A 57,671-nucleotide genomic window follows, 5' to 3' on the forward strand; every position below is an offset into this window, starting at 1 on the left:
TATGGATAATTTAACAGAGATGTTAAAAGGAGTATTAGAAGGCTGTGTTTTAGAAATCATTCGTCATCATGAGACGTATGGTTATGAGATCACACGTAAATTGAATGCGTTAGGATTTCGCGATGTAGTAGATGGAACAGTGTATACTATTTTGGTAAGACTTGAAAAAAACAAATTAGTAGATATTACAAAGAAACCATCAGATATGGGACCTCCCCGTAAATTTTTTAAACTGAATGAGGCCGGAGAAAAAGAACTCGCTTCTTTTTGGCAAAAATGGGAGTTTGTCGCATCTAGAATTAACCACTTAAAGGAGGGTGAAGACAATGCATGAATTTTTTGACAACTATTTCAATATCCGTAAAATGATAGAGAGTAAACGTGAATATAAAGAAACAATGGCAAGAGTAAAGAAACTACCTGAAGATTATCAGTATGTCTTCAAGAAGATACAATCGCATATGTGGAATTTTGCCTCAGGTGCAGGATATGACATAATGGCAATCCACAACGATTTGATCGGGTTGTTTGAAGAAAGTGCCGCAAATGGAAGAGATGTATTAGAAGTTACAGGAGATGATGTTGCGTCTTTTTGTGAAGAGTTATTACGCAATGCATCTACGTATACAGAAGATTGGCGTACAAAATTAAACCGAGATATTCATCAAAAGTTGAAAAGATAAAATACAAGGAAAGAGAAGTAAACATTGTATGGAGAATAAAACGAAATGGTTATTGTGCCCAATATGCAAAAACAAAACACGAATTATGTTAAGGGAAGATACTGTGATGAAGAACTTTGTCTTGTATTGTCCAAAGTGTAGACAGGAACATCTTATCGATGTAAATAAAGGAAATATCAAAATATTAAAAGAGCCAGACGCAATGACGCAGAGCCAATCATTTTAAGAGTTATGAACTCGTTGATGATTGGCTCTTTGTGTTTATAAAGGAGAAAAAAGATGGAACATAAAATGATAGAAATACAGGGTTTGAAGAAATCATTTAAGCAGTTGGAAGTTTTGAAAGATGTTCATTTCGATGTGAAAAGAGGTGAAGTATTTGCGTTATTAGGGAGTAATGGAGCGGGTAAGACAACCTTGATTAAGATCTTATCAACGTTATTGTCTGCGGATGGAGGTAAGGCAGTTGTTTGTGGATATGATGTGACAAGAGATGCGATGAAGGTAAAAGAAGTGATTAGTTTGACTGGTCAGTTTTCCGCAGTGGATGATGTTTTAACGGGAAGAGAGAACTTGACATTGATTGCTCGACTTCGCCATATTCAAAATGTAAAAGAACAAGTAGAAAGTTTATTGATGAGATTTCAATTAATGGATGCGGCAGATCGACGTGCTTCCACATATTCAGGTGGTATGAAACGTCGTTTGGATATTGCGATGAGTTTATTAGGGGATCCTGAAGTGATTTTTCTGGATGAACCAACGACTGGATTAGATCCAGAGGCACGGATGGACGTATACAAAGAAATAAAGGAGATGTCCGATAAAGGTGTCACGGTGTTTTTGACTACACAATATTTAGAGGAGGCAGAGCAATTGGCAGATCGAATTGCGATTTTACATGAAGGAAGAATTTTATTATGTGGAACCCTTGATGAATTAAAGAAACAATTACCACAAGCAAAAGTGGAATACGTTGTAAAACAACCAAGTTTGGAAGATATCTTTTTATCTGTTATCAAAGCAAAGGAGAGTAAGTAAATATGAAACCTACAAGCTATTATTTTATAAGTGATATGGTGGTCATGTTGCAACGTTCTTTACATCAAATTTTTCGAAGTCTTGATACAATTATCACCGTAACTCTAACACCAGTTGCGATTATGTTGTTGTTTGTGTATGTGTTTGGTGGCGCAATGGCCGCAACTATGACAAGTGCTGAATTTACAACCTATATGTTACCTGGAGTGATGTTGATGTCCATTGCAGGAGGAGTTGCATATACTGCCCTTCGCTTGTTTACGGATATAAAGAGTGGTATATTTGATCGTTTTCACTCCATGCCTATTTCAGGATTTGCACCTCTTTGGGGACATGTTCTTACTTCCTTGGTATCCAATCTGCTATCTCTTGCGGTGATTATGGTGGTTGCTTTATGTATGGGATTTCGTTCCCTCGCAAGTATTTTACAATGGTTCGCTATTTTGGGGATTCTAATCTTATTTACGCTTTCTTTGACTTGGGTAGCAGTTGTCGCTGGGTTAAAAGCAAAGTCAGCGGATGGGGCGAGTGCTTTCTCCTATATTCTAGTATATTTACCATTCCTTAGTTCTGCATTTGTTCCTACAGAATCTATGCCACATGCTTTAAGGATATTTGCACAACATCAGCCAGTGACAGCAATCGTAGATAGCATAAGAGGTTTATTCGCAAACCAAGCGGTTGGCAATGAACTATGGGTCGCTTTATCATGGTGTATAGGAATCTTAATCGTTGCGTTTTTATTCGCCATGAGAATCTATCGACAAAGATCTTGTGATTAACTAAGAATCAGGGTGTTGGAAATAAACGTTTTTTTGGAATGATATGCAGGCAGTTTATTGAATGGAAGGGATGGGTGATATCCGTGTGATTTGTCTGTTTTTAACACAAAAATCATATTTGTGAACATTCTTCTCAAGAATTCATGGAATAATTACACTTTTTTTACTCCTCTTTTACAAAACATGAACGCAGTTCCTTTATGATAATTGTGTGCTTAGCACATTAGGTAAACTATAAAAGGAGAACATATGAAAAAAGGTAGTAAATTTTTAATGAGTGCCCTATTGGGGATGACACTGCTTGCAGGATGTAGCAGTGGAGGTGAAGAAACAAAGGACATTACAATCGCATTCCTTCCAAATGAAAAAACACCAGAGAGAAGTGAAGAAGCATTCGCTATGTTGGAAGAAGAAGTAAAAGCAGCATTAGGGGAGAATTACAATGTAAAAGTATCTGTATTAGATGATTATGCCGCAGTAACAGAAGCGATGTTATCAGGAACTGCACAGATTGCTTGGGAGAGTGGGGCAACGTTCGCAACAACACATGAGAAAAACGACAAAGTACTTCCAATTGTATCTTATGGACCAAAAGAGGATTTAGAAAAATCAGGGTATAATGCCTACATTGCTACCAATGTGAAAAACAAGGCAGACTTTGAAGGAAAAACAAGAGAAGAAAAATACGAACAATTAAAAGGAAAAAGCTTTAGCTTTGTATCCGCATCTTCTACAAGTGGATGTTTAGTACCTACACAATCCTTATGGGAAATCTTTGGAACTGAGGGAGAAAAAGTAGTTACTAAGAAAGAAGAAATTAATGTGAAGAAAGAAAGTGAAGGAGGATTGTTCTCCGATGTACAATACGGTGGAAATCATCCAGGTTCTGTAACATTGATTGCACAAGACAAAGTATATGCAGGGGCTTACTGTTGTAACTATGGGGATGATTATGAAAAAGATTTATATATCATCGATGAGCAGTTCGTACCCAATGGACCACTTTGGGTAAATACAGAAGTATTGACAGAAAAAGAAGTAACAGATTTAACTGATCACTTTGTAAATTTAACAAGCGAAAATGCGATCAATAAGAATTTCTTTGCGAAAGAGAATGGATTCTTCTTTGAAGCAGAAGATGATACAACAACGTATCGTTTCTTCAAAACAGATGTATCACGTTACCAGTTCATTCTAGATATGAACAAACAAGGATTATAATCCTAACCAAGCTGTCCTCTATAGAAAAGAACGACAGCTTTTCTTATGTCTTCCTTTACAGAAAAAACATAAATCTATAGGTATGTAAAGAACTTGTAACAGACGTTTTACCTCATATTAACAAATCCCGCTTTTAAATACGTTACAATCTGCATGTAGAAAAGGAAATTAGGTGACGATATGAGAAAAGAAATATTAAGAGTAGACAACGTAACAAAAATATATAACAATCAAGTGCATGCGTTAAAGGATGCGAGTTTCTCCTTACATGAAGGAGAATTCATTAGTGTGATTGGTCCTAGTGGCTCTGGAAAGAGTACACTTCTTCGTTGTATCAATCAGATGATTGATGTATCCAATGGAAATATCTATTTCATGGATGAGGATGTGACCAAAGCGAAGAAAAAGAAAATACGCGATATTCGAAGAAATATAGGAATGATCTTTCAACATTACAATCTTGTATATCGTTTGAACGTATTAGAAAATGTATTGCATGGACGTTTGGGATATTATCCTACATGGAAAAGTGCTCTTGGCTTATATGCGGAAAAAGATATTGAAAAAGCAGCACAAATATTAGATATGCTAGGGTTAAAGGATCGCCTTTATACGAAATGTTCACAGTTATCTGGGGGACAAAAACAACGTGTAGGGATTGCTAGGGCATTGATTCAAAATCCAAAGATGGTGTTATGTGATGAACCTATCGCTTCACTTGATCCTCAATCTAGTAAAGTTATTATGGAACATCTTCATGGAATCACTAAAACAATGAATATTCCATGTCTTGTGAATCTTCATCAAGTGGATGTAGCCTTACATTATTCAGATCGTATCATTGGAATGCATGAGGGAACAATTGTATTTGATGGGAAACCAGAAGAACTTAGCAACGAGGTGATTGAAAAGATATATGGAGTACCAATGTCTGAATTGATTAGTAAAGTTGAGGAGGTTGGCGCATGAGTTATTTCCTCCATAGACGTAAAGTAATGTTGATTGGGTGTGTGTTATTGTTAGGGATGATTACCATTTCCACACTACGCCTAGAAATTGATTGGTTAAAAATACTCGTGAATTCTAAGAATTCTTGGGTACGATTCACACAAGAATATTTACCAATGGATCTAAGTGTACTACCTACACAGTTGTATCAATTATGGGTGACCATCGTGATCTCTATAGCAGGTGCATTTGTTGGAATGGTCCTTGCCTTCTTCTCCTCTTTGGCTTTATCAAAGAATACAGGAAAGAATACCATTCTAAAATATGCAGTACGTGGATTTGCGTCCTTTACTAGAAATATACCAGAAGCAGTATGGGCAATCTTATTAATTCCATTTTTATGGTTTGGAGAGTTTCTAGGATTCCTTGTAATGTGTATCATCTCTTATGGGTTTTTGACTCGTACATTTGCAGATGCTATTGATGAAGCCAACAGCAATTGTTTGGAGGCATTAGAGGCAACTGGGGCAAACTATTGGCAAATCATTGTACATGGAGTGATTCCAGAAACAATGCCTGCCTTAATTTCATGGAGCTTATACGCTGCCGAAAACAATATACGAAGTGCAACCGTAGTAGGAATGCTTGCGGGTGGTGGTATTGGATGGTTGATGGGAGTATACAAAGACTTCTATCAAATGAAAAGTTTATGTACCGCCATTGCATTAATTGTGCTCGTAGTCATTATTACCGATCAAATCTCTACACAGATCAGAAAGAGGCTATTATGATGGAACAAGTGTTAACCATGCAATCCGTAGATAGTCTACGGAAAAAGAAAAAAGGAAAATATGTAATTAAACAAAGAGATATGACCTCTCGTATCATATTTATGGTATTGTTGTTGTTTGGAGGTATTTGTATCTACTTTCTAGGGTTTATGTGCGATTATCAATGGGATCAAGTACGTCCTGATTTAATCGTAAATATTTTAGTAAAATTCTTTGATTATTCTAATGTTTCTATACTATCCATAAAAAACATTGCCTTATCGTTATGCAATACCTTATTGTTGGCTTTTATGACAACCATTATTGGGACTTTTATTGGATTGATACTTGGATTAGGGGCAGCACGAAATCTTTCCAATCCATGGTTATCCAATATCATACGAGGAATTGCAGGATTTATTCGTGCGGTACCAACTATTATTTGGACGATTCTATTTGTATCTGGATTTGGATTAAGCGCTACAACAGCGATTGTTGGGATGAGTTTCCATAGCATTGCGTACTTTATTAAGTCATATTCAGAGGCGTTTGAAGAGGTGGATAAAGGAACCATTGAAGCATTGCGTGCGACTGGTTCAAGTTGGGGACAAATTGTAACAAGTGCAGTCTTACCAACATCTTTTACCAAAATTATCTCTTGGATTGCGATGCGCAGTGAAATGAACTTTGCGGCAGCGGTTATCATTGGTCCTGCTGTTGGAGTACCTGGAACGATAGGTTCTATCTTAAATCAATTTGCACGTGGTGGAAATTATGGAGGACTTGGATTATGTATCCTTGTGATTTTCCTAAGTGCACTTACCTTTGAAATCTTTTTAACAAAATATAAACAAAGAACACTGATTACCAATGCTTAGGTAGTCAGTGTTTTCTTTATCCTAAAATTGATAATTTCAAAGATTTATTTACGTACAATTTGCAAATATATAGCGTGATAGGGTTTTCATGATGGAATTTATCCAAAGCAATACAGAACATTAACTTTGTGTTAACGAAAGTCGTTGGAAAACAAGGTACACTACGTTTGTAACATAAGGAGGATCTATGAAAAGAAAAGAACGCTGCGAAATATTGATACATTGTAAAGAAAACTTTCTTGATAAATGGGCGGATAAGCTAGAAAACAGTGCACAGATGACATTGTTAGAAGAACCAGCAACCGGACTTGTTATGGTCAAGATGAGAGAGAGTGCTCAAAATTCCTTGTTTTATTTAGGAGAAGTATTTGTTTCAGAGGCAAAGGTATCTTGTAATGGACATATTGGAATTGGCATCGTTACTGGAAATCAGCTACAGAAAGCATATGACTTGGCAGTGATTGATGCGGCTTATAAAGCAGAGTTGCCCTTGTTAAGTGAGTTTGAAATAGAGTTAAAGAAAGAAGCGGTACGTTTACAAGAAGAACGTACACAAAAACATCGAAAGATTATGAAGACCAAAGTGAACTTCGATACGATGGATGTATAGGGAGAACAATATGAAATTTGATATGGTATTTGATGTACAGAAAGCATTTCGTAAGGTAATAAAAGCATTCTCCTATCCAGGAGATATTCACTCCCTTGCGGAAGAAGTGCAATATATGGATCATGATTGGAGTTGTTATCCATCGACACGTTTGCTTATGCATATGTTGTTGGATACAGATACAAGTTTTGCATTAGCAAGTAGTGATTCAACACTTGCGGTGGGGTTTAGTAATATGACGTATTGTCCTTGTGTGGATGTGAGGGAAGCTGCCTATATCTTTGTATGTGGTGCTTCTTCTACCTCTTTACAAGAACTCATTGAACAAGCAAATGAGGGAACCCTAAAAGATCCTCAACTAGGCGCAACGATGATCATTGAATGTGAAGAATTAAGTTCTAGTCATCAGTATCGCGTGCAAGGTCCAGGGATTCAAACAGAAAAATCAATTGGTATTCGAATGAAAGAAGAATGGATGCTGGCAAGAAATGAAAAGAATAAAGAATTTCCACTGGGAATCGATTTGATTTTTGTGGATCGTAAAAACAATATGATGGCGTTACCAAGAACCACAAGGATAGAGAGGAATTAGCACATGGCATATGTAGCAGTCAAAGGTGGCAGTGAAGCCATTGAAGAAAGTATTCGTCGTTTGAAGTATGAAAGAGTCAAACAAGGCGTATGTGCAGATGTAAAAACAATTGAAGGAAGTATGCGTCTATTGATAGATCAAGTGATGAGTGAAGCTTCTCTATACGCTCCTGAACTAGCAGCACTAGCAATCAAACAGGGAGAGGGTTCTATGGAAGAAGCGGTCTTTCTTTTAAGGGCATATCGATCTACTCTTCCTAGAAAATATTATTCCACAATCATTGAAAGTGAAAGCATGCAAGTAGAACGTAGAATATCTGCAGCATTTAAAGATATACCACAAGGACAGATTTTAGGATCTACGTATGATTATACGCATCGATTGTTGGATTTTACATTGAGTAAAGAGAAAGAAAAAGATATCAAAAAATATCTACAAGAATTCTTAAATGAAAAAGAAACGGGGACAAGTGATGATTTGCGAATTCCTAAAGTAAGTGAATATTTAAGAAAAGAAGGGTTGTTGCCTGAGGTTGAAATAAATGATCAAAAACCAAAAGATACAACGAAACAGATGTTAACCTTTCCAACCGTGCGTAGCGAACGTCTTCAAATCTTGAGTCGTGGAATGACGCAGGCAGTTACGGCATTGGGGTATGCATCCTTACGAGGATATGGCGTTGTACATCCTACGGTGAGTGAACTTCGTGTTGGTGAATTACCAATCTATATCGCAGATCCTTATGGAGAAAGCAAAGAGGAAGATTGTTATTATATTGGAGATATCAAGGTAACAGAAGTAGAAAGTTTGATTCCTGTAACGAAAACAAATAGTAAGGGAGAAAAAGAGTTAGAGTTTCAAATTGGATATGGGCTTACGTATGGGCAAAATGAAACAAAGACCATTGCGATGAGTATATTGGATCATTGTTTGGAAAGTGAAGAAAAGAAGTTTGCGGTAAATGATGAAGAGTTTGTGCTTTATCATATCGATTCTATTGAAGCAACAGGCTTTATTTCTCATTTAAAGTTGCCACATTATGTAACTTTCCAATCCAAGTTAAATGCGATGCGAAAAACAAGAAAAGAGGCAGACGATGAAAAAGAAATATAATTATGCATTCTTTGATGAAGGAAGTAAGCGTGAAATACGTCGATCCATCCTAAAAGCAATTGCGATTCCTGGGTATCAAGTGCCTTTTGCCTCAAGAGAAATGCCCATTGCTAGAGGTTGGGGGACAGGTGGTATTCAGTTGACCTTATCCTTGATAGGACCAAAAGATAGTGTGAAAGTCATTGATCAGGGAAGCGATGAAAGTGTCAATGCCATCAGTATCAAAAACTTAATACAAGAAACTACAGGAGTAAAGTTGGTAAATGATAGTGAAGAGGCTAGTTTGATTCAATCAAGACATCGTATTCCAGAGATTGGGTTACATCAAGACCAAATCTTAATCTTACAAGTGCCGACTCCAGAACCATTGCGAGAATATGAACCAAGTGAAAGGGTTACGAAACAACTTCATGCGGAAAAAGAATATACAGGAGCTTGGTTGATGTTGTATGAACAAATTATGAAGTTTGATGATATGACAAGTGGAGCGGATCATCCTGTGATGGTACATGATCGCTATGTGATGGCTCCTTCTCCCATTCCTAAGTTTGACAATCCCAAAATGCATGAGAGTGAAGCTTTGATTTTGTTAGGGGCAGGAAGAGAAAAGAAAATCTATGCAGTTCCACCTTATACAAAAGTAGTTTCACTAGACTTTGAAGATAAACCATTTCAAAGGGAAAATTTTCAAGGGAAATCTTGTCATTTATGTGGGGCAAAGCATGTGTTCCTAGATGAAATCATTCATGAAGAAAATGGAACTGTCTATTATCAATGTAACGATACAAGCTATTGTTTGCAAAGAAGAAATAAGAGAGGATAAGTATGGAGCAGGAAAAACCAATGATGTGTGTGCGCAATCTAAACAAACAATTTGGAGATGGATGCGTACATTGCAAAGATAAACCAGATGCATTACAAGGAAATTATTGTCCAGTTTGCGGGACCGTGTATGCTTGTCAAGATATTAGCTTTGATGTATACGATGGAGAAATTTTAGGGGTCGTTGGAGAGAGTGGAAGTGGGAAGTCTACGATGATGAAGTGTTTATACTTTGATCAAGATGTAACGAGTGGGGAATGTAGTATCCGTACCTATCAAAATGGGGAAGCCAATATGTTTGCACAATCATCTCAACAACAGCGCTATATTCGTAATCATGTATTAGGTATGGTGTATCAAAATCCGTATTTGGGATTACGTATGAATTTTACAAGTATCGCAAATATTGCGGAGAAATTGATTGCGGCAGGAAATCGCAACGTTGCCTTTATGAAACAGCGCGGAGAAAATCTATTAGATGAAGTAAAAATACCTGTATATCGAATGAAAGAAGAACCTCGTAATTTTTCTGGAGGTATGCAACAAAGAGTACAAATCGCGAAAGCATTAAGCAACAATCCGCCAGTCTTATTACTTGATGAAGTGACAACTGGATTGGATTTGAGCGTACAAGCCAATGTATTGGACCTAATCAAATCAATACAACGAGAATTGCATGTATCCATGATTGTTGTTTCTCATGATTTAGGCGTCATTAAAATGTTGGCAGATCGCACGATTGTGATGTTGGATGGAAAGATTATTGAACAAGGATTAACTGATCAAATCATGGAAGATCCACAACATCCATACACGCAACAACTTGTATATTCACTACTATAAAGGAGCTCATATAAGATGAAAGCAATTACAAATGGAATCATTGTTTTAGAAGATAAAATATTGAGGGATCATGTAGTACTTATTGAAAATGATTGTATTGTGGGGATATTACCAACGATGGATATGCCATTGGTGGATGAAGAATATAACGCTTATGGTGGGTATGTGACACCTGGTTTTATTGATATTCACTCTGACCATATTGAAGCTATGGCTGCACCTCGTCCAAGTAGTGTTATGGATATGGAATTAGCGGTTTATGAATTTGAAAAAGAATGTTGTACACATGGGATTACAACGATGTTTCATTCTGTAAGTATTTGGGAAGGTGTAGGAGCATCTCCTATGAGAAAGCCTGAACATGTAAAGAAATTAGCAGATATCATTGAGAAGAGCCATTCTCAGTTGCATTTGATTCATCATCGCTTTCATATGCGTTTCGAGATTGATAATATCGCACAATTTCCTTTGATGATGGAATACTTGAAAGAGAAACGTGTACACTTGATTTCATTTATGGATCATACACCAGGACAAGGTCAATATCGTAATATTGAAACGTACCGTAACTATGTACGTGCTGCGAAGAAATTAAGCGAAGAAGAGATTGAACAAGAAGTACAACGTCGTATGGATGGAGAAAAACTTACCTTAGAAATGATAGAAGAAGCAGCGACACTAGCGAAACAACAAGGAATTTCTATCGCATCACACGATGATGATACGATAGAGAAGCTGGATATCGTAAAGGGGTTTGGCGCAGTTATATCAGAGTTTCCTATTACATTAGAAGTTGCGAAGAGTGCGAAAGAAAAAGGGATGTACACAGTTGTAGGTGCCCCAAATATCTTGTTGGGTGGCTCTCATTCAGGAAATTTGAGTGCGAGTGAGGCAGTAGAAGCAGGGGTTGCGGATATTCTATGTTCAGATTATTATCCAGCAAGTTTATTACATGCCATATTTATTATGGAAGAAAAGGGACAGACAATTTGGGATATGGTCGCAAAACTTACGATACATCCAGCACGAGCAACAGGAATTGATCATATCGTGGGTTCTATTGAAAAAGGAAAAAAGGCAGACTTGTTGATCATACGTAAATTACCGAATGGTTTACCTGCCATTACAGATGTGTTTGTGGATGGAACTTGCATTGCGCAAAACCATTATAGGGTATAAAAATGAAATTAGGTAAAGAGGTTGTCATCGGGGAAGATGTGGTATTGGATGAGGTAGAATTTAGTACGTATAACAAAGTGGGAGACAATAGTGTTTTAGAACATGTAGTGATGATGGATTATTCCTATTGTGAACCAAATTGTATGTTGCAAAATACAACTGTTTTAAAGTTTGTGGATATTGCGAGAAATGTTCGTATTGGAGCGACGCAACATCCTTTAGAAAGAGTGAGCGATCATCATTTTACATATCGAAGAAAGATGTATGATATGGATGATCATGATGATGAAGAGTTCTTTGAGCGAAGAGAAATGAAGCGTACTTATATTGGAAATGATGCTTGGATTGGACACGGTGCGATTATTGAAGCTGGTGTGAAAATAGGAAATGGGGCAGTCGTTGGTTCTGGGGCAGTGGTGACCAAAGATGTTCCTCCTTATGCGATTGTTGCAGGTGTTCCCGCAAAGATACTCAGATTTCGCTTTGACTCTGAACAAATAGCCGCATTAGAAGAAATCAAATGGTGGGATTTTGAGGATGCATATATACGAAAAAATTTTCAGGATTTTCTGTTGGATATTGATGCGTTTATAAAAAAATATAAAGGAGATTACAAACATGGAGAAAGATAACTTGTTGGAAATAGAGAATCTAGGTAAAACATTCCACATGTATGTCAATAACGATAAGGTGATTCATGCGTGTAAAGGGATATCTTTGAGTATTAAAAAAGGTGAATTCGTTGGGATTACTGGAAAAAGTGGTAGTGGAAAATCAACAATCTTAAAGGGGATATATCGAACAAATCTTCCGGATGAGGGTTCTATAGTATATGAGAGTGAACGCTTTGGAAAGATGGATATATGCCATGCGAGTGAGCGTGAAATGATGTATCTTCGAAAGCATGAAATTGGTTATGTTTCTCAGTTTCTTCATATTATGCCAAGAACGAGCGCAAGAAGTATTATCGAGAATGCGGTGATGGAGATGGGGAAAACAAAAGAAGAGGCGCAAGAAGAGGCGATTGCGATGTTGAAGCATTTTGAACTAGATGCCTCGCTTTGGGATATGTATCCAAATACATTTAGTGGTGGAGAAAAACTTCGTTTAAATATTGCGGCCGCCATGGTAAAACGTCCAAGATTATTATTGTTGGATGAACCTACCGCAAGCTTGGATGCGAGTAGCAAACAGAAAGTTCGAGATTTGATTGAGCAATTGAAAAATGAAGGAACAACGATGTTGGGGATATTCCATGATTTAGAGTTTATGGAAGGTCTTTGTGATAAAGAATTTAATATGCAACAGGGCTTGATGGTATGAACACAGTAGATTTACACATTCATAGTGAATATAGTGATGGATCTTGTAGTGTGGATGAAATCTTAGATATAGTCGAAGAAAAGGGGATGTATGCTTTTTCGATTACAGATCATGATACCTTTGCGGCATATGAGGAATTGAAGAATAAAAAGTTTTCTGGGCAGTTGATCAAAGGAGTTGAACTTTCTTGTGTAGATACAAGGACACAAAAGGATGTTCATATCCTTGGGTACTGTCTGCCAGAGAAGACAGAGCATATTGATGTTTTATGTGCGAAGACAAGAGAGAGATTGCATGAAAAGGCATTATGGCAAATTCAACAATTGCGAGCGCATGAATATGAGATAACAGTAGAAGAAGTACAACAATATGCGAAAAAAAGTGGGACGATTTATAAACAGCATATTCTTCAGGTTTTGGTAGATAAAGGGTATTGTGATGAACTATATGCTCCATTGTATCAGACATTATTTAAAAATTCTGGTATCTGTCAAAAAGAAATGGAATATCCAAGCGTTAAAAAGGTGATTGAGGCAATTCATGAGGATGGAGGTATCGCTATATTGGCGCATCCATATCAAAGTCATGTGGAAGAGGAGTTGTTGCGGTTTTATGAACTTGGTATCAACGGAATCGAAGTTTATCATAGTTCACACAACAAAGAGCAAGTGGAATATCTCCATGCATTTGCGAAAAACTATCACTTGTTACAAACAGGGGGAAGTGATTTTCATGGTAAGTATGGCAAGGAACCGATGATTGGGGAAGTTCAAAGTGAATGGAGAAGTGAGGAGCATTGTTTATGCAAAATGAAATACTGGAAAGCACAATATTATTTGTAAAAGAATGCGGCGAGTTTTTACGTAAGGAATATACCAACCAAATACGTGAAAAAGAGGGATGTTTTGACTTGGTAAGTGATTTGGATGAAGAAATAGAGAGAAGGATTACGACATACCTGTCTACGAAATATCCTACTCATCATTTTCTTGGTGAAGAACAACATCGAGAAATGGGGGAAGATTTATGGATTATCGATCCGATTGATGGGACTACAAATTTTATAAGTGCACATCAGGACTTTGCAATATCTATTGCATATTATCATGATTATTTGCCAGTGTTTGGAATTGTATATGATGTGATGAAAGACGAGATGTTTGTTGGTGTTCGTGGGGAAGGCGCTTATTTGAATGGAGAAAAGTTGGAAGTTATAAAAGATAAAAGGTTATCAGAGTGTGTGGTGGATGTAAGTTTGCATACCATGGCTAGCGTTTATGAGTGTTATGGGAAACATATGATAGCTCTTCAAGGAAATATACGTGGTCATAGAAGCTTAGGGTGTGCTTCTCTTAGTATTTGTCATATTGCGAGTAGGGCGTTAGATGCGTATATATCGATGCATGTGAAATGTTGGGATTATGCGGCTGCTATGATTGTTTTAAAAGAGGCTGGTGGGTTTTGTGAAATACAGGGAGACTTTTTCACATCATCTTCTACTGGAGCTGTGTTTGCGAATACAGATGGGGTGTGCAAAGAATTAGTAACTTTTTTATCAAACTAGATGAGGGCATAGGGAGATACAGCAAGTTTGATATGAAATCTTATAGGATATAGTTCCATGTTAGTAAGGCGTGTATGTTCTGGATAGAGGATATGCACTTTTTTTAGGTTAAAAAGGATGTGTGATAGGGGAAGGAGAATCAAATTGAGGGAGAAATTGGAAATATAAAATTTTTATTCGCAAAATTCAGCGATAAATAAAGGGGAATTTAGAAATATATCATAAAGTGAATGGAGATTTTTTTTGAATATGCTATACTTCATTTACATTATAAAAAACGTTTACTATATGTTATAAATGGTTGTGAGATAGGACAAGAAAAAAGAGTTTTGTGATAGTTTTATAGTATTTAAGGATTTTTTCATAATTGGATTGTTATACTTGAGACATCTTAAGGAGATAGAAAGGAACTGAATATATGTTATTTCAAATATTAAAAAAAGATATGATGAAAAGAAAAGGCGTAAATGCTATCCTCTTTTTGTTTATTACATTAGCTACTATATTTCTATCAAGCAGTGTAAATAATATTATGATTGTCTCATCTGCCGTTGATTATTATATGGATTATGCAAACATTCCTGATACTAATGTTGTATTGAACTCAGAAAAATATAATGCAGAAATTAACGCATGGTTAAATACGCAAAAAGAAGAGGGATTGGTTACAACGTATGATTATAGTACTTTTCGAATGCTTCCAAACAAAGCGTTGGCGCAAGTAGATGGAGATGAAAAGAAAAGTATTGATAGCAATGGAGCTTCCTTATATATATGTGCAATGGATGTTGATTATAACAAAGTATATGATCAACAAGGAGAATCATTTGCACTAGCTTCGGGAGAAGTGGCGATGTCTACATCGCTTATGAATCGCAATAAGTTGAAAGAAGGAGACAACTTAATTTTATCAGTAGATGATAAAGAACGTTCGTTTAAAGTAACCGTGGAAATGAAAGATGCGGCTTATGGAAATGAAATGGTTGGAATGAGTCGTATTGTAATGAATGAGGATGATTACAAGGAAGTAGGAGAACATTTTACGACACTTGGATTATATTACATCATGTCTCCTGATGAAGTTACATTCTCTAAAAAACTTGATGATCAAGGGTTTCCAAGTATCTTTAATGCAGTGTCAAAGAGCATGTATAAGATGGTGTATTCGTTTGATATGATTATGGCAGGGCTTCTGATATTGATTGGTGTATGTCTAATTTTGATTGCGATGTTAGTTCTTAGATTTACTTTGGTATTTACGATGGAAGAACAATATCAAGAGATTGGAATATTGAAAGCGATTGGTCTTCGAGATTTTCAAATTAAGAAATTATATCTAATTAAGTACTTGGCCATTGTAAGTGTTGGTGCGTGCTTGGGATTGTTTATAAGTATTCCAGTAAGCAACTTTATGATTGCAAGTGTAAGTGAAAATATGATTATGGCAAGTGGGGATATTAATATAGGTATCAACCTATTGTGTGCAGCCTTTATCATTATCATGGTGTTATCGTTCTGTTATTTCTGTACACGCAAACTAAATAAAGTTTCTGCCATAGCAGCAATCCATGGAGGTAGTAAAGGTGAAAGCTTTCATGAAAGACCAGGGTTGAGCTTGGCAAAACGTCTCCATATGCCAGTTTTCTTATATTTAGGACTCAATGACATATTTGTTCATATTCGTCGATATGCAGTTTTGATTATCACATTTTGTCTTAGCTGTATTCTTATGACGATACCTTTGAATACACTTAATACTATGACAAGTAGCGAGATGGTTACCAAGTTTTTGTTAAATCCGAATAGTTCTGTCTTTGTACGTGAAATAGAATCAAAAGATGAAGGACAGTATTTGAGTGTAGATGATTTACAAAAAGGGATTACTAGATTACAAAAAGAAATGAAAGAAAAAGGATATGAAGCTGAGTTTACATCTGATTTAATTTTCTTCTTGAAATTTCGTGAAGATGAAAATGCAATGAGCCGCAAAGCCATGAGTGTTCAAGTGATAGGGAAAGAAAACGATTTTGCGCAATATTCCCAAGGAGAGGCGCCAAAGCTTATCAATGAAATTGCATTTTCAAAATCTATCATGGAAGAAGAAGGCTGGGGTATTGGAGACTATGTAGAGACAACCATTAATGGGAAAGAACAGCGTATGTTAATCACAGGCTCTTATACTGATTATATGCAACTAGGATTGAGTGCACGTTTGAACCCTCTTGTGGATACAAGTGAAGAAATTATGTTTGATTATTGGAGTGTGATGGTTCATTTGGATAGTGATTTATCTCAAGAAGAACTTGCGAAGAAATTGAGTGTAGACTTTCCAAATTATGAGTGGTTAACAGGACAAGAGTTGGTAAATCAAAATGTGGGAGGAATACAAGATATTTTAGGACAACTTGTGGTTCCGATGACTGCGATGCTATGTTTGGTGATTATGTTGATTACATTGTTGATGGAAAAGTTATTTATTACTAGAGAAAAAGGGGAAATTGCAATGATGAAAAGTGTTGGATTCCGCTATCGTTCCATTTGCAATTGGCAAGTAGGTAGAATGACTTTGGTAGTATTGGCTTCCTTTCTGATTTTGGTGCCTTTAAGTTTATTGAGTAACCAATATCTATTAAAACCTATCTTTGCTATTATGGGTGCAGAAGTAGATATACAAATCGACTTTTTACAAGTATATGTTGTGTATCCTGGGATTTTATTAGCGGGAGTTATGATTGCGACATTATTGGCAGTTCATGGTATTAAACGAGTAGATATTCGTGAAATGAATAATCTTGAATAGGAGGAGAATCAAAATGCAAACATTAAAAATAACGAATCTATGTAAAACATATATAGTAAATAAACGACAAAACAATGTGCTACGTAACGTGAATTTTGAAATACAAAATGGGGAAATGGTCGCTATTATGGGACCTTCAGGATCGGGGAAGACGACATTATTGTATACTGTAAGTGGGATGGATCAGGCAACAGCAGGAAATGTTGACTTTTTCGGGAAGGAACTCACATCTTTGAAATCAAACGAAATGAGCGATCTTCGTTTACAAGAGATGGGATTTGTTTTTCAACAAATGTATATGCTGAAAAATCTTTCTATCTATGATAATATTGTATTACCAGCATATCAGAGTAAAGAAGGGAAAAATGCACAGGGAAGAAAAGAAATCAAAGAGCGGGCACAGCTACTTATGAGTAAACTTGGTATCAATGAAGTAGCCCATAATGGGGTAAATGAAGTCTCTGGTGGGCAATTACAACGTGCATGTATATGCCGAAGTTTAATCAATAACCCTAAGATTGTATTTGCGGATGAACCTACAGGGGCTTTGAATAAACAAAACTCATTAGAGGTTATGGAAGAGTTGAATCGTATCAATGAAGATGGAACTAGTGTTATGCTTGTTACGCATGATATGAAAGTTGCGTCCAAATGTGAGCGAGTTCTCTATATTGAAGATGGAGATATTCGTGATGAAATCTCCCTTGGAAAATGGAGTACTGCGCAAGATTTATATGCAAGAGAGCGAATGCTGAATGAGTGGTTGATAAAACTTGGATGGTAGCAAAATGAAAGATATCTTACTGATTGAAGATAATAAAGAATTAGCAGAATTAATGAAAGCCTTTCTAAACAAGGAAGGTTTTTCGCTATACCACGCGACCAGTGGCGAAGAAGCTATTCTTTGGCTCAATGAACATACTACAAAACTACTTTTGTTGGATATTATGTTACCGGAAATGGATGGCTTTGCTGTTTGTAAAGAGGTACGAAAACAACAAAATATACCAATTATCATTATCAGTGCGAAATCAAATAAAAGTGATCAATTGATGGGATTTGAACTAGGTGCTGACGATTATTTAGAGAAACCAGTTGATATAGATATCCTTTGTGCAAAGATACGTGTTTTAATGCAGCGGTTTTATACGAAACAAATACAGAGTGATTTGTTATATTCTGGCGCAATTTGTATTCAAGAAGAAGCTCATCGTGTTTTCCTTCATGACAAAGAACTTGAACTTAATGTAAAAGAGTATGAATTGCTTATGCTACTTGTGAAAAATACAGGAAAATCTTTACAAAAGGAATACATATTTAATCAGATTTGGGGATTTGATAGTTTCAGCGAAAATCAAACATTAACGGTGCATATCAAAATGCTGCGTTCAAAAATAGAGGATGATCCTCGCAACCCAAAACGTATTCAAACTATATGGGGGATAGGATATCGCTATGAAGAAGTATAATCAAATGATTATCATAGTGATTCTATTGTACTTTGGATTATCAATATTTGCAGGTGCTTCTTTAGTGAAAATGGAGCATGATAGTCAAAATCAATATCGAATTGAAATAAATCGTATATTAAAACAATTAAAGGATAAGGAATCATTAAAAAATTTACAAATAGAAAAGTTTACGTATGTTAAAAATGTAGACTTTTTAAGTGATTTTGAAAATAATGCAACTGTAATTAGTGAGTTTTATCAAGAAGAAAGTAGCCTCAATGTGATGATAAAACCATGGCTTGAGGATAATCAGTTAAAAGGTTATTTAAAATTCACATATCAACTTCCTAGATATAATGAAAAAAATATACTTGTCTTGGTCGAGGGATGTCTATTGTCTTTGTTCATCTTCATATTATGTATTATGCTTTACATTCGTAAATTCATAGTTCGTCCTTTTCACCAACTAAGTGATTTGCCAGAGAAATTAGCATATGGACATTTTAAAGGGGATATAAAGATAGAAAAAAGTAGATATTTTCAAAAATTTCTATGGGGGATGAGTCAACTTAAAGACACGTTAGATACATCGAAAAATCGACAGTATGATGTGTTGAAAGAAAAGAAACAAATGCTTCTTTCTTTATCACATGACATAAAGACTCCATTAAACTTGATAAAGCTATATGGGAAAGCTTTGGACGAAAACCTGTATGAGGATGAGAAAAGTCGAAAACATGCCATCCATCAAATTCAATCAAAGAGTGAAGAAATCGATAGATATGTTGAGCAAATTATAAAATCTTCAAAGGAAGATATAATCGATTTTACGATAGAAAATATAGATTTTTATCTAGCTGATTTAATAAAAAATGTAGTTACAATCTATGAAGAGCAATGCGTATTACGAAATATTACATTACATGTAAATCCTTATAAGAATCGTTTGTTGAATGGGGATATTCATCGTGCACAAGAAGTGTTCGAAAATTTGTTTGAGAATGCATTTAAATACGGAGATGGAAGATTGATTGAAATTGATTTCTATGAGGAAGACTATTGTCAGTTAATCAAAGTTTACAACACAGGGAATTGCGTATCAGATAATGAATTCAATCATTTGTTTGATAGTTTTTATCGTGGCTCAAATATAGATGGGAAATCGGGAAGTGGACTTGGATTGTATATATGCAAAGAATTGATGAGGAAGATGAATGGCTCTATATTTGCGCAACAAGAGATAGAAGGAATGTCATTTGTACTTGTATTTCGTTGATGATAGATGTTACACTAAAGCTATAAGTGTGAGGTATCATGAATACAGAAAACATAAGAAAACGATTGAGAATTGATTGCGAAAAATGCTGCGGACTGTGTTGCGTGGCGTTTTATTGTGCAAAGTCAGACGGGTTTCCACAAGATAAACAGGCAGGAGTACCTTGTGTGAATTTAGATGATAATTTCAAATGTATCAAACATGAAACTTTGGTGTCAGATAAACAAAAAGGGTGCATATCATTTGATTGTTGTGGTGCAGGTCAAAAAACATCAGAAATTTTTGAAGATCAGACTTGGAAAAATCATAAAATTGATTCCAATGAAATTTATCAAACGTTTTATAAGGTTATGAGACTTCATCAAGTGATTTGGTACTTATTAGAAGTATATGATAAAACTGAGGTCCAACAGTTACGAGATAGAGTTTTGCAATTATTGAATACATATGAGAACATTGATTTTAATGAAAAAGATAATTTCAATAATTTTGATGTGGAGAATTATCAATCATCTGCCAATGTTGTTCTAAAAGAATTTACGAGAGAGTATTTCCATAAAAACAGAACGCACTTTAGCAAGAAAAAAGATTATGTGGGTAAAGATATGCGTGAAATAGCTACAGCAGGCATGGATTTCACTATGGCATATTTGATGGCAACCAATTTTGAGAAATGTAATTTACGTGACATTAATTTCCTTGGAGCGGATATAAGAGATGCTAATTTTAAGGGTAGTAACCTAAGCGAAAGTCTGTTTCTGACTCAAATGCAGATTAACTCATGTATCGGTGATAGCACTACAAAGCTACCTAGATACCTCCAATTTCCTAAGCATTGGAATCGATAGGATATAAGATGATAAGAAGAGCATAAACTATTACGAGTGGAGGGATGATCATGCGTTTAAAAACATCTATGATATGTGTTATGATTGTAAGTATAACAATGATAACTGGTTGTAAAGTCCGTGAATATAAAGTTAGCGAACAAAAGGTGACATCATCAAAAGTAGATAAGTCCAGCTATTCATTAGCAGAACAAGAGATAAAAACTATTGAAAAGAGTGAATATGAAGAGAGTGATATAGTCTATTATGTAGAAGACGAATTTGAGCTAGCGAGGATACTTGAATACAATATCAATAAAGGTGTATCAAAAATTTCATATCAAGCACCAGATAAAATGGATATGGATAAGACTGCAAATTATTTAAGTTATATTGAACCCTATGATATTTCTTTACAATTATCTACGACAGATTATGAAAATCATCAAGGAAAGCTAATTTATCGCTCTAATGAAGTGGAAATAATAAATCTAGATGAAAGATACCAACAAGCAAAACAATCTGCAAAACAAGTGTATAGTGAAATAATCACTCCGGATATGGACGCAGATCAGAAAATAAAAGCAATCCATGATTATCTAATTAAAACGACCATATATAGTGAAATTGGTGAAGGGAACAATTCCAAATATCCAAATGTATTTAAAGCAGCTGGAGCCTTGGTTGATAAGAATGCGGTGTGTTCTGGCTATAGCAGGGCATTTATGATGTTATCCCGATTTGCGAATATTCCAGCTATCTATGTATCAAGTGATACGATGAATCATGGATGGAATTTAGTATATGGAAATACTGGTTGGAGATATATAGATGTAACATGGGACGATCCAGTTCCTGATAATCCAAATCATGCAGAAGAACTTTATTTAAATGTTTCTATAAATGAGTTTATGAGAGATGGGAAGCACATTTTTGATGAAGATAAATCCAGTGACTACTTTTTAGATGTCGCAAAAAGTTATTTTAACAAAAACGAGGAAGTATTTCGTTGAGTATTATGGTATCATTATAAACGAGGTGATTTGATGAAATTGATAATGTTAGTAGCTGGTGACGAGTATGCAGATGGAATTACCTCTATATTGGTAGATAACAATTATTATGCTACAAATATTGGAAGTAGTGGAGATTTTTTGCAATATGGACATACTGTGTTGTTGTTAGGTGTTAAGGAAGAAGAAGTTGAGAAAGTTATGAATTTAGTCAAGAAAAAAGGACAAATTAACTCTGATGATTTTGATTACCGCAATGAGGTAATGATTCATGTACTTAACATAGATGACTATGTTAAAATTCATAAGGGAATTGTTGAGTAATTTCTTATTAATATTTTTAAAATAAAAATTTCAGCATGATTTTTGATTGGAAGAAAAGCCTTTATTTATCGGTTTATTTGATGTTTTTTAAAGCCAAATATAAATTTATAAAAAAAGCTAAAAAAATATTGACAGAAGAAAGTTCAGATGGTATTATATATGAGCGCTGTTCCCCAAAGGGAAGTGGCTGCACCGATAAAATCGTGGAGGTTTAGCTCAGTTGGGAGAGCGTCTGCCTTACAAGCAGAGGGTCGGGGGTTCGAGTCCCTCAACCTCCACCATGATGTGCCGACTTAGCTCAATTGGTAGAGCAACTGACTTGTAATCAGTAGGTTGTGGGTTCAATTCCTATAGTCGGCACCATTATTTAAAAAGAGCTGGGGAGGTAGCGAAGTGGCTAAACGCGGCTGACTGTAACTCAGTTCCTTACGGTTCGGCGGTTCGAATCCGTCCCTCCCCACCATCTTAAATTTTTTATTGGGGTATAGCCAAGCGGTAAGGCACCAGACTTTGACTCTGGCATTCCACTGGTTCGAATCCAGTTACCCCAGCCAATATTTATTTTCGCAACTATAAATGACCCGTTAGCTCAGTTGGTAGAGCATCTGACTTTTAATCAGAGGGTCGGGCGTTCGAATCGCCCACGGGTCACCATTTATTGTTGCGGGTGTAGTTCAATGGTAGAACTTCAGCCTTCCAAGCTGACTACGTGAGTTCGATTCTCATCACCCGCTCCATATAGCGAACCTAAGATAGATCATTTGATGGTCTATCTTTTTTTGTGCGAGGCTGGTGTTCTCGTGGCGATTAAACATGAAAGTCAGATTTAAGGCTGGCTGGGGTAATGCTTTATATGGTTGAGTGGAATGCCTGTGTGCTTGGCTTCCCCCCCAAAAAATCGCTCTTTTTAAATTGTGGAGGACACGTGCTTCCCGACCCTACATTTTCGAAGAACTTTAAAAATTCACAAATTTTTTAAAATAATTTAGGATTTTTCATTTTTGATTTCGTATATAAATAGTATAAGAGATAAAAAGGAAGAATCTTATGAGGTTGTTTTGGTATAGATGATTTATCTTCTACGCCAAATTAAGGAGAAATTTCAACTTTTTTAATTTTTTTCAAAATTATTTAGGATTTTCAACTTTTTTTCTCGTATATAAATAGTGTAAGGGATAAAAAGGAGGACTTTTATGTATTTGTGTTTGAAGTTATATTTACAAGTAGATGTTACATTAGAGAAGTATTTGTTAACGTATGAACAAGGTTTCAAAAAGGAAGTAGTGAGAATTTGTGATATGTTTAAACAACGGGGAAAAGTATTTGAATATCCATATCGTTACTTCAATAAATCGATTTCTTATAATAGCAAGCATTTAGTTCTTGCGGCAGCAAAAGAAATGTATTTAGCAGAGATACAAAAGAAACGCTTTACATATGGATTTTCAAGTTATTGGAGTAATTCTTCATACACAATAGATGGTGATTTAAAATTAGAGCTTGGTTTAGATTTCCATCGTGATAAACTTTTGGTGCCATACTATCACAATGCACATACCTTGAAAAGAATCAAAGAAGGTAAGTTGATGAATATGAAGCTAATCAAAAGAAAATCTGGATGGCATGCGCTTATATATGTTTGTTACGAACCAGAGCCTACGAAAAGTGAGCGTTGTATGGGAGTAGATATTGGCATCAAAGTCCCTGCAGTATGTGCTATATCGCAAACACAGTATCGATTCTTTGGAAATGGTAGACAAATCCGCTTTGAACAAAGGCGATATTGTTCTCATATAAAAGCAATGCAAAGAGGTAAGCAGTTTGAAAAACTGAAAAGATATGAGCATAAATTAAGTCGCATTTTGAATAACTTTGACCACCATATATCTAGCGAAATCATTGCATATGCAATAGAAAACGATATTGGAGTTATCAAGTTAGAAAATCTTACAGCAATCAATCAGAAATTTAAAGTATCAGGCACGCCCAATATTTATCTTTGGTCATATCGTCGTCTTCAAGAGTATATCGCATACAAGGCGAGTTTAAATGGCATAAAAGTAAAATATATCAATCCATACCACACCTCTCAGATTTGTCCTTCTTGTGGACAGCTGAATCATGCGAAGGATAGGAAATACATATGTAGTTGTGGCTATCACAATCACAGAGATATTGTTGCGGCAATCAATATATTGAACGCACTTTGAGCTGTTTTTTAGCTTGGCCTACAGTATTCTTAAGGGATACAGCTGTAGGATGGATGAAGGCGCATCCTATTGTTTGAAAAAACGAAATCCTGCCATACGGTTCGAACCTCAGCCTGCACGAAAAGCGTAGCTAACTTTTTGTGTGGGTTTTTAATTCTTTAGAATGAGAACGAAATTAATAAACATACTATTTATGAGGTGATAATTATGGAACAAAACAATTTGGTAGAAGAGATAAATCAACTATTGAAAGGCTCTCATATGGGAGCATATGTATTTCAAGATTTAAAAGAAAAACTGAAAAGTAAAGAATTAAGAGATGTATTTGATCAAATTTTGGATAATTTGCATACGCATGAAAGAGCCTTAACAGCGCTTGTGATTTCAGAACATGGCGATCCACAAGATAGTGCTGGTGTAAAGGGCACAATTGCGGATTTTATGCAATCCGTGAAAAACATGGCATTATCCAATGATAAAGAGATACTCGATGAAGCGGTGAAGGCAATGGAAATGGCAATCAAGGCGATCAAGGATTTTGATGAAAAGCATTTTACATTGAAAGAAGATATGGAGAAAACCATACGTATTATGATGGATGACTATAGTAGCACCTACCATATGTTGCATAAATTTAGTATCGAATATAGGTAAGATAGTAGAGACTTTTCTGAATTCATTGTATAATCGTGTATAAGGAAGGTCGATAATTATGAACGTACAAGAACGATTTTTAAAATATGTAACATTTGATACACAATCTGATGAAAACTCATCAACAACTCCTAGCACTTTGAAACAACTGGAGTTAGGGAAGTTTTTAGTAAATGAACTTCATCAATTAGGTATTGAAAATGCGCATTTAGATGAGTATGGTATTGTGTATGCATCTGTATCTGCCAATACACAAGGATTGCCTAAAATTGGTTTCATTGCCCATATGGATACATCTCCTGATATGTTAGGTAAAGATGTAAAGGCAAGAGTCATCGAGAATTATGATGGTAATGATATTGTGTTAAGCAAAGAACTTAAAATATCTATGGGATCACAAGAATTTAGTAATCTTTCTACAAAAAAAGGAAAAAGACTGATTGTTACAGACGGTACTACGTTGTTAGGCGCTGATGATAAAGCAGGTATTGCGGAAATTATGACGATGCTGGAGCGATTGTTGAAGGAAGATAAGGCACATGGAGACATACGTATCGCTTTTACTCCTGATGAAGAAGTAGGGAGAGGTACAGAACATTTTGATATCAAGAAATTCGATGCGGATTTTGCGTATACTGTGGATGGTGGAAGTGTGGATTGTGTCGATTATGAATGCTTCAATGCAGCAAGTGCACATGTAGAAATCCAAGGAAATAGTATTCATCCAGGGGATGCGAAAGATAAAATGATCAATGCATCTTTAGTGGCGATGGAATTTCATTCAATGTTGCCGGTGCAACAAAATCCAGCTTATACACAAGGGTATGAAGGTTTTCACCACTTATGTGATATGCAAGGAGAATGTGAACATGCATCCTTATCTTATATCATTCGAAACCATGATGAGCAGCTTTTTGAACAACAGAAAAAGACATTCTTAGATGTTGCGCGGTTTTTGAATAAAAAGTATCCCGCTAACACAATACGGATAAAGTTAGAGGATAGCTATGCGAATATGCGAACAATCATTGAGAAAGATATGCGTATTGTAGATTTGGTTAAGACATCTATGAAACAGCTTGGAATAGAGCCATGTTCTCAAGCTATTCGTGGAGGAACGGATGGTGCTCGTTTAACCTTCGAAGGACTTCCATGTCCGAATTTAGGAACTGGTGGTTACAATTATCATGGGAAATATGAGTATGCTTGTATCGATGAAATGGAACAAAGTGTAGAACTTTTATTGAGAATTATAGAAAACGCGTCTACCTATCAATAAAAAAGATACCATAGGATGTGGTAGTATTCACATTCTGGTATCTTTTCTTATTCTGAATCAAATTCATCTTTTATAACAACACCAAGTAGGCCAATCAATTGCAGTGCTTGTTCACTATTTAAAATAACACCTTTCATATGTTCCATCGTCAAACTGATGCCTTCAATATTACTTGTAGAAAGATCGATTCCGTTCAAAGAAGTATTATGAAATTCACATTTACTTAAGTTGCAATGATCATAGATAGTTTTCTTGTACTCGCACATAATGAAACTTCCATCGTTGAAATCACAATTATCGAAGATAACTTGTTTGAATCTTGAGCCTGACATATTTGCATAACGTGCTTTTAAGTCTTTCATTCTCACGTTATTGAGTAGGCAGTCCGAAAAATCAATCCCCATACAACGACAATTCTTAAATTCACAACGATGTATTGCACCCATAGTGAAATGAACATTACTCATTTCGCAGTTCTCAAATACGACGTCAATCATGTCGACATGGTCAAAATTACAATCTTCAAACGCTATATTTTGAAACTGACATCCATCTAAGTGGAGGGAAGGGATCTCTAGCGAAGAAATGCAACTATCTTTAAATAACTTTCCTTCGACATATACATCATCTGCTGTACAAGCTTCTAAAGAAGATTCAACTTCATAATCTGGACGGATTTTTACTGCATCAATTTTTAGCATATAGGTACCTCATTCTATTTGTAAGTAATATTGTAACGCATTGTTCTTGGAAATGATAGAGAAAATCTACAAGCATAAACTTTAAGATTTGTGAAGTCTTGTTTTCAACGAGTTAAAATTCTATAATAAATGCATTGAAAGAAGGGATATCAAATGTTGAATGAAATTGATATTCATGGTATGCGTGTTCTTGAAGCAAGAGCAATGATAGATCATTATCTAGCTACATTACCTAAAGGAATTCATGAAGTGACTGTTGTCCATGGGTATCGTGGAGGAACAACTTTACAAACTTTTATTAGGAAGCAATACCACCATCCACGCGTTTTGCGTAAAATGATGAGTATGAATCCAGGAGAAACGATTTTAGTCTTAAAGAATAAATAATGGAAATTAAAACTTATATTGGGAAAAGAAAGAGGTATCGTTATGGAACATATCATAGAGCCAATTGCTAAACAGTTGGGTATTACTACAGAACAAATCAAAAATACATTATCTTTATTACAAGAAGGGAATACGGTTCCTTTTATTGCACGTTATCGTAAAGAAGTTACAAAAGGACTTGATGAGGAACAAATTCGAGTTATTCAAGAGCGTTATGAATATCAGGTTAATCTTGAAAAGCGTAAAGAAGATGTACTTCGTTTAATTGAACAACAAGGAAAACTAACCGAGGAAATCAAACAAGATGTATTACAGTGCGAAAAACTATCACAAGTTGATGATATCTATCGTCCTTATCAACAAAAACGTAAGACTAGAGCTACGGATGCGGTTGCGAAAGGGTTACAGCCTTTGGCAGATTGGATTTTAAAACTACCAAATGGCGATGTGATGAAAGAAGCGCAAAATTATGTAAGTGATAAGGCAAGCAGTGTAGAAGAAGCACTGCAAGGCGCTAAGGATATCATTGCGGAAATGGCGAGTGATGATGCTAGTGTTCGTCAGCGTATTCGCTCCAGTATGGAACGTTATGGAAAGATTGTTACCAAAGAAAAGAAAAAACATGAAGATGAAAAGAAAGTTTATAAAATGTATTATGATTACAATGAACGACTTTCAACGTTAGCAAGCCATCGCATCATGGCAATTGATCGAGGCGAAAAAGAAAAAGTAATCAGTGTGTCCATTGACTTCGATGAAGAATATATCATGAATTGGACAACACGTCGCTTTACAAAAAATCGCCAAAGTTCTGTAAATGAAATCTTACAAGAAGCTGTTTGTGATGGATTAAAACGTCTTGCGTTTCCAAGTGTAGAACGTGAAATTCGTAACGAACTAAGCGAGAGGGCGCATGAACAATCCATTGAAGTATTCTCTTTAAATCTTGAAAGATTGTTGTTACAACCACCAATGAAAAATAAGATGGTACTTGGTTTTGACCCAGCATTTCGTACAGGTTGTAAGCTTGCAGTCATTGATAAGAATGGAAAAATGTTAGAGATTAGCATCGTATATCCAACGCCTCCTAATGCGAAAATTGAGGAAGCAAAGAAAACGATGTTGGCATTGTTGAAAAAATATCCAATTGATATCATTGCGATTGGAAATGGTACAGCATCTCGAGAAAGTGAAGCATTTGTGGCAAATTTGATCAAAGAATTTCATTTGAATGTTGCCTATACAATTGTTTCAGAGGCAGGTGCTTCTGTATATTCTGCTAGTAAATTAGCTCGTGAAGAATTTCCTGATTTGCATGTTGAACAACGTTCCGCAATTTCGATTGCGCGAAGAATCATTGACCCATTGAGTGAATTGATTAAGATTGATCCACAATCCATTGGTGTTGGACAGTATCAACATGATTTACCTACAGCTCGATTGAAAGATCGTTTGGACTTTGTTGTATCAAAAGCAGTGAATCGTGTTGGTGTAAATGTAAATACTGCATCTGCAGAACTGTTGAAAAACATCTCAGGCTTAAATGCGTCCACAGCAAAAGCGATTGTGACCTATCGAAATGAACATGGAGATATTCACAGTCGTACAGAGCTTAAAAAGATTCCAAAAATCGGAGCGAAGTCGTTTGAACAATCTGCAGGATTCTTGCGTATAGAAGATGGAAAAGAAATACTTGACCGTACCTCTATTCACCCCGAATCTTATGCCCTAGCAAAGGAAGTCCTAAAGAAATTAAGCCTGACTCCAGCGAATATGGGAAGTGAAGAAGCCATGGAGGCTGTGAAAGCATTGGATGTTAAAACACTTGCGGAAGAAATGAAAGCAGATATGTATACGTTACAAGATATCGTAGATGCTATTGGCTCACCATTAAGAGATTATCGCGAACAATATGACGGACCGCTTCTTCGTAGTGATGTTCTAGAATTGAGCGATTTACATATTGGAGAACAATTAGAAGGCGTTGTAAGAAATGTTGTGGATTTTGGAGCATTCGTGGATATTGGACTACACGAAGATGGTTTGGTTCATGTATCAAAAATGAGCAGACAACGTGTCTCTCACCCAAGTGAAATGGTATCGGTTGGAGATATAGTAAAAGTGTGGGTCTACAAGATAGATGAAGAAAAGCAGAAAGTACAATTATCCTTACTACAACCATAAGGGACAAAAAAGTCCCTTTTTCTATAATTTCACATAATTTTGCTTGTAAAATATAGTATAATATTTTTGTCAATTAATAAGGAGGACAAAAGAATGTACGATATCGAAGTACTAAAGGGACACGCCAACAATATCCGTAAGAATATTGTGAAAACAGTCACAGAAGCAAAATCTGGACATCCTGGCGGAAGCTTGTCATCTGTTGAATTTGCGACAGCAATTTATTTTACACAGATGGACATCAACAACGATAACATCAACTCAACGAATAGGGATCGTTTCGTGTTATCTAAGGGACATGCATCACCATTAATGTATTCTGTATTAGCAGAAAAGGGATTCATTGAAGAAAGTGAACTTTCTACATTCCGTAAAGTGAACTCTCGTTTACAGGGACATCCTAGTATGAGAAAATTAGCAGGCATTGATATGTCTACGGGTTCTTTAGGACAGGGGATTTCTGCTGCAGTTGGTATGGCAATTTCAAACAAATATCACAATGAACCAAGTCGCATTTATACACTTCTTGGAGATGGTGAATGTCAAGAAGGTCAAGTATGGGAAGCAGCAATGGCTGCATCACATTATAAATTAGATAACTTACTAGCAATCGTAGACCACAATGGTTTACAGATTGATGGAAAAGTTAGCGATGTTATGAATCCAACTCCAATTGATGAAAAATTCAAAGCTTTTGGATGGAACGTAATTACATTGGAAGATGGAAATGATTTAGAAGCTGTAATCAAAGCTTGTGAACAAGCAAAAACAGTTAAAGGACAACCAACTGTTATCGTTGGAAAAACGGTAAAAGGTAAGGGTGTATCCTTCATGGAAAATCAGGCAGGTTGGCATGGTGTAGCACCTAGTGCTGAACAATGTGCAGACGCTTTGGCTGAATTAGAAGGAGGATGCAAATAATGGCAAAGATGGCTACCAGAGAAGCTTATGGTAAAGCATTAGCTGAATTAGTAAAAGAAAATAAAAATGTAATGGTATTGGATGCGGACTTATCTGGCTCTACAAAAACTGCAGAAGCTAAGAAAGTGGCACCTGGACAACATTTTAATATGGGAATTGCGGAAGGAAATATGATTACGGTTGCTGCTGGTATGGCAACAAGTGGAAATATTGTATTTGCTAGTAGTTTCGCAATGTTTGCGGCAGGACGTGCATTCGAACAAGTGCGTAACTCTATTGGATACCCACACTTAAATGTAAAAGTATGTGCTACACATGCTGGTATTACGGTAGGTGAAGATGGTGCAAGTCACCAGAGTATCGAAGATATTGCATTGATGCGTTCAATTCCTGGAATGGTTGTTGTTTCTCCAGCAGATGGTGTTTCTACGACTGCGGCTATCAAATCAGTAGCAGCATATGAAGGACCATGTTATGTACGTTTAGGGCGTATGGCTGTAGAAGATGTTTATAATGCTGATAGCGTTGACTTCCAAATTGGAAAAGGAAACGTTCTTCGTGAAGGTAAAAATGTTGCGATTATTGCAAATGGTATCATGGTAGAAGCAGCATTAGCTGCGTATGACCAATTAAAAGAAAAAGGTTATGAACCAACCGTTGTGGATATGCACACAATCAAGCCAATCGATGAAGAATTGTTAGTAAAACTTGCAGCTACTCACGATTTGTTTGTGACATGTGAAGAACATAGTGTAATTGGTGGATTAGGTTCTGCTGTTGCAGAAGTACTAAGCAAAAAAGCACCAAGAAAAATTGCTATGGTAGGTATTCAGGATACATTTGGTGAAAGTGGAACTCCTGCATCACTATTAGAAAAATATGGTTTGACAGCAAACGATATTGTCAAAGCAGTTGTAGAAGCAAAATAAAAAATTTACATCTTAAAAGAAGTTGGGATCAATATACCCAACTTCTTTTCTTTTTTATTATAATTATCTTGTACTTGCTATAGCTTCATATACCTTCTTAGCATCCTTGATATGATTGTGATCACCAACAGGATCTCCTCCAGCTTTTGCGCTGATCATCATATACATATGACCATCATCCATTCTAGCAATACTAATCAAACAACATTGTGCTTCAGGAGTATATCCACTTTTACCACCAATGATTTCTCCACCTTCAAAGGTAATATCTCCACCATATTTCAAAAGAGAACTTTTAATTTCCATTCCATCCGGATGGCTTGCCAAACCCTCGATCGTATAATTTAATGTACTCATCATCTTCTTAAAGACAGGATTCTTCAACGCATGAACCATCATCATCTTCATCTCGTTTAAGGTTGTATAATGTTGATCATTATGTAACCCAATTGTATTTGTAAAATGAGTTTGTAACATACCCAAGGTATTCGCTTTTTTATTCATTTCTTCCACAAAGGATGGCGTATCTTTTGCGAGATTGTTCGCAAGGAAGTTTGCGGCATCTGCACCTGAAGATAAAATCAAAGCATATAAAGCCTGTTCATATGTCAACACATCCCCCGCTTTTAATCCTACTACATAGGCATTCTCTTCCCATAAACCAGCCAGATCTTTTTCTTGTACTTCACCTTTACTTTGTAAATTGGAAATTGCATCCAAGGCGACAACAGCAGTGAGGACCTTTGTTAAAGAGGCTGGATAAATTTTTTCATCAGCACCTTTTTCATACAATGTTTGATAATCTTCTAAATCAATCAAAATTGCATAACTACTATGCAGTTCTATATTTTTTAAGGCATTAGATATCGCGTGTTGTTCATCACTCGCCTCAACTTTTGTATCTAAAATTTTCGTCTCTTTTTCCCAAATATCAGGGAAATATTGCTGGATACCCCACAATAAGGAAATATCAATCAGCAACAACACCAAAGAAACAATCGCAATGATGTACCATCTTTTTCGTATGTTCTTTAAATGTTTCAGTTGTTCATAATTTCGCATAGTATCCACTCCTAATGTACATGATACCACAGGAAAGTGATGAAATACAGAAAGAATAAAAGGAAATATCCCTTAATATTTTCTTACAATCGAAAAGTCGTCTCCCTAAGTGGTTGTAGATTTGCTATAATAGACACAAGGAGGGATCTATCATGCAAACAAAAATATTAGTTTTAGATGATGAAAAAGAAATTGCAGATTTGGTCACCTTGTACTTAAGCAATGAAGGTTATGAAGTACATGAGTTTTATGACAGTGAAGATGCAGTACGCTTTATGGAACATAACACGGTAGATCTAGCACTTCTCGATATCATGATGCCCAAAATCAACGGATTCGAGATTTGTAAAATGATTCGTGAAAAGTATACATTTCCAGTGATTATGTTAACTGCTAAAGTAGAAGATATGGACAAGATTCAAGGGTTGTCTTTAGGAGCGGATGATTATATCACAAAGCCATTCAACCCATTAGAAATGGTTGCGCGTGTAAAGGCGCAATTACGTCGTTATAAAAAGTATAATCAACAAAGTGAAAATGTAAATATCATAGATTTCAAAGGTTTGATTATCGATAACGATTCCCATCGAGCTTCCTTATATGATCAAACGTTGATGTTAACACCAATCGAGTTTTCTATTCTGTGGTATTTATGCAAAAACCGTGGAAAAGTGGTAACGAGTGAAGAACTCTTTGAAGCTGTTTGGAAAGAAAAATATTTCGACAGTAATAATACCGTTATGGTACATATTCGTCGTTTGCGAGAGAAAATGCATGAACCGCCAAGAAACCCCAAGTTTATTAAAACCGTATGGGGCGTAGGGTACCAAATTGAAGAATAGTGAATACAGACAGCTTCAAAAGCGTCTGATTTTCTTATTTTTGTTATTGAGTGTTCTTGTACTTGGAGGTATTTTCGTACTTATAGCTACGACCAATTATTATGCTAGTTTGTACGCAAGCCAAAGTTTGTTAAGTGATTCGGATTTTCTCATGTTTTATCTAAATTATTCGTGGGAGATCAATACCTTTCTATTTGTAGGGGCATTGACTCTTTTACTGTATGGTTTTTTGAGCTTATTCTTCCATAATATGAATGTTTTATTGAAAACCTTACAAGGAGAACAAAAGCGAACACCGCTTAATTTTAAGTTGTTTCCGCAATTTCAGAATGCAAAGGATAAAGTTGATGCGATGCTTTGTAAACGAAATGAAACACAAGAGCTATCCATTCAAGAGAAAGAACATAAGAATCAATTGTTAATGTATTTGGCGCATGACTTAAAAACACCACTAACCTCAATGATTGGTTATATCAATCATATTTTAGATCATCGTGTAGATGAAACCCAACAAGAAACATCCATTCGTATCGCTTATGAAAAGGCTGAAAGATTGGATGATTTAATTGATGAGTTTTCGGAAATCTTACGTTATGATGATCGTGTATCACAATTAAATCTAGCTAAGATTAATGTGAACCAAATGTTGCAACAACAACTTGCTGGTTTTTATCCCCTTATGGAAAAGCGAGGCATTACCATGCAAGTGGATTTGCCAGAAGAATTCTATGTTGTTGGAGATTACGATAAACTCCTCCGTGTGTTCGATAACCTTATGCGTAATGCGATTACATATAGTAATGAGAATTCTATTATTGAAGTCCAAGGCATTCAAAAAGATACTTCGATTCAATTGATTTATCAAAATGAAGGAGAAGCCATTGATGAGGAAACGGTAAAACATTTGTTTGATAAATTTTATCGTGCTTCTACTGCTCGTACCTCAACCAGTGGAGGGGCAGGTCTTGGTTTAGCCATTGCGAAAGAAATCATAGAATTACATCATGGGAAGATAGTCGCAAATGCGAATGATCATCACATTACTTTTACCATTGATTTACCTATTTCACAGGGGGTGTTTTTATGAGAAAAAATTACCTTCGTGAAGTAAAACGTAAATTATTTCTTAAATACTTCCTAGTAGTAGCGGGAATCACGCTTGGTGGAATCAGTGCCATTTATATCTTTGATAAAGTATTAAACGGTGTTGTTGTCGATTTTATTCATCTATTTGATGTAAGCGGAGATCCCTTTGAAGCAGTAAGAAAATTATATTCAGTCATCCTTCCTGCAGTGATAGTGGCAGCTGGGTTCATTATTATTTATTACTTATGCAAGGATTTAGTGAAATACATGCGTATCCTAATGGATGGAATGGATGATGTCATGCGTAAAGAACGCGTGAAAATCAATTTTCCAGCGGAGATGAAAAAAACAGAAGAAATTGTTCTTCAAATTGCAGATGAATACCAGATTTATTTATCCTCTGCACAAGAAGATGAGGAGAAGAAAAAGGATTTAATTTATCTGTTAGCACAAGATATTAAAATGCCTCTTTCCAATATCTTAATGTATTTGGAATTCTTAAACGAAGAAAAACGCATTACTCCCGATATCAAACGTGACTATATCGTGAAAGTACTTCATAAATCAATGAATTTAGAAGATATGATCAATGAGTTTTTTGATATCACTCGATTTAATCTTCAATATGCAAAATGGAATCCAGATACGATGTATTTGGATCGTATGTTGGAACAAGTCGTAGATGAATACTATCCATATTTCGAAGAAAAAATGATGACTGTGGATTTGCAAAGTCCAAAACATTTAGAGTTATATGCGGACAATGATAAGATTGCGCGTGTTATGCGTGATTTACTCCGTAATCTAATCGAATTAGGAAAAAGTGAAACGACCATAAAGATCGTTGTAGAACAACATGAGGATGCGTATGATGTTGTTATGCGTTGTAATTCCTATCATTTATCAGCGTATCAAATTGCACATATCTTTCACAATTATTACCGTTTAGAAGACATGCATGGAAATGATAAGTCACATGTGTTGGGGCTTGGTATTGCTAATCAAATCATTGATATGCAGAAGGGAAGTTTGCGTGCTTCTTCCATTGCAGATGAGTTGAGCTTTTATATCAGTATCCCAAAGAAACAATCCCCACAACAAGAAACTAATTCACAATAAAAAAGGAAATATTGTGTTATAATGAACGAAAAAGAGAGGGCATAAAATGAACGCAGAAGTAGGAAGTGTGTTTCCAGTCAATATAGAAACTGAGGGAACCGTGATGGATTATGTTGATCATGAGTTCATGTTCGTAGTAAAAGATGAAGCATGGAGTGATTTTGAATGCAACGCACTCAAGAAACAACCTTTGCAAATAGATTTTGTATATAAATATGATATCGCAGTATTTTTATTAACACTAGAAGATGCAATCGATACGAGCGATTTTATCTTTAGTTGTCATGATAATGAGTATGATGAATCTCTTTGGAGAAGTTTTACGGATGGAGATGGCTATACTTGTGTATTGTATCTTATCGATGCAAATAACATCATCAAAGGAAAGCGAAAAGTGACGTTATCCCAGCCAGTATCCAACTTAATCTCATCAAAATTAAAGGCTCAAAAAGAGGCTCCTTATTATGAAGAAGAGTTCACCTGTAATCTAGAAGGATTGCAAAACGCATACGAGCCATTTGAAATGCAACCGCTTGCTTTAGCAACTCAAAGATTCAAATAAAAACGTTTTCTATAAAATGTACACATATGTATAACAAATGTGTACATTTGTTATATTTTACCTTGTGCTTTTAAAGATCTTACAGTATAATTTAGAATAAGATTTATAAAGGAGGAGAGCGGTATGAGAGCTGTCGTTAGTGTTATCGGAAAAGATATGGTGGGTATCTTAGCAAAAGTAAGCGTTGAGTGTGAAAAAGCAAATATGAATGTGATTGAGGTATCCCAGACATTGTTGCAAGATATGTTTGCGATGATCATGTTAATTGATATAACAAAAGGGAATTCTTCTTTGGCAGATTTTGCTGCACATATGGAAGAAGTAGGGAAAACATCAGGATTGACCATTCATGTTATGCATGAGGATATCTTCAATTCTATGCATAAAATATAGGCGGTGACTACATGATCAATGTACATGAGATATTAGAAACAATTAAAATGATTGATGAGGAATACTTAGATGTTCGTACCATAACGATGGGTATTTCTTTGTTGGATTGTGCAGACAGTGATATTGATAAATCTTGTGAAAAGATTTATAACAAAATCACTCGTTTAGCAAAAGATTTAGTAAAAACAGGGGATGATATCGAACGTGAATATGGTATCCCTATTATTAATAAAAGAATCTCTGTAACTCCAATTGCGATGTTAGCGGCAGTGAGTGGAGGAGACCCAGTGAAATATGCGCATACATTAGAACGATGTGCACAAAGCGTTGGTGTTAACTTTATTGGTGGCTATTCTGCTCTCGTTCAAAAAGGATGTGCTGCAGGAGATCGTGAATTGATGGAATCAATTCCTAGAGCCTTAGCAGAAACAGAGCACGTATGTGCTTCTGTAAACGTTGGTTCTACAAAAGCAGGTATTAATATGAATGCAGTAGAATTGATGGGGCGTATGGTAAAAGAAGCCGCAGAACTTACAAAAGATCGCAACTGTATTGGTGCTGCTAAACTTGTAGTGTTCTGTAATGCTCCAGAAGATAATCCATTTATGGCAGGTGCTTTCCATGGTGTTGGAGAAGCAGACTGTGTTATCAATGTAGGTGTTAGTGGACCAGGTGTTGTTCGTGCTGCATTAGCGAAAGCTGATAAAACACTTCCTATGAATGAACTTGCGGACATCATTAAGAAAACTGCATTTAAGATTACTCGTATGGGACAATTGGTTGGATCTATTGCGAGTGAACGTTTAGGAGTACCATTTGGTATTGTAGATTTATCCTTAGCTCCAACGCCTGCGGTTGGTGATTCCGTTGCCTATATCCTAGAAGAAATGGGTCTTGATGTGTGTGGTGCCTATGGTACAACTGCTTGTCTTGCGATGCTAAATGACGCTGTTAAAAAAGGTGGCGTTATGGCAAGTAGTAATGTCGGTGGTTTATCTGGTGCGTTCATTCCTGTGAGTGAAGATGCTGGTATGATTGCGGCTGCACGTTCAGGAGACTTATGTCTTGAAAAACTAGAAGCAATGACTGCTGTATGTTCTGTTGGATTGGATATGATCGTTGTTCCAGGAGAAACAAAGGCTGAAATTATATCAGGAATTATTGCGGATGAAGCTGCCATTGGTATGGTAAACTCAAAAACAACAGCAGTACGTCTAATCCCAGCAATTGGAAAAGATGTTGGAGATGAATTAGAGTTTGGTGGATTGTTAGGAAGTGGACCAGTTATGAAAATTAATCAAGCAGATTGTTCTGTTATGATTCATCGTAAAGGGAAGATTCCTGCACCTCTTCAAAGCTTAAAGAACTAACACGCGAGAAGCGTGTTTTTTTCTTGTTTCACTCATCTAGCCATGATAAGATAAACATAACAAACCACAACAATACTATGGGAAGGAAAGGGATACAATTATGAATGAACAAATCCAAGAAATAAAAAAAGAACTTAAGAAAGTCGCATCTGCAAAAGTCTATATGGAAACATTGAATCAACAACATCAACAAATATTGGCAGATATTGAAGTAGCCAAACAACAATTGGAAAAAGAAAATCAAGACGTTGAGAAATTACAAACCCTATCTTTTACTTCCATATTGGCACACTTTTCCAATGATAAAGAAGAACGCCTTGCGCAAGAAGAAGCTCAAGCAATGCGTGCTGCCCTACATTTAAAACAATTACAGGCCAATCAAGATGCTATTGAAAAAGAAATGCGCTCCTATGAAACCTTTATCGCACAAGAAAAAAGCCTACAAGAACGTTTGAAATCCCTCCAAACAGAAGATATTCACGCTTCCCATGCGGAAGGCCAAACACTATGTAAGCTTATGGAAGACATGGATAACAATCGTATACAAGATAAAGAACTTCAAGAGGCTATTGATGCTGGAGAAGTAGTACTTACAAAATTAGAAGAAGCGATAAAAAAATTAGATAGCGCAAGCAATTGGGGAATGTTTGATATCTTTGGAGGAGATTTGATTTCTTCTATGGTCAAACATTCTAAAATCAACGATGCACAAGATAAAATCGCAGCTGTACAAGTAAGTGTTCAACGTTTTCAAAAGGAATTAAAAGATGTACAGGCACAGGAACTTTCTAATATCTCCATCAGTGTAGGGCTAGAAATGTTTGATATAGTGTTTGATAATATTTTCTCTGACTTTATGGTACAAAACAAAATTGAAAAAGCGAGAGACAATGTACATTCTTTTTTTCAGGATGTAAAGAAAATAGTAACTTCTTTGCATCGTCGTAAGGAAGAAAATCAAAAACAATACGAAACTATTAGAAAAGAATACGAAGCGAAACTTTAATTCATATAATTGAAGCAAATTAGAACAATACAAATCACGAAGTTCTTAGTATTACAAATGTAATGTTTCGTTCTCTACTATTGAATTCGTGGACTGTGAACAGTAGATATAGAATCAAGTGAGAATACAAGGCATCCTATGGTAACACTTTAGAAGAAATAGATATACAATTTATAGACAATAATAGAAGAGTATTTCATGGGGTTGATCCTTATAGAAATGCTTTTTTTCATCTAAAATGAAATTTAATTTTCTCGAGCAAATCATTTCCATTAAAATAAAGTTTATTGTAAAATTTATTCGTAAAGTTATAACAAGGAGGAAAATTTAAAATGGAAAAATTTGTTTGTAACGTATGTGGTTATGTATATGAAGGAGATGCAGCTCCTGCGCAGTGTCCTATCTGTAAAGCACCTGCAGATAAATTCACAAAACAAGAAGGTGAAATGACTTGGGCTGCAGAACACGTTGTAGGTGTAGCACAAGGTGCTAGTGAAGATATTATGAATGATCTTCGTATGAACTTCGAAGGTGAATGCAGTGAAGTTGGTATGTATTTAGCAATGGCACGTGTTGCACATCGTGAAGGATATCCTGAAATCGGTATGTATTATGAAAAAGCAGCTTATGAAGAAGCAGAACATGCGGCTAAATTTGCGGAATTATTAGGAGAAGTACTAAGTGATTCTACAGAGAAGAACTTACGTATGAGAGTGGACGCTGAAAATGGTGCGACAGCAGGTAAATTCGACCTTGCGAAACGTGCAAAAGAGGCTAACCTAGACGCAATTCATGACACTGTTCATGAAATGGCTCGTGATGAAGCTCGCCATGGAAAAGCATTTGCGGGATTATTAGATCGTTATTTCGCTAAGAAGTAATTTATCGACGTATTTGTGAAATTCACAGATACGTCTTTTTTTGTGCAAACTACGGATAGTTTTGCTTTCTTCACGATTTATGGTAAAATAACAGACGTTGATAGAAAAAGGAGTTTTAGTATGCTAACATTAGAAAATATATCCTTTGAAGTAGAGGGAAAAAAGATATTAGAAAATATCAATTTAACAATTGAAGACAATGAATTTACAGTCATAACAGGACCTAATGGTGGAGGGAAATCTACCCTAGCAAAAATCATCATGGGAATTGAAAAGCCAAGTGAAGGTAAGATTTTCTTTGATGGAGAAGATATTACTGAACTAAGCATTGATGAACGAGCAAAACGAAAGATTGCATTTGCCTTTCAACAACCACCTCGTTTCAAAGGTATGAGCGTACGAAAACTATTATCCTTAGCTCATGGCAAAGATTTAGATGAAGAACGTTGCTGTAGCTTCTTAAGCGATGTAGGGCTATGTTCAAAAGATTATCTAGATCGTGATGTAGACGTTAGCTTATCTGGTGGAGAGGTAAAACGTATTGAAATCGCAACCATACTTGCTAGAGAAGTAAAGTTATCTATTTTCGATGAACCAGAAGCTGGTATTGATTTATGGAGCTTTGCCAAACTTGTAGAAACCTTTCAAAAGTTACAAAAAGATTCAAAACAATCCATTGTTTTGATATCCCATCAAGAACGTATTATGCAACTTGCGGATGAAATTGTAATCATTGAAGGCGGTCATATTAAATCAAAAGGAAACAGGGATGAAATTCTACCTCAGTTAATGAGCGAGTTTGATACTTGTGAATATAAGAAATAGGTGAATTTATGGAAAAAATGGAAAAAGAACTTCTACATACAATTGCGGATATTAAAGGATTTATGCCAGGAAGTGCATTTAACCTTCGCAAAAATGGACAAGGAGTAGAACGACATTCTACAGAAAATATTAAAATTCAAGCAAAAACAGACAAACCAGGAATCGATATCATCATTGCGCCAAATACCATTGGTGAAAATGTACATATTCCTGTTATCTTAACAGATTCAGGAATCAACGACCTTGTGTACAATGATTTTTATATTGGAGAAAATGCAGATGTAGAAATTATTGCTGGTTGTGGGATTCATAACGATGGATGTCATCCTTCTCAACATGATGGGATTCATGTATTCCACATTGGGAAGAACGCAAAAATCAAATATGTAGAAAAGCATTATGGTGAAGGAACTGGAAGTGGAGAACGTATTTTAAATCCACAAACCATCATTCATATGGAAGAAGGCTCTTTCGCACAAATGGATATGAGTCAAATCAAAGGTGTTGATTCTACAAAACGAAATACAGAAGCATACATCGGGACAAATGCAAAACTTGTTATCAATGAAAAACTTATGACTCATGGGAAACAAGAGGCAATCTCTGATGTATCCGTTCATTTAAATGGAGAAGATAGTGTGGTTCAAATTGTTTCACGCTCTGTTGGAAAAGATGAATCTATACAAACCTTTCATCCAATTGCCGTTGGAAACAACAAATCACGTGCACACATACAATGTGATTCTATCATTATGGATCATGCAAAAATCAGCAGTATTCCAGAAATTGCCGCAAATCATGTGGACGCAGAAATCATTCATGAGGCTGCCATTGGAAAAATTAATAACGACCAGTTGTTGAAACTGCAAACATTTGGTTTAAATAGTGAAGAAGCAGAAAAAGTAATCGTTGAAGGTTTCCTAAAATAAAGAAAAAAAGATATCTCTACTCATTTGTACTTATTACGAATGAACTATAGGAGATATCTTTTTAAATTTCAAAGTTTGTTTTAGTATTTTGTAGTATTTAAATTTGTATATGCATCAAGAGCTTTTTTTATTTCCAAATGAATGCTATTCAAATTTTCTTCTGGAATATCTGAGAAATTTTCATATCGAGAATCAAGGTCATAAAGACTAACAGTTCCATTGATATAATCATGTCCCATTTTTAAATAGTAGGTAGCAGAAAGCCCAGATATTTGCTTTTCAATGATTTCTTTGGAAGTATCAATCAGTAAATCATCATATAGGTAGTACTTGATTTCTATTGTATGACTTCCATAAGAAATCGATGAATGTTGAGTAGCAATAGCTGATGCTGTTTTGTTATTAACAAATATATCTGAGACATTATTCGTAATAGCAAACTTATTATCTAACAGTACTCCTGTTTGCTTATAGTCTTCATTTATGATGTGACAGGAAGCGTCAGAAAACTCTTCCATTTTAAAATAGCGTACATTGCCTTTTAAACTAGAAGGACACTCTGTTTGCTTCCCCATTTTTGCCTTTACTTCACTGGGTTTTCCACACGCTGTACAAACGCATAAGATAGAGATGATACAAATCAATGCCCTTGTTTTCATTGCTTGATGACAAAATTGCATATTTGCTCTCCTTGTAACTTTCAATTTTTTTTAGCTTTTTCATAAAATAAATGATTTTTTAATATCCAACCTTCACAGCTCCCATCGCCCAAGAACTGCTAATTTGTTTATTATAGAAACCCCAATTATCTATGCATTTATAATATCCTGTATAAATACCTGTTTCATAATACTGGTACACAGTTACCCAATGATTTCCATATGATGAGCCGTTAGAGTTTAACAAACCAACACAAATTGGTCGTAGAGTAGAACATTCATTAGCAACGGTGGAGAATGGGTTTGTAAGAGTAAATGTAGGCTTTACATATTTGTTAGGGCTATATTTACTAATAAAACCGCTTATTCCAGTGGAAACAAAATTTGGTATAGTATTGGTCGAAAATGGAGTTTCACTAATCATTTTAGTAATTAGAGAACCAGGAGAGGTACTGTTTACTTTACGTATACTATCAGGGATTAAATCATACCCAATATAATCATCATAGTATGCTAGCATTATTGATGCTGCGATAGGGCCACATACATTTGAAGTGTTTCTCCAACTTGTACCGTTATATCTTGAAAATCTTGTTTCCGAAATCCCTCTCCAAGATGCTGTAGCACGTGTTTTTCCAGAAATAGGAGGAACCTCATTTAAAAACTTACGATTTTTATCTTGTAATTCTATCAAATTATCATCACTTCTTAGTTTAGAGTTTGTAACAGGCTCTTTAGAGTTAATGTCTATCATAGTATTTCCGTCTTTATATATGTAATTTAAAGGGCCATAATAATACAACATTTTATCCATAAACTTTTCATAAGGATTACTATTGTTAGCAAGAGAAAATTCTGAAATAGCTCCATTATTGACGTTTGAAATTATATAGCCATGATTTCCGGTCTGTATTAAGGTATAGTTTTCATCGTTATTTATATCATAAAGTGGCAGATAAGTATCAAATATTAATTCATTTGGATCAATATTTTCATCTAATAAAAGGATTTGTTCTTTAACATTTTTTAAATATTCAGATGTTAAATTAGTGGATGCATACAATTTAGAAAATGGAATTGATACATATGATAAGCATAGAAAAGATAAAAGCAATATCCTCCTTAAAGTAATCATATGGTTTATGAGGCTTAATGAATATAAGCCCTGAAGGCATTATATTAAAATTATAGATTTTAATTTTCCTTCCCTCCCTTTTTTTGCGTATATACTATATACCTACAAATACATATATAGTATATAATGCATAACCCATAATGATAATCCCTATATTTATTATCAGTATATCATTTCATTATTGAGAAAGCAAAGATTTACAGCAAATAAAAATTCAAAATGAATATTTGAATCTAAAGATAATAAAACATACATTTGTAAATGCATATCAGTAATTTTAAGAATTTTAAAGAAGAGTTCTTATAGTGTCTGGTGTCTTATAGTGGAGAATATTCTTGTTCTATGACTATGCGAAAGTTTATCGAATATTTTGATGGGGAGATGAGATAATATAAAGGAATATTTTGGGATGATTTGCTTTATTTTGAGATTACATTTTGTGATTTTGGAATATTTTTATCCGATATTCTCTTATGTATAATGAAGGGAGGTAATTAGATGGATGAAATTATTCCAAAAGATATGGAATTTAAAGATTTAAATCACGATGTTTGTGGGAGGGCAAGTGATGTCAGTTATTGATTTAGCAGAATTGTATGGATATGAGATAAAGGTTTATAATCAACAAGTGAAAAGAAATATTAAAAGATTTATAGAAGATTTCAAGTTTCAATAAACAAAAGATGAGAGGTTTAATACAAAACTTATCTTTTTTTATATTGACCTTCATCTAAGACGAGGGTTTATACTACATATGGAGGTGGTTTATATGAAAATAAAAGAATTAGCAAGTATGGCGGGTATGGAAGAAAACGTACTTCGCTTCTATGAAAAGAAAGGACTTTTATCTCCAAAACGCGATGATAATAGTTATCGTAATTATGATATCCAAGACTATCATATTCTTATGATTATACGTTTGTATCGTAAAATGGATTTTTCGATCGCTCAAATAAAAGAAATGCTATATGGTGAAGAAAGTAAAAATCCAGTGGAACTCTTTTTTCATCAACAAGCCGCATTAAATCAGCAAATCAAAGAACTTAGTGTAATACGTGAAGGAATCAATCAATGTTTAGATGAAATGTTAGTCGAGGAACATCAACAAGAAGTCATTACAACCCTATTACAAAATACCGCAGATCAACTTCAAACCCTACACTCCTGGGAAGATGAATGGGATTTCGATACATGGGCAGAACATTATGATGAAGATGTACATAAACCAGTTGGTGATGGATTAAAGTTTTATGAGCATTACGAAGAGGTATTGGATACATGTGCACAAGTTGTTTGTGAAGAGAATGGACATGTATTAGAGATAGGTATTGGTACAGGTAATCTTGCGCAAAGAATTGCTAAGAGACAACCAATTACAGGCATTGATCAATCCATTAAAATGCTTATGATTACAAAACGAAAATTTCCAAACATTCCTGTACGAACAGGAACCTATGGAAACATTCCATTCAAAGAGAATAGCTTTTCTACAGTTGTTTCTTCTTATGCATTTCACCATAATAATGACCAAGAAAAAGTGAGAGCTGTGCAAGAGATGGATCGTGTTTTATGTAACAATGGAAGGATTATCATCTGTGACTTTATGTTTCAAGATGCACAGGATGAAAAAGTATTTAAGGAAACTTGTTCACCACAAGAAAAAATCGAGGTAGAAGATGAATATTTCGCCCATATTGATAAACTAAAGAACATATTTCATAAGTTACACTATCGTTGTGAAGTTCTTGTATTAGAACATCACCTCCATATTTTGACTGCCTACAAGACTGAAAATTTATGAAAATAAAAAAATAGGTTGCAATTTGCTTACATGTGTGTATAATAATGTACATAAACAGTGAACAGAAGAAGTAACTATGGATGCCCTTATAGAGAGTTGCCAAATGGTGAAAAGGCAATAGGATGGAAGTAGTGAACGTGTCTGGGAGTTAAATTGGCAAAGGATAACCTGAGACAATTTCGTATACCATACGTTACATGGGTTGAGAGCTGATAACAATGTTATCAGAAATAAGGTGGTACCGCGTAAATTTACGTCCTTGTAGTTAATACAAGGGCGTTTTGTTTTATATACTTAGTATAAAGGAGGGAATCATATGAGCTTTAATTTTGAAATTATCAAAGATTACTGGCAATTAATCATCAGTGGAATGCCTTTGATTCTAGCATTATCGTTGATTGCGGCATTGTTAGGGACAAGCATTGGTCTTGCGACTGTATTTTTACGAAAAAAGGGATTCCTGTTTGAAAAGATCGTTGCTGGTTATATCGATATATTTCGAGGAACTCCAGTCTATGTTCAACTTGCGTTCTTCTATTTTGGATTACCAAGTTTATTTCCGGGACTAAATATTTCCGCATTTGTAAGTGCGTTTGTTATTTTCTCTCTAAACTCAGGAGCATACTTATCAGAAATTATCCGTGCTGGTGTAGAGAACATCGACAAAGGGCAGATAGAGGCAGCGAAAGCATTGGGTGTTAGTAAAACAGATATCGCAAAAGATATCATCTTACCACTTGCTTTCCGTAATGTACTTCCTGCAGTCGTGAATGAATTTATCACGCTTACCAAGGAAACTGCAATTGTAAGTGTCATTGGTTTACACGATATGATGTACTTCAACAATGCAGTAAACAGTAAGTTCTACTCTATGTTTGAACCAATGTTGGTGGTATTCATCGCTTACTACTTAATGAATAAGGTACTAAGCTTTATGGGAAAACTTATAGAAAGGAAGTTGAAATATGATTAGAGTTGAAAATCTATATAAAGAATATAGTGAAACTGTAAAAGTACTCTTTGATGTCAATTTCACTTTTGAAGATTCTAAAACCTATGCGATTATAGGAAGTAGTGGTGGAGGTAAATCCACATTAATTCGTTGTTTAAATTTATTAGAAGAGCCAACCAGTGGTGGTGTATATTTCAATGATATTAAAATTAATGATCCTTCCACAAATCTTGCGCAAGTACGTGAAAAGGTTGGGATGGTATTTCAAAACTTCAATCTATTTGAACATATGAAAGCATTAGATAACGTAACGTATGCGTTAAAGAAAGTAAAAGGCTTAAACAAAGAAGAAGCAGATAAAAAAGGCGTTGCCTTACTTGAAAAAGTAGGTTTAGGACATCGTATAGATGCATATCCACATCAGTTAAGTGGAGGAGAGAAACAACGCTGTGCCATCGCTAGAGCGCTTGCCATGGAACCTGAAGTACTATTGTTTGATGAACCAACAAGTGCCTTAGATCCAGAGATGACAAGTGAAGTATTAAAGGTTCTACAAGATTTGAATCATACAGGAATGACCATGATCGTAGTTACCCATGAAATGAATTTCGCAAAACATGTGGCAGACTATGTAATATACATGGATAAGGGAAACATTGAAGAATGTAGTAAAGCAGAAGAATTCTTTGAAAATCCAAAGACGAGAAGAGCAAAAGAATTCTTATCAAACATGATTTAATAAAAACAGGAGGAAAGAAAGATGAAAAAATTATTAGGAATTGCTTTAATTGCAGGTTTATTAGTTACAGGATGTGGATCTAGTGACACTGAAAAAGAAGCTGGAAAAGACAAATTGGTGGTATTAACAAATTCAGGTTACCCTCCATATGAAGAATTGGATAAAGAAGGAAACTTATATGGTTTTGATATTGATGTGATGAACCAAGCTGCTGAAATTGCTGGATATGAAATCGAAATCAAAGACGTTGACTTTGATGCTATCATTCCATCTATCAAAACAGGGAAAGCGGATATTGCCATCGCTGGTATCACTCCATCAAAAGAAAGAAAAAAATCAGTAGACTTCTCTGATGTATACTATTCAGGAGAAGATTCACAAAACTACTTGTTATACAAAGAAGCAAGTGGAATTAAGACACAAGATGATTTAGCTGGTAAAACAATTGGATGTCAAAGTGGTACTGTTCAATTTGAAGCCGCAACATATTTCCAAGATAATGTTGGTTCAAAAGTAGATGCGAAAAAAGACTATGCATCTATCATCGCAGAAATCAACAAAGGAAATAACGACGCTGCTATTGTAGAAAAAGCAGTTGCTCAAGAATTCTCCGCAAAAGATGCTGAATTCAAATATTTCAAAATCGAAGGACTTGCTGCTCTAGAAGGAAATGCAATGGCATTCAAACAAGGATCATCTTTAAAAGAAGAATTCAACAAAGCAATTCAAGAAATGAAAGATAATGGCGATATGCAAAAACTTATCGACAAATATTTCAATAAAAAATAAAACAAAGAAAGAGATATACTCCATAGTTTATACATTGGAAGTGTATCTCTTTTATTTATGATGAAAAGAAAAATACATAAATAGTAGAAAAAAACGAATCAACTTGATGTTGATTCGCATAAGTTTGTTGCATATGACTCTGTTTCTTTGGCATGAAATTCTCCTGCCCATTCAAATCCTTTTTTTGCCATGATGACCGCAATCACTTCGTTGATAACGGCAGCTGCCGCAATCGTCCCTTGCACGATCTGTGCGCTTTCAAATGCAGGTACACTAAGTACTGATACCGCAATACCAGTAAAGACGAGAGATACACCAGAATGAGGTAATAGAGTAAATCCTAGATATTTCTTGACGGTGGTAGGGGAGTTGGTAATACTTGCGCCAAAGTAAGCACCAACGTATTTACCTATACCTCTTGATAGGATATAAATCGCGGTAAATAAGCCTGCCCCAAAAATCAAGTGATAATCCAAAGGAGCACCTAAGTTTAAAATAACAATGATCATTGAGAAGCCCAAGAATGGATTGAACGCTTCCATAATTTGATCTAATCTTTCGCCTGAAATCATGTTAGCAAATGTTGTAGAAAATGACATTCCCATCAACATGAAGTTTAATACAGGTTTGGGCATCAAATATTCATTACATACAAACCCAATTCCAGCACATAAGAGTAAGGTCAAGATTAAGTACGTAAGAGAAGTAGTGTTGTTGTTATCTTCCTTTAGTAAACGACCTGCAATAAATCCTGGAAGTATCCCAATGAGGATAGGAAGTAGAACAGTTAAGACAATCATATAGATAGGAATGTTTTGATCTGATACGCGTGTTGCCACAACGGAAATCACAGTAAAGAACACAATCACGCCAACCATATCATCTAATGCGGCCATAGGAATGAGTGTCTTCGTAACAGGTCCATCCGTTTTAAATTCTCTAACAACGGATAAAGCAGGAGCTGGTGCTGTGGCTAAAGCAATACCTCCAAAGATAAGTGCTAAATAAAGCGGGATGTTTGTGAAGTAGAATACGATAGCAAAGACTAGACTTACAAAGAAGAAAGTACCAAGGGATTGTGTAAGGGTTGTGATGATGATTTGTTTCCCCATAACTCGAATTCTTTTCCAAACCAATTCTGTACCAATTAATAGTCCGACACTGCATTCTAATATATGAATAAGAGTTTCATACCATGAGGTTTGTAATAAATCGGTGTTGATGATGGAAAGAGCGTGAGGACCAACCATCATTCCTGTGAGTAACCATCCTAAAATAGCAGGGAGTTTAATTTTTGAGACAAGCTTTCCTACAAAGAAGGCAAGTAGGATAGAAAGTAATAATCTAATGATGAGTAGATTCATGTGTAGTGTTCTCCTTTACGATTCCATATAATAACATATCGATCATTTTTCCTAGTTTTGTTTCGTGTTCTTTCATGAGGGTATCAAAATCAACCCCTTCGTATATTTTATTGCCCCAATCGTTGTGGAACATATCTTGAAAGTAGGTGAAATACATAAGGGAGTCTTCTTGTGTGATCCCTTGACGAAGAGTGACATGTTGTAAGATGTTTGAGAATTGAATTACATTGAAGGCATCGAAGTCTTTTCGTATATCTTTGATTTGATTGATCAAATGCTTTGGTGGTTGTAAGATAGCGTGGAAAAAGAATTGACCATATGCAGGGTTTTCATGAAAGAACTGAACACGTAAGTTTAAGTAGTTCTTTAGATACGTATTCACATCTTTTATATTGGTGTCTATTCGAGATAAATAATCACTTAGTTTTTGAAAACATGCGCTTGTACATTGTAAGTAAAGATCATCTTTATTTTTAAAGTTATGATAGATGAGTCCTTTTGATATATTGTATTCGTTACATACATTATTTAAAGAAGCGCCTTCATAACTTTTACTTCCAAACTCTAGAATTGCGGCGTGCAATATTTTATCGTATGTTGCTTTGCTTTTTTCTGCTTGTTTCATCATATACCTCCAATAGTTGACTGCGTGGTCTATTTTAACACAAATAAACTAGGTGGTCAATTATTGGACGAAAAAAAAGCTACGATTTTTTTTCGTAGCTTTACATCTTCTTGATTTCTTCTGCGATTTCTTTTCCTGCTTCAACAAGAGCATCCAAATCTTCTTCACTCGGTGTATAGTTTTGCGCAAGAATCTTATCGTTAAGTAATGGAATACCAGCTTTTTCAATGCGTTCATTGATTTGTTTGGTAATCCCGTTAAACCAACCATAGGAACCAAATCCTAGCGCTTTTTTACCTTTTACTTTACAGCTAATCAAACGTTCCATGAATCCTGCAATACTAGAAGCCATGGTATTGTTGTAGTTTCCACTTCCTACTAAGATTACTTTTGCGTCTAGTAATTCTTTCATGATAACGGCTGGAGAAGTCTGTGAGCATTTGAATACTTTTACGCATACACCATTTCTTCCCAATCCTTCTGCTAAAGCCTCGGCCATCATTTGTGTATGTTTCCAAACACTCTCATAAACAATCACTGCTTTATCTACGGATTGAAATGTCGCAAATTCTTGATAAGCTTCCATGAGTTCTTTTACGTAAGTTCTCCAAATGATTCCATGTGCTGGGGCAATCATATCAATTTCAATTCCCATATCTTGTATCTGTTTTAATTTACCTGCGACTTGTGTACCATATGGCATAACGATGTTCGCATAATAATCTTTTGCTTTATCAATACATTTTGATACACCATGTGCATCATCGAAGATATCAAAGCTTGCGATATGTTGTCCAAAGGCATCGTTAGAGAATGCAATCTTTTGTTCCTTTACATAGGTTAACATATTGTCAGGCCAATGAATCATAGGCATTTCCACAAAGGTTAACGTATTCTTTCCAGTGCACAAAGTATCTCCACTTTTTACCTTGTGATAGTTATAATCTTTGAAGTATTGTTTTAACATGATACCAACGCCAGCATTGCTTGCGTAAGGCTTTGCCTTTGGGTAAACTTCCATTAGCTTCATAAACCCACCAGAGTGATCTGGTTCCGCATGTTGTACAATCACATTGTCAATTGGCTTATCTTGAATAACTGAGCGAACACGTTCCATCATCACATCAAAAAATTCTTCTTCTACTGTATCAATTAGGGTTATTTCTTCATCCACGATTAGATAGGCATTGTAACTAGTACCTTCTGATATAGGGAATAAATCTCCATGAAAATGACGACAGTTAAAATCATGAACACCAACCCAGTACATATTTTCTTTTATTTGTATTGCTTTTCTCATATGAACTCACCTCTTCTATTATTTTAATATGATAACCCTCACTTGTCCACTTATTTGATAAGGAATTCACGAGCCTTGAAGAAAGGATTTAAAAACAAGAATGTACTGTGAATTTTATGATAAATAATAGTGTTGATTTGTCATCTTTTGCATTTTTTAACGAAAAGCGTATCTTATTTAAAAATAAACTTGCATTTGCGTTTAAAAAAAGGAGTATGGGGAGTATAATAAAAGTAATAAACAAGGAGGAACTCTAGATGATTATACAAAGTAAGAGAGTTTGGGTTTTAGGACAATTTTTAGAAGCACAAGTTGAAATCGAAGACGGAAAGATTAAAAACGTCTTAGCGTATGGTACAAAACCAGCAGATAAAGATTATGGAAACAGAAGAATAGTACCAGGGTTCATTGATATTCACACACATGGTGCTTATGGATATGATACAAACGATGCAACAGAAGAAGGGCTTCGTAACTGGATGAAAAATATTACAGAAGAAGGTGTTACGGGTATTCTTCCAACAACTATTACACAAAGTGAAGAAGTTCTTACAAACGCTGTGAAGAATGTTGCAAAAGTAGTAAAAGATGGATATGAAGGTGCAGAAATATTGGGTATTCACTTTGAAGGACCATATCTTGATATGGTATACAAAGGAGCACAACCAGAACAATTTATCGCAAAACCAAGTGTCGAACAATTCAAACGTTATCAAGATGCTGCGGATGGATTGATTAAAATTATTACAATGGCAACTGAACAAGATGATGATTTTGCGTTAACAAAATATTGTGCAGCCAATGGTGTAGTAGTTAGTATGGGACATTCTGCAGCTACGTATGAAGAAGCAAGCATGGGGATTGCGAATGGCGCAAAATCTATGACACATATCTTTAATGGTATGACTGCATTCCATCACCGTAAACCAGGTTTGGTAGGAGCAGCAATGCGCTTTCGCGATACGTATGGAGAAGTCATCTGTGATGGAAATCACTCAGAACTTGCGGCATTAAATGATTTGTTTATGGCGAAGGGAAGAGACTATACCATCATGATTACAGATGCCTTAATGGTAAAAGGATTACCAGTAGGGACAAAAGTATTATTCGGTGGAAATGAAATTGAGTTATATGCGGATGGAAGTGCACATCTTACATCTACAAAGAACTTAGCAGGTTCAACGCTAAAAGTGAACCAGGGTCTTCAAGTATTGGTAGAAAAAGCAATGATTCCATGGGATTATGCAATCAATTCTTGTACCTTAAATCCAGCAAGATTATTAGGTGTAGATGATCGTAAGGGAAAGATTGTTGCAGGACATGATGCAGATATCGTTGTCTTGAATGATGATTATTCTGTAGAGATGACTTATATCAGAGGAAAACAAGCATTTTAAGAACGATGAAGAGCTGAGAAATCAGCTCTTTTATAAACTCATATCCACATAATCTAACATAATTTCGACATATTTAAAATGAATTATTTTCGTATACTAAAGGTGCAAGTAAAGAACAACTTGCATGTATGAAATACTCCCTCAAAAATTTTTCATACTTTCTCCCTTTCATAAATGATAATATACAAAGAAGATGTTTCCCCAAGACATCTTTTTTGTTTGTGTACCCCTTTGATTTAAGATATAATAGAACTTGAAATGAGGGTTCGCTATGAAACAAATAAAGGCAATTTTTTTTGATGTAGATTCTACAATGTATTCTCATCAAAATCATGATTTACCAGAAAGTACAAAACAAGCACTAACGAAGTTGAAAGAAAAAGGATATAAAATCGCAGTCGCGACAAGTCGTTGTCGTTGTGAACTTGATAATCTTCCATCCTTTTTTCGCTCTTTTGACTTTGATGCGAAGATATTTGATGGGGGAGCACTTGTGCTTGCGAAAGATACCTGCATTGATCAACACCCCATACATCCCTTACAAGTAGAAAAACTTGTAAAGCTCTCTGAAGAAGAAGGATTTACAATGCGTTATTCGACCATGAATGGAGATTATTTTGATCGTAAAAGCACATGGCGCATTGAAGATGAGTTCTTTCGTTTATACTTAAATATACCAAAAGTCAAAACATATGAAGGGGAAGATGTTTTCAATATGTTAGCGTATATCGAAAATGATGAACAAGAAAAGAAACTACGCCAACAATTGGATCGTTGTGCCATTGTAAAACATAGCAGTGGAACATTTGAAATTACAGCGTATGGAATTGATAAGAGTATTGGAGTTAAAAAGTTGTGTGAGCATTGGGGAATTGATATGGAAGAAGTGGCATGTTTTGGTGATGGTGCAAATGACGTGATTATGTTACAAGAAGCGGGACTTGGAATTGCGATGGGAAATGGAAATCCTAAGGCAAAAGAAGCTGCTGATATTGTTTGTGGACATATTGATGAAGATGGCGTTTATAAGATTTGTGAAGAATTGCATTTATTCTGAAATTCAAGGAGGACAATGAAATGAAATTACAGAATGATCGTTATGAAGTTACCTTTGTGAACAAAGGTGGAGAAATTCAAAGTTTTACAGATAAACAAACAGGGATACAATATATGTGGCAAGGAGATGAAGCAAACTGGTCTGGTAAGAATCCTAGTTTATTTCCTATCATTGGTAATACATTCTCAAAAACATATGAAATCGATGGAAAAGAATATGCGATGAATAATCACGGATTGATTCGTGGATTGGATTTAACATGTGTTAAGGATGATGGCGAAGAAGTCATTATGGAATTGTGTAGTGATGAAGATACGCTTGCAAAATATCCATTCCCATTTCATTATGAGATCAGTTATCGTTTACAGGATAATCGTTTAACGATTACGTATCGCATTACAAATACAGGGGATCAAGAGATGCCATTTACCTTTGGATTACATCCAGGATTTAATTGTCCTCTTACCAGCGATGAAAACTTTGAGGATTATACGTTAAAGTTTTCAAGCCCTGAAGATTTTGAACAATTGATCTTTGATCCGAAAAAAGAAACTCCGTATACATTAGAAAAAATACAACTACAAGAGATTCCTTGTGACTATGATTTAATTGAAAAGTATGCGACCCTTGTCTATAAACACCCAAAGAGTTCTTATATGACTTTAGAAGGGAAACAAGGACATGGTGTGCATGTATCCTTGAGTGGATATCCATACATCGCGATATGGACCGCAAAACAAGGGGCACCATTTATTTGTATTGAACCTTGGTATGGACATGGAGATTTTAGTAAAGTGGATGTAGATTTCTATCATCGTGAAGGTACCATGATATTATCTCCTAATAAAACATTTACAACTGCATATACAATTGAAGTTTTCTAGCTTTAAAAAACACAAAGAATATCACACGATTATGATTCATTAAGAATTGTAAAATTACTAATAACTAGCTTTAAAAGACTTCACATGCCTATGAATTAGAGGTATAATAAGTACGTGTAATAGCAGGAGGAGACTTGAAATGAAAGTAATCAAAGTAAAAAATTACGAAGAAGTAAGCAAAGAAGCATTCAATGTAATGAAAGAAGTTGTTACAAATAAGAAAGATGCAGTTCTTGGGTTGGCTACAGGATCTAGTCCTATTGGGCTTTATGAAAACATGATCAAAGATCATAAAGAAAATGGAACAAGCTATGCGGCTTGTCAGTCTTTCAATCTTGATGAATATGTAGGAATCGATCGTAATCATGAACAGTCATATTGGACATTCATGCATGAAAATTTATTCCATGGAATCAATCTTCCAGAAGATAAAATTCATGTACCATTTGGAAGTACAAAAGAAGATTGTGAAGCATACGAAAAAGCAATGGAAAATGTAAGCGTAGATGTACAAGTATTAGGAATCGGTGGGAATGGTCACATTGGTTTTAACGAACCAGGAACTCCATTCAGCGAAGAAACTCACATCGTAGAATTAACAGAGAAAACACGTCAAGACAATGCACGTTTCTTTGAAGATGATATGAACAAAGTGCCTACTCATGCGATTACAATGGGTATTGCGACAATCATGAAAGCAAACAAAATTTTATTAGTGGCAAGTGGCGCTAACAAAGCAGACGCAGTTGCGGCAATGGTAAATGGAGCTGTTGATGAAGCATGTCCAGCATCCGTTTTACAGAACCATAAAGATGTTGTAGTAATTGTGGATGAAGCTGCAGCAGCAAAATTATAAGATAAGGAAGTAGACCATTTTGGTTTACTTTTTTTCTATATCCGTTATAATTATGAAGTGGAAAGAGGATGGGATATGAGTATAAAATTAATAGCGCTGGATTTAGATGGAACATTATTAACAAAAGAGAAAATAATAGATGAAGAAACAAAGAAGCGTTTGATTGAAGCTTCTCAACGTGGAATTGTCATTGTAATAGCTACGGGACGCGATAAGGGTGGTATTGAGTTTGTGTACAAACCTTTACAGTTAGAGCATATTGGGAATAACTATGTAGCAGGTGTAAATGGACAAATCATTTATGATTTTCATAAGAAAGAATACTTTGTGGATAAAGTCTTTGGTGAACAAGATGCGTATAAAATCAATCGTCTAGCAAAGAAATATAATTTTGAATGTATCAGCTGTTGTGGATATGATCATTATGATTTCATAAGTACACGTTTGAAGATGTTAAAGAAAGTACGTTCTTTATTAGTAGGACATCCTATGGATTATGGATTCAATCAAGGAAAACGTCGTTTCTTATCCATTCATGATACAGAATATAAGATTACACAAGATATCAATAAGTTTGTATTGATTCAAACAGCATCCTTTTTTAAGAAGCATTTGTCTCAAATACGTAAAGATTTAGCAGAATACGATATATTAGAAGTAGGACCTGCTTGGATCGAAGTTATGCCAAAGGGTGTTAGCAAAGCAAGTGCTTTGTTAAGGATTGGAAAAGAGCTAGGCATTACAACGGATGAAATGATGGCTTTTGGAGATGCGGAAAATGATATGGAAATGATACGTACTGTAAAGTATGGAATCGCAATGGGAAATGCCATGGAAAGCTTAAAACGTGTTGCCTTTGATGTAACAGATACCAATGAGAATCAAGGAATTGTAAAAGCACTCGATAAATATCTTACATATGAGAACTAAAAAAGCATTTGAGTGATTTCTTCAAATGCTTTTCTTTTGCTTATAGCGAACGGATAATATCACTGGTATGTGCATCGATAAGGGTGATGACATCCTGTGGATGCATTTTCAATTGTAATCCAATCTTACCTGCACTAAACATAATGTGGGAATACGATAGGCAACTTTCATGAAAAAAGGTACGATATGCTTTTTTCATACCAATAGGAGAACAACCTCCACGTATATAACCAGTTATCTTTTGGATATCTTTCACATGTATCATTTCAATGTGTTTTACACCAGCGACTTTTGCGCCCTTCTTTAAATCTAATTCATATGCAACAGGCACTACAAATACAAGATATTCCTTTGTGTTTGATAGTGTTACCAAGGTCTTAAATACAGTACTAGGATCCTGTTGAAGGATGGATGCCACCTGCATACCATCGACTGCATCCTTTCCATGTGGTTAAGATAATACCTCATAGGAAAGTTTTGCTTTGTCTAAAATGCGCATGGCATTTGTCTTTTCATTGCTCATTTCATCACCTCATATGACAAAATTATAGCACGACTATATCACAGCGTCATCTTTTCTTTTGTGAGTGGAAATGATATAATTCGCTCAGGTGATAGAATGATAAAACTAATAGCAATGGACATGGATGGAACATTATTAACGCAAAATAATGAAATCCTGCCAAAGACAAAAGAAGTCTTAATGGCATTACAGCGTAAAGGGATACGTTTGGTGCTAGCAAGTGGAAGAAGTTATAGTCGACTTATGAAACATGCATTGGAATTAGAAATGGATAGGTATGGCGGCTACCTTGTGGAAATCAACGGGAGTGCCATTTATGATGTTCAACAGGGAAAACGTGAACGATTATCTCAAATGGAAGTACCTCAAATACATGAACTCTTCCATTATTTTATGAAGTGGAATGTAGAAATATTATCACATTTGGATGATGGTATGTACGATTATATGAGCGAAGCTATTTATCAAGAAAAAGCGGAGTATCGTAAGGTTCATAATCTTCCAGATGACTTTCCTTGGACACCTGGGCCATTTGAATTGTTGTATGATAATCGTCAAGGGTATCCAAGACATTTTCATATTCAAACACCAGAAGAAATTCAAGAGTGCGCGAACAAAATAAGTGTAACTTATCATGAAGATGTGATAGCGAACGTTATGGAACAGGCAAGGAAAGACTTAAAAGGCCGATATTGGGTTGGGTTAACCACCCCACGTTGGATTGAAGTCATGCCTTTGGGTGTAAGCAAAGCCCATGGCTTAAAAATCGTTGGAGAGCGTCTTGGTATTAAAGTAGAAGAAATGATGGCTTTTGGAGATGGGGAAAACGATATGGAAATGATTGCTTTTGTAGGGATGGGTGTCGCTATGAAAAATGCATTTGCCGGTCTTAAAGAAATTGCAAAAGAAGTGTGCGAAAGCAACGAAGAAGAAGGCGTTGCGAAAACTTTACAAAGACATTTTGATTTATGAGCATATTCATGTATACGTAGCATACATTGTGATATACTGTTAACGTAAATGGAGGTAGCTTATATGAAAATTATAAATAAAGAGAACTTCGAAGAAACAATTCAACATGGTGTTGTTTTAGTAGATTTTTTTGCGACTTGGTGCGGACCTTGTAAGATGTTAGCACCTGTACTTGAAGATTTATCTAGTGAATTTGCTGGAAAAGTAGAAATTGTGAAAGTAGATGTTGATCAAGATCAAGCATTGGCTATGCAATTTGGTATTATGTCTGTTCCTACTATGATTATT

63 protein-coding genes, 6 tRNA genes and 1 other annotated feature (1 of these 70 only partly in view) are annotated in these 57,671 nt (G+C 35.4%); of the genes, 61 read left to right on the forward strand and 8 right to left on the reverse strand.

The features are described 5' to 3' along the window. Position 1: 1 nt before the first annotated feature. The 35 genes from ACWG0P_RS06040 to pepT all read left to right on the forward strand — a co-directional run bounded on the left by ACWG0P_RS06040 (position 2) and on the right by pepT (position 26,203). The gene (locus tag ACWG0P_RS06040) at positions 2-334 is read left to right on the forward strand and encodes a PadR family transcriptional regulator (RefSeq protein WP_455800967.1); all 333 of its coding nucleotides are present in this window, start codon (positions 2-4) and stop codon (positions 332-334) included. Then, positions 327-683, forward strand: coding sequence for a DUF1048 domain-containing protein (locus ACWG0P_RS06045; protein ID WP_455792540.1), 357 nt, complete (start codon positions 327-329; stop codon positions 681-683). The genes ACWG0P_RS06040 and ACWG0P_RS06045 overlap by 8 nt, the downstream gene beginning before the upstream one ends. A 28-nt stretch (positions 684-711) precedes the next feature. After that, positions 712-909, forward strand: a complete 198-nt coding sequence (locus ACWG0P_RS06050) for a cysteine-rich KTR domain-containing protein (protein WP_455792538.1) — start codon at positions 712-714, stop codon at positions 907-909. 53 nt (positions 910-962) lie between these two features. After that, positions 963-1,724, forward strand: coding sequence for an ABC transporter ATP-binding protein (locus ACWG0P_RS06055; RefSeq protein WP_455800968.1), 762 nt, complete (start codon positions 963-965; stop codon positions 1,722-1,724). A gap of 2 nt (positions 1,725-1,726) precedes the next feature. Then, on the forward strand, positions 1,727-2,506 hold the full coding sequence (locus tag ACWG0P_RS06060) for an ABC transporter permease (protein WP_455800969.1): 780 nt from the start codon (positions 1,727-1,729) through the stop codon (positions 2,504-2,506). A gap of 249 nt (positions 2,507-2,755) precedes the next feature. Next, the gene (locus tag ACWG0P_RS06065) at positions 2,756-3,727 is read left to right on the forward strand and encodes a PhnD/SsuA/transferrin family substrate-binding protein (RefSeq protein ID WP_455800970.1); all 972 of its coding nucleotides are present in this window, start codon (positions 2,756-2,758) and stop codon (positions 3,725-3,727) included. 180 nt (positions 3,728-3,907) lie between these two features. Continuing rightward, positions 3,908-4,696, forward strand: a complete 789-nt coding sequence (phnC, locus tag ACWG0P_RS06070) for a phosphonate ABC transporter ATP-binding protein (protein WP_455792531.1) — start codon at positions 3,908-3,910, stop codon at positions 4,694-4,696. Further along, complete coding sequence (locus tag ACWG0P_RS06075; protein WP_455792529.1) at positions 4,693-5,466, forward strand: PhnE/PtxC family ABC transporter permease; 774 nt, start codon at positions 4,693-4,695, stop codon at positions 5,464-5,466. Before phnC ends, ACWG0P_RS06075 begins: the two co-directional genes overlap by 4 nt. Then, positions 5,466-6,323 carry a PhnE/PtxC family ABC transporter permease gene (locus ACWG0P_RS06080; RefSeq protein ID WP_455800971.1) on the forward strand — a complete coding sequence of 286 codons (858 nt, stop codon included), beginning with the start codon at positions 5,466-5,468 and terminating at the stop codon, positions 6,321-6,323. Before ACWG0P_RS06075 ends, ACWG0P_RS06080 begins: the two co-directional genes overlap by 1 nt. A gap of 187 nt (positions 6,324-6,510) precedes the next feature. After that, positions 6,511-6,933 (forward strand): phosphonate C-P lyase system protein PhnG, encoded by a 423-nt coding sequence (phnG, locus tag ACWG0P_RS06085; protein WP_455800972.1) that lies wholly within the window; start codon positions 6,511-6,513, stop codon positions 6,931-6,933. A 10-nt stretch (positions 6,934-6,943) separates the two neighbouring features. Next, positions 6,944-7,525 carry a phosphonate C-P lyase system protein PhnH gene (gene phnH, locus ACWG0P_RS06090; protein WP_455792083.1) on the forward strand — a complete coding sequence of 194 codons (582 nt, stop codon included), beginning with the start codon at positions 6,944-6,946 and terminating at the stop codon, positions 7,523-7,525. Positions 7,526-7,528: 3 nt separating this feature from the next. Continuing rightward, entirely contained in the window at positions 7,529-8,638 is a 1,110-nt protein-coding gene (locus tag ACWG0P_RS06095; protein ID WP_455800973.1) for a carbon-phosphorus lyase complex subunit PhnI, read from the forward strand. Next, the gene (locus tag ACWG0P_RS06100) at positions 8,622-9,461 is read left to right on the forward strand and encodes an alpha-D-ribose 1-methylphosphonate 5-phosphate C-P-lyase PhnJ (protein WP_455800974.1); all 840 of its coding nucleotides are present in this window, start codon (positions 8,622-8,624) and stop codon (positions 9,459-9,461) included. Before ACWG0P_RS06095 ends, ACWG0P_RS06100 begins: the two co-directional genes overlap by 17 nt. 2 nt (positions 9,462-9,463) lie before the next feature. After that, entirely contained in the window at positions 9,464-10,303 is an 840-nt protein-coding gene (locus ACWG0P_RS06105; protein ID WP_455800975.1) for an ATP-binding cassette domain-containing protein, read from the forward strand. Between the two features lie 15 nt (positions 10,304-10,318). After that, a complete protein-coding gene (gene phnM, locus ACWG0P_RS06110) occupies positions 10,319-11,482 on the forward strand; it encodes a phosphonate metabolism protein PhnM (protein ID WP_455800976.1) in 1,164 nt (387 codons plus the stop codon). A gap of 2 nt (positions 11,483-11,484) precedes the next feature. Continuing rightward, positions 11,485-12,114: a DapH/DapD/GlmU-related protein gene (locus ACWG0P_RS06115; RefSeq protein ID WP_455800977.1), complete on the forward strand. Its 630-nt coding sequence runs from the start codon at positions 11,485-11,487 to the stop codon at positions 12,112-12,114. Further along, a complete protein-coding gene (locus tag ACWG0P_RS06120) occupies positions 12,101-12,805 on the forward strand; it encodes a phosphonate C-P lyase system protein PhnL (RefSeq protein WP_455800978.1) in 705 nt (234 codons plus the stop codon). Before ACWG0P_RS06115 ends, ACWG0P_RS06120 begins: the two co-directional genes overlap by 14 nt. Continuing rightward, entirely contained in the window at positions 12,802-13,647 is an 846-nt protein-coding gene (locus ACWG0P_RS06125; protein ID WP_455800979.1) for a PHP domain-containing protein, read from the forward strand. The genes ACWG0P_RS06120 and ACWG0P_RS06125 overlap by 4 nt, the downstream gene beginning before the upstream one ends. Then, positions 13,608-14,369, forward strand: a complete 762-nt coding sequence (locus tag ACWG0P_RS06130) for an inositol monophosphatase family protein (protein ID WP_455800980.1) — start codon at positions 13,608-13,610, stop codon at positions 14,367-14,369. Before ACWG0P_RS06125 ends, ACWG0P_RS06130 begins: the two co-directional genes overlap by 40 nt. Before the next feature lie 418 nt (positions 14,370-14,787). After that, the gene (locus tag ACWG0P_RS06135; protein ID WP_455800981.1) at positions 14,788-17,169 is read left to right on the forward strand and encodes an FtsX-like permease family protein; all 2,382 of its coding nucleotides are present in this window, start codon (positions 14,788-14,790) and stop codon (positions 17,167-17,169) included. A gap of 13 nt (positions 17,170-17,182) precedes the next feature. Next, positions 17,183-17,953: an ABC transporter ATP-binding protein gene (locus ACWG0P_RS06140; RefSeq protein WP_455800982.1), complete on the forward strand. Its 771-nt coding sequence runs from the start codon at positions 17,183-17,185 to the stop codon at positions 17,951-17,953. Between the two features lie 4 nt (positions 17,954-17,957). Then, positions 17,958-18,638 carry a response regulator transcription factor gene (locus ACWG0P_RS06145; RefSeq protein WP_455800983.1) on the forward strand — a complete coding sequence of 227 codons (681 nt, stop codon included), beginning with the start codon at positions 17,958-17,960 and terminating at the stop codon, positions 18,636-18,638. Then, positions 18,625-19,896: a sensor histidine kinase gene (locus ACWG0P_RS06150; protein WP_455800984.1), complete on the forward strand. Its 1,272-nt coding sequence runs from the start codon at positions 18,625-18,627 to the stop codon at positions 19,894-19,896. Before ACWG0P_RS06145 ends, ACWG0P_RS06150 begins: the two co-directional genes overlap by 14 nt. 38 nt (positions 19,897-19,934) lie before the next feature. Then, positions 19,935-20,744, forward strand: coding sequence for a pentapeptide repeat-containing protein (locus tag ACWG0P_RS06155; RefSeq protein ID WP_455800985.1), 810 nt, complete (start codon positions 19,935-19,937; stop codon positions 20,742-20,744). A gap of 50 nt (positions 20,745-20,794) precedes the next feature. After that, positions 20,795-21,736: a transglutaminase domain-containing protein gene (locus ACWG0P_RS06160; protein WP_455800986.1), complete on the forward strand. Its 942-nt coding sequence runs from the start codon at positions 20,795-20,797 to the stop codon at positions 21,734-21,736. A 33-nt stretch (positions 21,737-21,769) separates the two neighbouring features. Then, on the forward strand, positions 21,770-22,060 hold the full coding sequence (locus tag ACWG0P_RS06165) for a cyclic-di-AMP receptor (protein WP_455800987.1): 291 nt from the start codon (positions 21,770-21,772) through the stop codon (positions 22,058-22,060). A gap of 205 nt (positions 22,061-22,265) precedes the next feature. Continuing rightward, positions 22,266-22,341, forward strand: a tRNA-Val gene (locus tag ACWG0P_RS06170). Positions 22,342-22,347: 6 nt separating this feature from the next. Continuing rightward, a tRNA-Thr gene (locus ACWG0P_RS06175) sits at positions 22,348-22,423 on the forward strand. Positions 22,424-22,439: 16 nt separating this feature from the next. Further along, a tRNA-Tyr gene (locus ACWG0P_RS06180) sits at positions 22,440-22,523 on the forward strand. A gap of 15 nt (positions 22,524-22,538) precedes the next feature. After that, positions 22,539-22,614: transfer RNA gene (locus ACWG0P_RS06185), tRNA-Gln, on the forward strand. A gap of 24 nt (positions 22,615-22,638) precedes the next feature. Then, positions 22,639-22,714: transfer RNA gene (locus ACWG0P_RS06190), tRNA-Lys, on the forward strand. Between the two features lie 9 nt (positions 22,715-22,723). Next, positions 22,724-22,797: transfer RNA gene (locus tag ACWG0P_RS06195), tRNA-Gly, on the forward strand. Positions 22,798-23,253: 456 nt separating this feature from the next. Next, on the forward strand, positions 23,254-24,270 hold the full coding sequence (locus ACWG0P_RS06200) for an RNA-guided endonuclease TnpB family protein (RefSeq protein WP_455800988.1): 1,017 nt from the start codon (positions 23,254-23,256) through the stop codon (positions 24,268-24,270). A gap of 207 nt (positions 24,271-24,477) precedes the next feature. Next, positions 24,478-24,924: a DUF2383 domain-containing protein gene (locus ACWG0P_RS06205; RefSeq protein ID WP_455800989.1), complete on the forward strand. Its 447-nt coding sequence runs from the start codon at positions 24,478-24,480 to the stop codon at positions 24,922-24,924. A 58-nt stretch (positions 24,925-24,982) separates the two neighbouring features. Beyond that, complete coding sequence (gene pepT / locus ACWG0P_RS06210) at positions 24,983-26,203, forward strand: peptidase T (RefSeq protein ID WP_455800990.1); 1,221 nt, start codon at positions 24,983-24,985, stop codon at positions 26,201-26,203. A 47-nt stretch (positions 26,204-26,250) separates the two neighbouring features. Here pepT and ACWG0P_RS06215 read toward each other — a convergent pair whose 3' ends face one another. Continuing rightward, positions 26,251-26,904, reverse strand: a complete 654-nt coding sequence (locus tag ACWG0P_RS06215; RefSeq protein ID WP_455800991.1) for a pentapeptide repeat-containing protein — start codon at positions 26,902-26,904, stop codon at positions 26,251-26,253. Between the two features lie 153 nt (positions 26,905-27,057). Here ACWG0P_RS06215 and ACWG0P_RS06220 point away from each other — a divergent pair, with 153 nt between their 5' ends. From ACWG0P_RS06220 to ACWG0P_RS06235, 4 genes are all read left to right on the forward strand, one after another. Next, the gene (locus ACWG0P_RS06220) at positions 27,058-27,291 is read left to right on the forward strand and encodes a Smr/MutS family protein (protein ID WP_455800992.1); all 234 of its coding nucleotides are present in this window, start codon (positions 27,058-27,060) and stop codon (positions 27,289-27,291) included. Between the two features lie 42 nt (positions 27,292-27,333). Beyond that, on the forward strand, positions 27,334-29,475 hold the full coding sequence (locus tag ACWG0P_RS06225; RefSeq protein WP_455800993.1) for a Tex family protein: 2,142 nt from the start codon (positions 27,334-27,336) through the stop codon (positions 29,473-29,475). A gap of 93 nt (positions 29,476-29,568) precedes the next feature. Beyond that, complete coding sequence (locus ACWG0P_RS06230; RefSeq protein WP_455792120.1) at positions 29,569-30,396, forward strand: transketolase; 828 nt, start codon at positions 29,569-29,571, stop codon at positions 30,394-30,396. After that, positions 30,396-31,325 (forward strand): transketolase family protein, encoded by a 930-nt coding sequence (locus tag ACWG0P_RS06235; protein ID WP_455800994.1) that lies wholly within the window; start codon positions 30,396-30,398, stop codon positions 31,323-31,325. The genes ACWG0P_RS06230 and ACWG0P_RS06235 overlap by 1 nt, the downstream gene beginning before the upstream one ends. Before the next feature lie 63 nt (positions 31,326-31,388). On the opposite strand, the gene ACWG0P_RS06240 is transcribed toward ACWG0P_RS06235, so the two are convergent. Then, positions 31,389-32,387 carry a D-alanyl-D-alanine carboxypeptidase family protein gene (locus ACWG0P_RS06240; protein WP_455800995.1) on the reverse strand — a complete coding sequence of 333 codons (999 nt, stop codon included), beginning with the start codon at positions 32,385-32,387 and terminating at the stop codon, positions 31,389-31,391. 152 nt (positions 32,388-32,539) lie between these two features. Here ACWG0P_RS06240 and vanR point away from each other — a divergent pair, with 152 nt between their 5' ends. The 10 genes from vanR to ACWG0P_RS06290 all read left to right on the forward strand — a co-directional run bounded on the left by vanR (position 32,540) and on the right by ACWG0P_RS06290 (position 41,400). Then, entirely contained in the window at positions 32,540-33,229 is a 690-nt protein-coding gene (gene vanR / locus ACWG0P_RS06245) for a VanR-ABDEGLN family response regulator transcription factor (protein WP_455792125.1), read from the forward strand. Beyond that, the gene (locus ACWG0P_RS06250) at positions 33,219-34,316 is read left to right on the forward strand and encodes a sensor histidine kinase (protein WP_455792127.1); all 1,098 of its coding nucleotides are present in this window, start codon (positions 33,219-33,221) and stop codon (positions 34,314-34,316) included. The genes vanR and ACWG0P_RS06250 overlap by 11 nt, the downstream gene beginning before the upstream one ends. After that, the gene (locus ACWG0P_RS06255) at positions 34,313-35,434 is read left to right on the forward strand and encodes a sensor histidine kinase (RefSeq protein ID WP_455800996.1); all 1,122 of its coding nucleotides are present in this window, start codon (positions 34,313-34,315) and stop codon (positions 35,432-35,434) included. Before ACWG0P_RS06250 ends, ACWG0P_RS06255 begins: the two co-directional genes overlap by 4 nt. Before the next feature lie 46 nt (positions 35,435-35,480). After that, the gene (locus ACWG0P_RS06260; protein ID WP_455792130.1) at positions 35,481-35,996 is read left to right on the forward strand and encodes a hypothetical protein; all 516 of its coding nucleotides are present in this window, start codon (positions 35,481-35,483) and stop codon (positions 35,994-35,996) included. Positions 35,997-36,119: 123 nt separating this feature from the next. Further along, a complete protein-coding gene (locus tag ACWG0P_RS06265; protein WP_455792132.1) occupies positions 36,120-36,389 on the forward strand; it encodes an ACT domain-containing protein in 270 nt (89 codons plus the stop codon). Positions 36,390-36,400: 11 nt separating this feature from the next. Next, complete coding sequence (locus ACWG0P_RS06270) at positions 36,401-37,759, forward strand: DUF711 family protein (RefSeq protein ID WP_455792134.1); 1,359 nt, start codon at positions 36,401-36,403, stop codon at positions 37,757-37,759. 100 nt (positions 37,760-37,859) lie between these two features. Further along, positions 37,860-38,765 carry a hypothetical protein gene (locus ACWG0P_RS06275; RefSeq protein WP_455800997.1) on the forward strand — a complete coding sequence of 302 codons (906 nt, stop codon included), beginning with the start codon at positions 37,860-37,862 and terminating at the stop codon, positions 38,763-38,765. Positions 38,766-39,097: 332 nt separating this feature from the next. After that, a complete protein-coding gene (locus ACWG0P_RS06280; RefSeq protein WP_455792138.1) occupies positions 39,098-39,646 on the forward strand; it encodes an NADH peroxidase in 549 nt (182 codons plus the stop codon). 120 nt (positions 39,647-39,766) lie between these two features. Further along, positions 39,767-40,471: an ATP-binding cassette domain-containing protein gene (locus ACWG0P_RS06285; RefSeq protein ID WP_455792140.1), complete on the forward strand. Its 705-nt coding sequence runs from the start codon at positions 39,767-39,769 to the stop codon at positions 40,469-40,471. A gap of 8 nt (positions 40,472-40,479) precedes the next feature. Further along, the gene (locus ACWG0P_RS06290; protein WP_455792142.1) at positions 40,480-41,400 is read left to right on the forward strand and encodes a SufB/SufD family protein; all 921 of its coding nucleotides are present in this window, start codon (positions 40,480-40,482) and stop codon (positions 41,398-41,400) included. Between the two features lie 80 nt (positions 41,401-41,480). Here the strand turns inward: ACWG0P_RS06290 and ACWG0P_RS06295 are convergent, their stop codons facing one another. Both ACWG0P_RS06295 and ACWG0P_RS06300 read right to left on the reverse strand, forming a co-directional pair. Further along, a complete protein-coding gene (locus ACWG0P_RS06295) occupies positions 41,481-42,080 on the reverse strand; it encodes a hypothetical protein (protein WP_455800998.1) in 600 nt (199 codons plus the stop codon). Between the two features lie 58 nt (positions 42,081-42,138). Then, positions 42,139-43,194, reverse strand: coding sequence for a cysteine peptidase (locus tag ACWG0P_RS06300; protein ID WP_455800999.1), 1,056 nt, complete (start codon positions 43,192-43,194; stop codon positions 42,139-42,141). 547 nt (positions 43,195-43,741) lie between these two features. Between ACWG0P_RS06300 and ACWG0P_RS06305 the strand changes: the two genes are divergently transcribed. From ACWG0P_RS06305 to ACWG0P_RS06325, 5 genes are all read left to right on the forward strand, one after another. Then, entirely contained in the window at positions 43,742-43,870 is a 129-nt protein-coding gene (locus ACWG0P_RS06305; protein WP_455801000.1) for an ORF6N domain-containing protein, read from the forward strand. 93 nt (positions 43,871-43,963) lie between these two features. Next, positions 43,964-44,995, forward strand: a complete 1,032-nt coding sequence (locus tag ACWG0P_RS06310) for a MerR family transcriptional regulator (protein WP_455801001.1) — start codon at positions 43,964-43,966, stop codon at positions 44,993-44,995. A 48-nt stretch (positions 44,996-45,043) separates the two neighbouring features. Further along, positions 45,044-45,259 (forward strand) — a binding site (T-box leader). Positions 45,260-45,311: 52 nt separating this feature from the next. Continuing rightward, entirely contained in the window at positions 45,312-45,968 is a 657-nt protein-coding gene (locus tag ACWG0P_RS06315; protein WP_455801002.1) for an amino acid ABC transporter permease, read from the forward strand. Further along, positions 45,961-46,686 carry an amino acid ABC transporter ATP-binding protein gene (locus tag ACWG0P_RS06320; RefSeq protein ID WP_455801003.1) on the forward strand — a complete coding sequence of 242 codons (726 nt, stop codon included), beginning with the start codon at positions 45,961-45,963 and terminating at the stop codon, positions 46,684-46,686. Before ACWG0P_RS06315 ends, ACWG0P_RS06320 begins: the two co-directional genes overlap by 8 nt. A gap of 21 nt (positions 46,687-46,707) precedes the next feature. Continuing rightward, entirely contained in the window at positions 46,708-47,475 is a 768-nt protein-coding gene (locus tag ACWG0P_RS06325) for a transporter substrate-binding domain-containing protein (RefSeq protein ID WP_455801004.1), read from the forward strand. Positions 47,476-47,573: 98 nt separating this feature from the next. Here ACWG0P_RS06325 and ACWG0P_RS06330 read toward each other — a convergent pair whose 3' ends face one another. From ACWG0P_RS06330 to ACWG0P_RS06340, 3 genes are all read right to left on the reverse strand, one after another. After that, on the reverse strand, positions 47,574-48,839 hold the full coding sequence (locus tag ACWG0P_RS06330; RefSeq protein WP_455801005.1) for a cation:proton antiporter: 1,266 nt from the start codon (positions 48,837-48,839) through the stop codon (positions 47,574-47,576). After that, a complete protein-coding gene (locus ACWG0P_RS06335) occupies positions 48,820-49,464 on the reverse strand; it encodes a TetR/AcrR family transcriptional regulator (RefSeq protein ID WP_455792167.1) in 645 nt (214 codons plus the stop codon). Before ACWG0P_RS06335 ends, ACWG0P_RS06330 begins: the two co-directional genes overlap by 20 nt. A gap of 100 nt (positions 49,465-49,564) precedes the next feature. Further along, on the reverse strand, positions 49,565-50,764 hold the full coding sequence (locus ACWG0P_RS06340; protein ID WP_455801006.1) for an FprA family A-type flavoprotein: 1,200 nt from the start codon (positions 50,762-50,764) through the stop codon (positions 49,565-49,567). 257 nt (positions 50,765-51,021) lie between these two features. On the opposite strand from ACWG0P_RS06340, the gene nagA reads away from it, so the two are divergent. The 5 genes from nagA to ACWG0P_RS06365 all read left to right on the forward strand — a co-directional run bounded on the left by nagA (position 51,022) and on the right by ACWG0P_RS06365 (position 55,888). Next, complete coding sequence (gene nagA, locus ACWG0P_RS06345; RefSeq protein WP_455792170.1) at positions 51,022-52,161, forward strand: N-acetylglucosamine-6-phosphate deacetylase; 1,140 nt, start codon at positions 51,022-51,024, stop codon at positions 52,159-52,161. Between the two features lie 271 nt (positions 52,162-52,432). Further along, a complete protein-coding gene (locus tag ACWG0P_RS06350) occupies positions 52,433-53,218 on the forward strand; it encodes an HAD family hydrolase (protein ID WP_455792172.1) in 786 nt (261 codons plus the stop codon). A 20-nt stretch (positions 53,219-53,238) separates the two neighbouring features. Then, positions 53,239-54,102 (forward strand): aldose 1-epimerase family protein, encoded by an 864-nt coding sequence (locus ACWG0P_RS06355; RefSeq protein ID WP_455801007.1) that lies wholly within the window; start codon positions 53,239-53,241, stop codon positions 54,100-54,102. Positions 54,103-54,241: 139 nt separating this feature from the next. Further along, positions 54,242-54,958, forward strand: a complete 717-nt coding sequence (gene nagB, locus ACWG0P_RS06360) for a glucosamine-6-phosphate deaminase (protein ID WP_455792175.1) — start codon at positions 54,242-54,244, stop codon at positions 54,956-54,958. A gap of 75 nt (positions 54,959-55,033) precedes the next feature. Further along, positions 55,034-55,888, forward strand: a complete 855-nt coding sequence (locus tag ACWG0P_RS06365; protein WP_455793283.1) for a Cof-type HAD-IIB family hydrolase — start codon at positions 55,034-55,036, stop codon at positions 55,886-55,888. A 40-nt stretch (positions 55,889-55,928) separates the two neighbouring features. Here ACWG0P_RS06365 and ACWG0P_RS06370 read toward each other — a convergent pair whose 3' ends face one another. Next, entirely contained in the window at positions 55,929-56,312 is a 384-nt protein-coding gene (locus ACWG0P_RS06370; RefSeq protein ID WP_455801008.1) for an aminoacyl-tRNA deacylase, read from the reverse strand. A gap of 195 nt (positions 56,313-56,507) precedes the next feature. On the opposite strand from ACWG0P_RS06370, the gene ACWG0P_RS06375 reads away from it, so the two are divergent. Together ACWG0P_RS06375 and trxA are read left to right on the forward strand one after the other, a co-directional pair. Then, the gene (locus tag ACWG0P_RS06375) at positions 56,508-57,383 is read left to right on the forward strand and encodes a Cof-type HAD-IIB family hydrolase (RefSeq protein WP_455801009.1); all 876 of its coding nucleotides are present in this window, start codon (positions 56,508-56,510) and stop codon (positions 57,381-57,383) included. A gap of 63 nt (positions 57,384-57,446) precedes the next feature. Next, on the forward strand, positions 57,447-57,671 hold the 5' portion of the coding sequence (gene trxA, locus ACWG0P_RS06380) for a thioredoxin (RefSeq protein ID WP_455801010.1). 84 nt of this gene lie beyond the right edge of the window; only the first 225 of its 309 coding nucleotides appear in the window; its start codon is at positions 57,447-57,449; the stop codon falls past the right edge of the window.

The organism is Amedibacillus sp. YH-ame6, from assembly GCF_053848845.1.

Coding starts and splice junctions, on each gene's coding strand:
- ACWG0P_RS06355 (WP_455801007.1), top strand. CDS start 53,239: ATGAAATTACAGAATGATCGTTATGAAGTTACCTTTGTGAACAAAGGT.
- ACWG0P_RS06060 (WP_455800969.1), top strand. CDS start 1,727: ATGAAACCTACAAGCTATTATTTTATAAGTGATATGGTGGTCATGTTG.
- ACWG0P_RS06235 (WP_455800994.1), top strand. CDS start 30,396: ATGGCAAAGATGGCTACCAGAGAAGCTTATGGTAAAGCATTAGCTGAA.
- ACWG0P_RS06340 (WP_455801006.1), bottom strand. CDS start 50,764: ATGAGAAAAGCAATACAAATAAAAGAAAATATGTACTGGGTTGGTGTT.
- ACWG0P_RS06145 (WP_455800983.1), top strand. CDS start 17,958: ATGAAAGATATCTTACTGATTGAAGATAATAAAGAATTAGCAGAATTA.
- ACWG0P_RS06335 (WP_455792167.1), bottom strand. CDS start 49,464: ATGAAACAAGCAGAAAAAAGCAAAGCAACATACGATAAAATATTGCAC.
- ACWG0P_RS06370 (WP_455801008.1), bottom strand. CDS start 56,312: ATGCAGGTGGCATCCATCCTTCAACAGGATCCTAGTACTGTATTTAAG.
- ACWG0P_RS06305 (WP_455801000.1), top strand. CDS start 43,742: ATGTTTGTGGGAGGGCAAGTGATGTCAGTTATTGATTTAGCAGAATTG.
- ACWG0P_RS06130 (WP_455800980.1), top strand. CDS start 13,608: ATGCAAAATGAAATACTGGAAAGCACAATATTATTTGTAAAAGAATGC.
- ACWG0P_RS06270 (WP_455792134.1), top strand. CDS start 36,401: ATGATCAATGTACATGAGATATTAGAAACAATTAAAATGATTGATGAG.
- pepT (WP_455800990.1), top strand. CDS start 24,983: ATGAACGTACAAGAACGATTTTTAAAATATGTAACATTTGATACACAA.
- ACWG0P_RS06120 (WP_455800978.1), top strand. CDS start 12,101: ATGGAGAAAGATAACTTGTTGGAAATAGAGAATCTAGGTAAAACATTC.
- ACWG0P_RS06075 (WP_455792529.1), top strand. CDS start 4,693: ATGAGTTATTTCCTCCATAGACGTAAAGTAATGTTGATTGGGTGTGTG.
- ACWG0P_RS06225 (WP_455800993.1), top strand. CDS start 27,334: ATGGAACATATCATAGAGCCAATTGCTAAACAGTTGGGTATTACTACA.
- ACWG0P_RS06135 (WP_455800981.1), top strand. CDS start 14,788: ATGTTATTTCAAATATTAAAAAAAGATATGATGAAAAGAAAAGGCGTA.
- ACWG0P_RS06330 (WP_455801005.1), bottom strand. CDS start 48,839: ATGAATCTACTCATCATTAGATTATTACTTTCTATCCTACTTGCCTTC.
- ACWG0P_RS06320 (WP_455801003.1), top strand. CDS start 45,961: ATGATTAGAGTTGAAAATCTATATAAAGAATATAGTGAAACTGTAAAA.
- ACWG0P_RS06310 (WP_455801001.1), top strand. CDS start 43,964: ATGAAAATAAAAGAATTAGCAAGTATGGCGGGTATGGAAGAAAACGTA.
- ACWG0P_RS06100 (WP_455800974.1), top strand. CDS start 8,622: ATGAAAAAGAAATATAATTATGCATTCTTTGATGAAGGAAGTAAGCGT.
- ACWG0P_RS06065 (WP_455800970.1), top strand. CDS start 2,756: ATGAAAAAAGGTAGTAAATTTTTAATGAGTGCCCTATTGGGGATGACA.
- phnH (WP_455792083.1), top strand. CDS start 6,944: ATGAAATTTGATATGGTATTTGATGTACAGAAAGCATTTCGTAAGGTA.
- ACWG0P_RS06165 (WP_455800987.1), top strand. CDS start 21,770: ATGAAATTGATAATGTTAGTAGCTGGTGACGAGTATGCAGATGGAATT.
- ACWG0P_RS06055 (WP_455800968.1), top strand. CDS start 963: ATGGAACATAAAATGATAGAAATACAGGGTTTGAAGAAATCATTTAAG.
- ACWG0P_RS06200 (WP_455800988.1), top strand. CDS start 23,254: ATGTATTTGTGTTTGAAGTTATATTTACAAGTAGATGTTACATTAGAG.
- ACWG0P_RS06115 (WP_455800977.1), top strand. CDS start 11,485: ATGAAATTAGGTAAAGAGGTTGTCATCGGGGAAGATGTGGTATTGGAT.
- ACWG0P_RS06280 (WP_455792138.1), top strand. CDS start 39,098: ATGGAAAAATTTGTTTGTAACGTATGTGGTTATGTATATGAAGGAGAT.
- ACWG0P_RS06050 (WP_455792538.1), top strand. CDS start 712: ATGGAGAATAAAACGAAATGGTTATTGTGCCCAATATGCAAAAACAAA.
- ACWG0P_RS06080 (WP_455800971.1), top strand. CDS start 5,466: ATGGAACAAGTGTTAACCATGCAATCCGTAGATAGTCTACGGAAAAAG.
- vanR (WP_455792125.1), top strand. CDS start 32,540: ATGCAAACAAAAATATTAGTTTTAGATGATGAAAAAGAAATTGCAGAT.
- ACWG0P_RS06265 (WP_455792132.1), top strand. CDS start 36,120: ATGAGAGCTGTCGTTAGTGTTATCGGAAAAGATATGGTGGGTATCTTA.
- ACWG0P_RS06220 (WP_455800992.1), top strand. CDS start 27,058: ATGTTGAATGAAATTGATATTCATGGTATGCGTGTTCTTGAAGCAAGA.
- ACWG0P_RS06275 (WP_455800997.1), top strand. CDS start 37,860: ATGAATGAACAAATCCAAGAAATAAAAAAAGAACTTAAGAAAGTCGCA.
- ACWG0P_RS06240 (WP_455800995.1), bottom strand. CDS start 32,387: ATGCGAAATTATGAACAACTGAAACATTTAAAGAACATACGAAAAAGA.
- nagB (WP_455792175.1), top strand. CDS start 54,242: ATGAAAGTAATCAAAGTAAAAAATTACGAAGAAGTAAGCAAAGAAGCA.
- ACWG0P_RS06105 (WP_455800975.1), top strand. CDS start 9,464: ATGGAGCAGGAAAAACCAATGATGTGTGTGCGCAATCTAAACAAACAA.
- ACWG0P_RS06205 (WP_455800989.1), top strand. CDS start 24,478: ATGGAACAAAACAATTTGGTAGAAGAGATAAATCAACTATTGAAAGGC.
- ACWG0P_RS06350 (WP_455792172.1), top strand. CDS start 52,433: ATGAAACAAATAAAGGCAATTTTTTTTGATGTAGATTCTACAATGTAT.
- ACWG0P_RS06155 (WP_455800985.1), top strand. CDS start 19,935: ATGAATACAGAAAACATAAGAAAACGATTGAGAATTGATTGCGAAAAA.
- phnM (WP_455800976.1), top strand. CDS start 10,319: ATGAAAGCAATTACAAATGGAATCATTGTTTTAGAAGATAAAATATTG.
- ACWG0P_RS06125 (WP_455800979.1), top strand. CDS start 12,802: ATGAACACAGTAGATTTACACATTCATAGTGAATATAGTGATGGATCT.
- phnC (WP_455792531.1), top strand. CDS start 3,908: ATGAGAAAAGAAATATTAAGAGTAGACAACGTAACAAAAATATATAAC.
- ACWG0P_RS06255 (WP_455800996.1), top strand. CDS start 34,313: ATGAGAAAAAATTACCTTCGTGAAGTAAAACGTAAATTATTTCTTAAA.
- ACWG0P_RS06215 (WP_455800991.1), bottom strand. CDS start 26,904: ATGCTAAAAATTGATGCAGTAAAAATCCGTCCAGATTATGAAGTTGAA.
- ACWG0P_RS06040 (WP_455800967.1), top strand. CDS start 2: ATGGATAATTTAACAGAGATGTTAAAAGGAGTATTAGAAGGCTGTGTT.
- ACWG0P_RS06260 (WP_455792130.1), top strand. CDS start 35,481: ATGAACGCAGAAGTAGGAAGTGTGTTTCCAGTCAATATAGAAACTGAG.
- ACWG0P_RS06295 (WP_455800998.1), bottom strand. CDS start 42,080: ATGCAATTTTGTCATCAAGCAATGAAAACAAGGGCATTGATTTGTATC.
- ACWG0P_RS06230 (WP_455792120.1), top strand. CDS start 29,569: ATGTACGATATCGAAGTACTAAAGGGACACGCCAACAATATCCGTAAG.
- ACWG0P_RS06325 (WP_455801004.1), top strand. CDS start 46,708: ATGAAAAAATTATTAGGAATTGCTTTAATTGCAGGTTTATTAGTTACA.
- ACWG0P_RS06285 (WP_455792140.1), top strand. CDS start 39,767: ATGCTAACATTAGAAAATATATCCTTTGAAGTAGAGGGAAAAAAGATA.
- ACWG0P_RS06045 (WP_455792540.1), top strand. CDS start 327: ATGCATGAATTTTTTGACAACTATTTCAATATCCGTAAAATGATAGAG.
- ACWG0P_RS06140 (WP_455800982.1), top strand. CDS start 17,183: ATGCAAACATTAAAAATAACGAATCTATGTAAAACATATATAGTAAAT.
- ACWG0P_RS06300 (WP_455800999.1), bottom strand. CDS start 43,194: ATGATTACTTTAAGGAGGATATTGCTTTTATCTTTTCTATGCTTATCA.
- phnG (WP_455800972.1), top strand. CDS start 6,511: ATGAAAAGAAAAGAACGCTGCGAAATATTGATACATTGTAAAGAAAAC.
- ACWG0P_RS06315 (WP_455801002.1), top strand. CDS start 45,312: ATGAGCTTTAATTTTGAAATTATCAAAGATTACTGGCAATTAATCATC.
- ACWG0P_RS06365 (WP_455793283.1), top strand. CDS start 55,034: ATGAGTATAAAATTAATAGCGCTGGATTTAGATGGAACATTATTAACA.
- ACWG0P_RS06290 (WP_455792142.1), top strand. CDS start 40,480: ATGGAAAAAATGGAAAAAGAACTTCTACATACAATTGCGGATATTAAA.
- ACWG0P_RS06375 (WP_455801009.1), top strand. CDS start 56,508: ATGATAAAACTAATAGCAATGGACATGGATGGAACATTATTAACGCAA.
- nagA (WP_455792170.1), top strand. CDS start 51,022: ATGATTATACAAAGTAAGAGAGTTTGGGTTTTAGGACAATTTTTAGAA.
- ACWG0P_RS06150 (WP_455800984.1), top strand. CDS start 18,625: ATGAAGAAGTATAATCAAATGATTATCATAGTGATTCTATTGTACTTT.
- ACWG0P_RS06160 (WP_455800986.1), top strand. CDS start 20,795: ATGCGTTTAAAAACATCTATGATATGTGTTATGATTGTAAGTATAACA.
- ACWG0P_RS06095 (WP_455800973.1), top strand. CDS start 7,529: ATGGCATATGTAGCAGTCAAAGGTGGCAGTGAAGCCATTGAAGAAAGT.